The sequence below is a fragment of the Mesorhizobium sp. BR1-1-16 genome, assembly GCF_020165495.1.
GTDB lineage: Bacteria > Pseudomonadota > Alphaproteobacteria > Rhizobiales > Kaistiaceae > Kaistia.
Map to the genome: position 1 here is coordinate 1 of NZ_JAIUIE010000011.1, position 56118 is coordinate 56118.

57 protein-coding genes and 1 tRNA gene (1 of these 58 only partly in view) are annotated in these 56118 nt (G+C 65.0%); 39 read left to right on the top strand and 19 right to left on the bottom strand.

The features are described from left to right. Positions 1-106 precede the first annotated feature (106 nt). The 5 genes from LB518_RS19370 to LB518_RS19390 all read right to left on the bottom strand — a co-directional run bounded on the left by LB518_RS19370 (position 107) and on the right by LB518_RS19390 (position 3708). A complete protein-coding gene (locus LB518_RS19370) occupies positions 107-1366 on the bottom strand; it encodes an AAA family ATPase (RefSeq protein ID WP_224579460.1) in 1260 nt (419 codons plus the stop codon). Positions 1367-1535: 169 nt separating this feature from the next. Beyond that, positions 1536-1625 (bottom strand) — tRNA-Ser (locus tag LB518_RS19375). A gap of 164 nt (positions 1626-1789) precedes the next feature. Next, entirely contained in the window at positions 1790-1975 is a 186-nt protein-coding gene (thmT, locus tag LB518_RS19380; protein WP_224579461.1) for a 2-hydroxymuconate tautomerase, read from the bottom strand. A 57-nt stretch (positions 1976-2032) separates the two neighbouring features. Continuing rightward, positions 2033-2698: an alpha/beta hydrolase gene (locus LB518_RS19385; RefSeq protein ID WP_224579462.1), complete on the bottom strand. Its 666-nt coding sequence runs from the start codon at positions 2696-2698 to the stop codon at positions 2033-2035. Positions 2699-2757: 59 nt separating this feature from the next. Next, entirely contained in the window at positions 2758-3708 is a 951-nt protein-coding gene (locus LB518_RS19390; RefSeq protein ID WP_224579463.1) for a ring-cleaving dioxygenase, read from the bottom strand. A 166-nt stretch (positions 3709-3874) separates the two neighbouring features. Here LB518_RS19390 and LB518_RS19395 point away from each other — a divergent pair, with 166 nt between their 5' ends. Further along, a complete protein-coding gene (locus LB518_RS19395; RefSeq protein ID WP_224579464.1) occupies positions 3875-5263 on the top strand; it encodes a glycoside hydrolase family 1 protein in 1389 nt (462 codons plus the stop codon). Here LB518_RS19395 and guaD read toward each other — a convergent pair. Beyond that, on the bottom strand, positions 5251-6588 hold the full coding sequence (guaD, locus tag LB518_RS19400) for a guanine deaminase (RefSeq protein WP_224579465.1): 1338 nt from the start codon (positions 6586-6588) through the stop codon (positions 5251-5253). The genes LB518_RS19395 and guaD overlap by 13 nt on opposite strands. Positions 6589-6825: 237 nt before the next feature. Here guaD and LB518_RS19405 point away from each other — a divergent pair, with 237 nt between their 5' ends. Then, a complete protein-coding gene (locus tag LB518_RS19405; RefSeq protein WP_224579466.1) occupies positions 6826-8694 on the top strand; it encodes an ABC transporter ATP-binding protein in 1869 nt (622 codons plus the stop codon). 193 nt (positions 8695-8887) lie between these two features. On the opposite strand, the gene LB518_RS19410 is transcribed toward LB518_RS19405, so the two are convergent. After that, positions 8888-10063 (bottom strand): fumarylacetoacetate hydrolase family protein, encoded by a 1176-nt coding sequence (locus LB518_RS19410; protein ID WP_224579467.1) that lies wholly within the window; start codon positions 10061-10063, stop codon positions 8888-8890. 428 nt (positions 10064-10491) lie between these two features. Between LB518_RS19410 and LB518_RS19415 the strand changes: the two genes are divergently transcribed. The 13 genes from LB518_RS19415 to LB518_RS19475 all read left to right on the top strand — a co-directional run bounded on the left by LB518_RS19415 (position 10492) and on the right by LB518_RS19475 (position 22360). Beyond that, positions 10492-11607, top strand: a complete 1116-nt coding sequence (locus tag LB518_RS19415; protein WP_224579468.1) for a BMP family ABC transporter substrate-binding protein — start codon at positions 10492-10494, stop codon at positions 11605-11607. A 116-nt stretch (positions 11608-11723) separates the two neighbouring features. Continuing rightward, complete coding sequence (locus LB518_RS19420; protein ID WP_502845853.1) at positions 11724-12839, top strand: ABC transporter permease; 1116 nt, start codon at positions 11724-11726, stop codon at positions 12837-12839. Further along, entirely contained in the window at positions 12836-13762 is a 927-nt protein-coding gene (locus tag LB518_RS19425; RefSeq protein WP_224579470.1) for an ABC transporter permease, read from the top strand. The genes LB518_RS19420 and LB518_RS19425 overlap by 4 nt, the downstream gene beginning before the upstream one ends. 10 nt (positions 13763-13772) lie before the next feature. After that, complete coding sequence (locus tag LB518_RS19430) at positions 13773-14804, top strand: formamidase (protein ID WP_224579471.1); 1032 nt, start codon at positions 13773-13775, stop codon at positions 14802-14804. Between the two features lie 9 nt (positions 14805-14813). After that, entirely contained in the window at positions 14814-15542 is a 729-nt protein-coding gene (gene biuH / locus LB518_RS19435) for a biuret amidohydrolase (RefSeq protein WP_224579472.1), read from the top strand. Further along, positions 15542-16678: a cyanuric acid amidohydrolase gene (gene atzD, locus LB518_RS19440; RefSeq protein WP_502845851.1), complete on the top strand. Its 1137-nt coding sequence runs from the start codon at positions 15542-15544 to the stop codon at positions 16676-16678. The genes biuH and atzD overlap by 1 nt, the downstream gene beginning before the upstream one ends. Continuing rightward, the gene (locus LB518_RS19445) at positions 16675-18216 is read left to right on the top strand and encodes an ABC transporter ATP-binding protein (RefSeq protein ID WP_224579473.1); all 1542 of its coding nucleotides are present in this window, start codon (positions 16675-16677) and stop codon (positions 18214-18216) included. The genes atzD and LB518_RS19445 overlap by 4 nt, the downstream gene beginning before the upstream one ends. Positions 18217-18218: 2 nt before the next feature. After that, positions 18219-18881, top strand: coding sequence for a cysteine hydrolase family protein (locus tag LB518_RS19450; protein ID WP_224579474.1), 663 nt, complete (start codon positions 18219-18221; stop codon positions 18879-18881). Between the two features lie 15 nt (positions 18882-18896). Next, the gene (locus tag LB518_RS19455) at positions 18897-19079 is read left to right on the top strand and encodes a DUF4089 domain-containing protein (protein ID WP_224579475.1); all 183 of its coding nucleotides are present in this window, start codon (positions 18897-18899) and stop codon (positions 19077-19079) included. Continuing rightward, positions 19076-20476 carry an AtzE family amidohydrolase gene (locus LB518_RS19460; protein WP_224579476.1) on the top strand — a complete coding sequence of 467 codons (1401 nt, stop codon included), beginning with the start codon at positions 19076-19078 and terminating at the stop codon, positions 20474-20476. Before LB518_RS19455 ends, LB518_RS19460 begins: the two co-directional genes overlap by 4 nt. An 11-nt stretch (positions 20477-20487) precedes the next feature. Next, complete coding sequence (locus LB518_RS19465; protein ID WP_224579477.1) at positions 20488-21279, top strand: 5-formyltetrahydrofolate cyclo-ligase; 792 nt, start codon at positions 20488-20490, stop codon at positions 21277-21279. A gap of 2 nt (positions 21280-21281) precedes the next feature. Then, the gene (gene hpxZ / locus LB518_RS19470; protein WP_224579608.1) at positions 21282-21686 is read left to right on the top strand and encodes an oxalurate catabolism protein HpxZ; all 405 of its coding nucleotides are present in this window, start codon (positions 21282-21284) and stop codon (positions 21684-21686) included. Continuing rightward, positions 21680-22360, top strand: coding sequence for a GntR family transcriptional regulator (locus tag LB518_RS19475; protein WP_502845854.1), 681 nt, complete (start codon positions 21680-21682; stop codon positions 22358-22360). Before hpxZ ends, LB518_RS19475 begins: the two co-directional genes overlap by 7 nt. 9 nt (positions 22361-22369) lie before the next feature. Here the strand turns inward: LB518_RS19475 and mtgA are convergent, their stop codons facing one another. Continuing rightward, positions 22370-23044, bottom strand: coding sequence for a monofunctional biosynthetic peptidoglycan transglycosylase (gene mtgA, locus LB518_RS19480; protein WP_502845855.1), 675 nt, complete (start codon positions 23042-23044; stop codon positions 22370-22372). A gap of 95 nt (positions 23045-23139) precedes the next feature. Further along, positions 23140-24057, bottom strand: coding sequence for a hydrogen peroxide-inducible genes activator (locus LB518_RS19485; RefSeq protein WP_224579480.1), 918 nt, complete (start codon positions 24055-24057; stop codon positions 23140-23142). Between the two features lie 178 nt (positions 24058-24235). Between LB518_RS19485 and LB518_RS19490 the strand changes: the two genes are divergently transcribed. The 8 genes from LB518_RS19490 (at position 24236) to LB518_RS19525 (ending at position 32760) form a co-directional block, all read left to right on the top strand. Then, complete coding sequence (locus tag LB518_RS19490; protein ID WP_224579481.1) at positions 24236-24787, top strand: peroxiredoxin; 552 nt, start codon at positions 24236-24238, stop codon at positions 24785-24787. Between the two features lie 97 nt (positions 24788-24884). Beyond that, complete coding sequence (gene ahpD, locus LB518_RS19495; RefSeq protein ID WP_224579482.1) at positions 24885-25412, top strand: alkylhydroperoxidase, AhpD family; 528 nt, start codon at positions 24885-24887, stop codon at positions 25410-25412. A 46-nt stretch (positions 25413-25458) separates the two neighbouring features. Further along, positions 25459-26394, top strand: a complete 936-nt coding sequence (locus LB518_RS19500) for a polyprenyl synthetase family protein (protein ID WP_502845852.1) — start codon at positions 25459-25461, stop codon at positions 26392-26394. 221 nt (positions 26395-26615) lie between these two features. After that, positions 26616-28115: a phosphomannomutase/phosphoglucomutase gene (locus LB518_RS19505; RefSeq protein WP_224579484.1), complete on the top strand. Its 1500-nt coding sequence runs from the start codon at positions 26616-26618 to the stop codon at positions 28113-28115. Between the two features lie 115 nt (positions 28116-28230). After that, the gene (locus tag LB518_RS19510; RefSeq protein WP_224579485.1) at positions 28231-29241 is read left to right on the top strand and encodes an aldose epimerase family protein; all 1011 of its coding nucleotides are present in this window, start codon (positions 28231-28233) and stop codon (positions 29239-29241) included. 96 nt (positions 29242-29337) lie between these two features. Continuing rightward, on the top strand, positions 29338-29850 hold the full coding sequence (locus LB518_RS19515) for a hypothetical protein (RefSeq protein WP_224579486.1): 513 nt from the start codon (positions 29338-29340) through the stop codon (positions 29848-29850). A gap of 179 nt (positions 29851-30029) precedes the next feature. Then, positions 30030-31286 (top strand): GTP cyclohydrolase II, encoded by a 1257-nt coding sequence (locus tag LB518_RS19520; RefSeq protein ID WP_224579487.1) that lies wholly within the window; start codon positions 30030-30032, stop codon positions 31284-31286. A gap of 250 nt (positions 31287-31536) precedes the next feature. Next, a complete protein-coding gene (locus LB518_RS19525; protein ID WP_224579488.1) occupies positions 31537-32760 on the top strand; it encodes a URC4/urg3 family protein in 1224 nt (407 codons plus the stop codon). Between the two features lie 9 nt (positions 32761-32769). Here LB518_RS19525 and lspA read toward each other — a convergent pair whose 3' ends face one another. The 3 genes from lspA to LB518_RS19540 are packed head-to-tail and all read right to left on the bottom strand — an operon-like array spanning position 32770 to position 35074. Then, a complete protein-coding gene (lspA, locus tag LB518_RS19530) occupies positions 32770-33270 on the bottom strand; it encodes a signal peptidase II (RefSeq protein ID WP_224579489.1) in 501 nt (166 codons plus the stop codon). Next, entirely contained in the window at positions 33267-34106 is an 840-nt protein-coding gene (locus LB518_RS19535; RefSeq protein ID WP_224579490.1) for a TrmH family RNA methyltransferase, read from the bottom strand. Before LB518_RS19535 ends, lspA begins: the two co-directional genes overlap by 4 nt. Continuing rightward, entirely contained in the window at positions 34106-35074 is a 969-nt protein-coding gene (locus LB518_RS19540; RefSeq protein WP_224579491.1) for a class I SAM-dependent methyltransferase, read from the bottom strand. Before LB518_RS19540 ends, LB518_RS19535 begins: the two co-directional genes overlap by 1 nt. A gap of 234 nt (positions 35075-35308) precedes the next feature. Here LB518_RS19540 and LB518_RS19545 point away from each other — a divergent pair, with 234 nt between their 5' ends. The 4 genes from LB518_RS19545 (at position 35309) to LB518_RS19560 (ending at position 38085) form a co-directional block, all read left to right on the top strand. Continuing rightward, positions 35309-35986, top strand: coding sequence for an SRPBCC family protein (locus LB518_RS19545; RefSeq protein WP_224579492.1), 678 nt, complete (start codon positions 35309-35311; stop codon positions 35984-35986). Between the two features lie 125 nt (positions 35987-36111). Continuing rightward, positions 36112-36363, top strand: coding sequence for a (2Fe-2S)-binding protein (locus LB518_RS19550; RefSeq protein WP_224579493.1), 252 nt, complete (start codon positions 36112-36114; stop codon positions 36361-36363). 93 nt (positions 36364-36456) lie between these two features. After that, entirely contained in the window at positions 36457-36942 is a 486-nt protein-coding gene (gene bfr, locus LB518_RS19555; RefSeq protein WP_073058584.1) for a bacterioferritin, read from the top strand. 174 nt (positions 36943-37116) lie between these two features. Further along, on the top strand, positions 37117-38085 hold the full coding sequence (locus tag LB518_RS19560; protein WP_224579494.1) for a nucleoside hydrolase: 969 nt from the start codon (positions 37117-37119) through the stop codon (positions 38083-38085). A 5-nt stretch (positions 38086-38090) separates the two neighbouring features. Here LB518_RS19560 and LB518_RS19565 read toward each other — a convergent pair whose 3' ends face one another. From LB518_RS19565 to LB518_RS19575, 3 genes are all read right to left on the bottom strand, one after another. Next, positions 38091-38669 (bottom strand): TadE/TadG family type IV pilus assembly protein, encoded by a 579-nt coding sequence (locus LB518_RS19565; RefSeq protein ID WP_224579495.1) that lies wholly within the window; start codon positions 38667-38669, stop codon positions 38091-38093. A gap of 11 nt (positions 38670-38680) precedes the next feature. After that, positions 38681-39229 carry a TadE/TadG family type IV pilus assembly protein gene (locus tag LB518_RS19570; protein WP_224579496.1) on the bottom strand — a complete coding sequence of 183 codons (549 nt, stop codon included), beginning with the start codon at positions 39227-39229 and terminating at the stop codon, positions 38681-38683. Between the two features lie 147 nt (positions 39230-39376). After that, complete coding sequence (locus LB518_RS19575) at positions 39377-39883, bottom strand: pilus assembly protein N-terminal domain-containing protein (protein ID WP_224579497.1); 507 nt, start codon at positions 39881-39883, stop codon at positions 39377-39379. Between the two features lie 624 nt (positions 39884-40507). Here LB518_RS19575 and LB518_RS19580 point away from each other — a divergent pair. The 9 genes from LB518_RS19580 to LB518_RS19620 all read left to right on the top strand — a co-directional run bounded on the left by LB518_RS19580 (position 40508) and on the right by LB518_RS19620 (position 49311). After that, positions 40508-40699: a Flp family type IVb pilin gene (locus LB518_RS19580; RefSeq protein ID WP_224579498.1), complete on the top strand. Its 192-nt coding sequence runs from the start codon at positions 40508-40510 to the stop codon at positions 40697-40699. A gap of 119 nt (positions 40700-40818) precedes the next feature. Beyond that, positions 40819-41337, top strand: coding sequence for an A24 family peptidase (locus LB518_RS19585; protein ID WP_224579499.1), 519 nt, complete (start codon positions 40819-40821; stop codon positions 41335-41337). Between the two features lie 116 nt (positions 41338-41453). After that, positions 41454-42266 (top strand): Flp pilus assembly protein CpaB, encoded by an 813-nt coding sequence (gene cpaB / locus LB518_RS19590; protein ID WP_224579500.1) that lies wholly within the window; start codon positions 41454-41456, stop codon positions 42264-42266. Positions 42267-42301: 35 nt separating this feature from the next. Then, entirely contained in the window at positions 42302-43804 is a 1503-nt protein-coding gene (locus tag LB518_RS19595) for a type II and III secretion system protein family protein (protein ID WP_224579501.1), read from the top strand. Between the two features lie 15 nt (positions 43805-43819). After that, positions 43820-44593: a CpaD family pilus assembly protein gene (locus LB518_RS19600; RefSeq protein ID WP_224579502.1), complete on the top strand. Its 774-nt coding sequence runs from the start codon at positions 43820-43822 to the stop codon at positions 44591-44593. Continuing rightward, positions 44593-45882 (top strand): CpaE/TadZ family protein, encoded by a 1290-nt coding sequence (locus LB518_RS19605; protein ID WP_224579503.1) that lies wholly within the window; start codon positions 44593-44595, stop codon positions 45880-45882. The genes LB518_RS19600 and LB518_RS19605 overlap by 1 nt, the downstream gene beginning before the upstream one ends. Then, positions 45882-47318 (top strand): TadA family conjugal transfer-associated ATPase, encoded by a 1437-nt coding sequence (locus LB518_RS19610; protein ID WP_224579504.1) that lies wholly within the window; start codon positions 45882-45884, stop codon positions 47316-47318. Before LB518_RS19605 ends, LB518_RS19610 begins: the two co-directional genes overlap by 1 nt. Before the next feature lie 4 nt (positions 47319-47322). Next, positions 47323-48327: a type II secretion system F family protein gene (locus tag LB518_RS19615; RefSeq protein WP_224579505.1), complete on the top strand. Its 1005-nt coding sequence runs from the start codon at positions 47323-47325 to the stop codon at positions 48325-48327. A gap of 12 nt (positions 48328-48339) precedes the next feature. Further along, entirely contained in the window at positions 48340-49311 is a 972-nt protein-coding gene (locus tag LB518_RS19620) for a type II secretion system F family protein (RefSeq protein WP_224579609.1), read from the top strand. Between the two features lie 37 nt (positions 49312-49348). Here LB518_RS19620 and LB518_RS19625 read toward each other — a convergent pair whose 3' ends face one another. Further along, positions 49349-50185 (bottom strand): tetratricopeptide repeat protein, encoded by an 837-nt coding sequence (locus LB518_RS19625; RefSeq protein ID WP_224579506.1) that lies wholly within the window; start codon positions 50183-50185, stop codon positions 49349-49351. A 185-nt stretch (positions 50186-50370) separates the two neighbouring features. Between LB518_RS19625 and LB518_RS19630 the strand changes: the two genes are divergently transcribed. The 3 genes from LB518_RS19630 (at position 50371) to LB518_RS19640 (ending at position 53098) form a co-directional block, all read left to right on the top strand. Then, positions 50371-51759 carry a leucyl aminopeptidase family protein gene (locus LB518_RS19630; RefSeq protein ID WP_224579507.1) on the top strand — a complete coding sequence of 463 codons (1389 nt, stop codon included), beginning with the start codon at positions 50371-50373 and terminating at the stop codon, positions 51757-51759. Between the two features lie 104 nt (positions 51760-51863). Further along, positions 51864-52214 carry a MarR family winged helix-turn-helix transcriptional regulator gene (locus LB518_RS19635; protein WP_224579508.1) on the top strand — a complete coding sequence of 117 codons (351 nt, stop codon included), beginning with the start codon at positions 51864-51866 and terminating at the stop codon, positions 52212-52214. Beyond that, on the top strand, positions 52211-53098 hold the full coding sequence (locus tag LB518_RS19640) for a C40 family peptidase (RefSeq protein ID WP_224579509.1): 888 nt from the start codon (positions 52211-52213) through the stop codon (positions 53096-53098). Before LB518_RS19635 ends, LB518_RS19640 begins: the two co-directional genes overlap by 4 nt. Here the strand turns inward: LB518_RS19640 and LB518_RS19645 are convergent. The 3 genes in view from LB518_RS19645 to LB518_RS19655 are tightly spaced (at most 14 nt apart) and all read right to left on the bottom strand, a layout consistent with a single transcriptional unit that may run on beyond the window. Continuing rightward, positions 53092-54051, bottom strand: coding sequence for a 2-hydroxyacid dehydrogenase (locus tag LB518_RS19645; protein ID WP_224579510.1), 960 nt, complete (start codon positions 54049-54051; stop codon positions 53092-53094). The two genes, LB518_RS19640 and LB518_RS19645, sit on opposite strands and share 7 nt — an antisense overlap. Beyond that, positions 54048-55673: an ABC transporter ATP-binding protein gene (locus LB518_RS19650; protein WP_224579511.1), complete on the bottom strand. Its 1626-nt coding sequence runs from the start codon at positions 55671-55673 to the stop codon at positions 54048-54050. Before LB518_RS19650 ends, LB518_RS19645 begins: the two co-directional genes overlap by 4 nt. A 14-nt stretch (positions 55674-55687) precedes the next feature. Then, a protein-coding gene (locus LB518_RS19655) for an ABC transporter permease (RefSeq protein ID WP_224579512.1) crosses the window boundary here: on the bottom strand, positions 55688-56118 show its final stretch. 709 nt of this gene lie beyond the right edge of the window; 431 of the gene's 1140 nt are visible here — the last part of the coding sequence; its start codon lies beyond the right edge, outside the window; its stop codon occupies positions 55688-55690.

The following is a 56118-nucleotide window of genomic DNA, read 5'->3' on the forward strand; positions in this document are numbered from 1 at the left end:
GGGTCTCTCTGCGATTGAGGGAGCGGGGGCCGAGTACGGGGGGAAAGACTCTCAGCCGCCGTATACGTGGGACCTCTCACATAAGGCACCCCAAATTTGATTTAGCCTAGCTCCCACCTAGCTGAACGCCATTGCTTTCCGCATCAAGTCTCACATAGCCTCGCATTATGTTTTCCCGAAAGCCGAACCAACCGGCGCCGTAGCCAACCACTATGTGGCCGTGGGACGCTTTCCTTAACGAGAGGAGCCGCTGGTTTAGTTTCTCCTTAGAGATTTGCACTCGACTTTCGCCCCGAGCGAGCATTATTCGAGAATAAGACTGCTCATAGATGTCTCCAAGTTGGCGGCGATCTGACGAGCGATCAGCCAGCGACCAAAGAGCCTCTTCATAGTCGTTTGTATTTTTGGTCTTTTTGGTCGCTTGATTGAACTGCGCCTTTAGCAGCGGCTCGGTACGGCGGAGGGCGGTAGATATAGCTTCCTTGAAATGCTCGGATCGGACGGCGGATATCTGATCTTCGTCGTCAGCAGCCGCCCAGAAGAGAGACTCTCCAATTAGGTGGACGTAATGGGGAAAACCGTCACTAATTACGCCAATGCGAATTAGCTTATCGCGATCGACCGTGACGCCCAGTTCATCGGCTGTCGTAGTGATGATCTTCCACAGTTCGTCGTGTCGGAGGCTGCTAAGCTCGACGGGCTCAAAAGTTCTTCCAGTCGAAGGGTGGGCTCCGAGTATCTCTTGAATGTCATTCCCGATGCCGCAAAAGATGAACCTGATCCGGTCCGATGCAGTTGGCACTCCCTTTATAAACTCTGCGAACTTCATTCGATCGTGAGGGTCGTTAAGTCGCTCCATTTCGTCGACGATGACGACTCGCTTTGCGCCAGCCGACCGAGACTCAACGTATCGAACGATCTCAAGTGCCTCAGCCAGGTTTTGCGGGCGAGGGATGTTGAACTCTGTATTTGATTTCGGCCCGATGTTAACGCCGTTGCCCATGAGGCTCCCACCGAACGCTCTAGTCGTCGTCTTTTCAAAGGCGGCGGTGGGTGGAAGAGCTTGGCGCCCAATTGATTGCACGACATCTTCAAAGCCCGTCGCGGAACCGCAGTTTACCAAAATTGGGTCCGCATTGGCCGAGGTATGCAGGTAGGCCGCCGTCAAGGCTAAGGAGGTTTTCCCCACGCCCCTATCTCCGTAGATGAATATCTGTCGGCCGGGAGAACTCAACGCGCGATCGATAATTTGTAGACTCTTGTGCCGGCCGAAGAGCCGCTCAGGAGACTTTATCGTATCGGACGGGGTGAGATGACGGCCTAGGATTGCCTTAATGTCATCATCGCCCAAGTTACCTATCGTCATGCTGGCAATTCCCCCAACCCGACTCGCTAGCACTATGCTAACGGATGAGGCGAATGGCCGCGAGCGCCGATGAGATACGCCCGGTGGGGGATAATGTGTGGGGCGTCGTGTGGGGTATGGTCGCCAGAAACGAGCCATAAACCATTGAAATATATAGCCTTAGGGCAGATGGCGGAGAGGGGGAGATTCGAACTCCCGATACCCTTGCGAGTATGCCGCATTTCGAGTGCGGTGCAATCGACCACTCTGCCACCTCTCCGCGGTGGCGCCGTTCGCGCGAAGCGGGTGATACATGGACGCGGGGGGGATGACAAGAGGTGGATGCGTGCTTTGACGGGTCATCCACGCCTGCCTCGGGCCTAAGGCGTACGCTGCGGCCATGCGGGCGGCCGCGCTGCCCATCTTTGCAAGGCGTGGTGAGGATCAGCGGGCGCTGAACAGGACGCCGCCGCGCGCCTTGCTCGACTTTGAGCTTTCGACGATCTGTACAACGACCTGTTCTGCCGCGACGCCGAAATTGCGTGTCACGGCGTCGGTGATGTCCTTGACGAGGCCGCGTTTCTGCTCAGTGGATCGGCCCTCGACGGCATAGACGATGATTTCGGGCATGGGCAGGCTCCGCTCCGGCAAACGAAAGCGCAATCGGAGCCTGCCATGCCTCGTCCGTCAAGCCTCGGCGCCGAGGCCGGTCAGCATGGTCCGGACGAGACCGATCTCATCATCGTTCACGCCGTGGCTGGAGCCGGGATAGATCCGCTTCGTCACGCTGGCGCCGCTTGCCGCGAAGCGCTCGGCCGAAACCTCGACGCGGGACAGCGGAATATGCCCGTCGCGTTCCGAACAGCCGAGCAGCACCGGCGTTCCGGCGAGCCGCTTGTCGCCCTGCCAGAGCTCGGTTTCGGTGCCGATCAGCCCGCCAGACAGGGCCACGACGCCGCCATAGCGGGCAGGCCGCCGCGCGGCCGCCTCGAGCGCGAGGCAGGCGCCCTGCGAAAAGCCGAGCAGCACGATGCGTTCGTCGGGCAGCCCGGCGGCGTTGAGGTCATCGACGAGATTGCCGACCGTTTCGAGCGCCGCGCCGAGATAGGGCGCGTTGACAGCGCGTGGCTCGATGAAGCGCTGCGGATACCAGACATTGCCGGCTGCGGCGGGCGCCAGAAAGGCGAGATCGCCTTGGCGGAAATAGGCGGCGAGCGAGAGAATATCGTCTGCGCTGCCGCCACGGCCGTGCAGCATGACGACGGCGCCGCGCGCTTCTTCCGGCGCGACCCCTGCGGCAAGGATGGGGCGGCCGCCATGCGGCGGCGCGCTGCGGGTCGAGGTGATGGACATGATGATGATCCGATCGCGATGGAGAGGACGCGGCGCCGGCGAGGGCGCCGCGTGAAAGGCTAGAGCGGCTGCAGGCGGCTTTCGATCGAGGCGCGGCGCGGCTCGAGGAAAGGCGGCAGCGACAGGTGCTCGCCGAGCGTCTCCAGCGGCTCGTCGGCCGTGAAGCCCGGGACGTCGGTGGCGATCTCGAAGAGGACGCCGCCCGGTTCGCGGAAGTAGAGCGAGCGGAAGTAATAGCGCTCGACCTCGCCCGACGAGGGCATGCGGAAGCCGCGCACGCGTTCGGTCCACGCCGTCAGCCCCTCGTGATCCGGCGTGCGGAAGGCAACGTGATGAACGCCGCCGGCGCCTTCGCGCGCAACCGGGAGGTCTGGCTCGACCGCGACATGCAGTTCGGCCGACGGCCCGCCTTCACCCATCGAGAAGACATGGACGCTGTTCGAGGAGATGGCGCTGACCGGATAGTCGCGCAGCTTCTGCATGTTCATGACGCGGGTCAGCACCTGCTCGGTCGGCCCAAGCGCCGGCACGCTCATGGTGATCGGCCCGAGACCGAGGATCTGATGCTCGGGCGGCACAGTGCTCTTCTCCCAGGGATGGCGCGCGCCGATCCGCTCGTCGGCGACGAGGACGAGGCGCTGGCCTTCCGGATCCTCGAATGCGAGCGACAGGCGGCCGGTCGTCTCGTTCGGCTCGGTCATCTTGACGCCAGCGGCGGCCAGGTGATCGCGCCACCAGCCGATGCTGGCCGGATCGACGCGGAAGCCTGTGCGGGTGACCGAATGCGTGCCACGGCGGGCGGGCGCGGCCGGCCAGTCGAAGAAGGTGATGTCGGAGCCGGGCGTCGCGGCGCCATCGCCATAGAAGAGGTGGTAGGCGGTCGTGTCGTCCTGGTTCACGGTCTTCTTGACGAGGCGAAGGCCAAGCACGCGGGTGTAGAAATCGAGGTTGCCAGGCGCATTCGCGGTGATGGCGGTCAGGTGGTGGAAGCCTCCGAGGGTCAGGTCCATGGCGGCAGTCTCCCGTTTGAAGTTATTGTCTGACGCAAAGATCGGCTCTCGGGGGCGCGAAGACAATCGGCCGGCCGGCACAAGCTTGTCTACACAGGGTGGACAATCGAACTCGATTGATCAACGAATCCGAGCCGAAAGATGCTCGATCTCGGGGAGGAGCAGCATGGCGAAGGACAGAACGGGGTTCCGCTGGGGTGCGGCCAGCGCCGCCTATCAGGTCGAGGGCGGCTGGCAGCTGGACGGCAAGGGCCTCAGCAATTGGGACGTCTGGACCAATATCGACCGCGTGACCGAGCCGGTCTCTGGCAAGTTCGAGACCGGCAATGTCGCGATCAACGCCTATGACCGAACGCAGTATCTTGACGATATTGCCCTGATGAAGCGGCTCGGGCTCGATTGCTACCGCTTCTCGCTCGCCTGGTCGCGGCTGCTGCCGGATGGAACGGGGCGAGTCAGTGCGGCCGGTGTCGCCCATTACCAGCGCTTCTGCGACGAACTCATCGCCGCCGGCATCGAGCCGATCGTCACCTTGTTCCACTGGGACCTGCCGCAGGCGCTGCAGACGGAGGGCGGCTGGCACGACCGCCGTTCCATCGACTGGTTCCGCGAGTATGCCCGCGTGGCGCGCGAGGCGCTTGGCGAGCGCGTCTCGAAATACATCACCTTCAACGAGCCCTTTATCGATCTCTTCCTGATGGAGCCGATGATCGCCGCCATCAAGGAGGGCGGCGCGGTCACCGAGGCGATGCTCGGCCGGCAGGGCATTGCTCTGCATCACTGGATGGTCGCAAGCGCCGGCGTGATCGCCGATTTCCGTGCGGCGGGTTTCGCCGGCGAGATCGGCCTCGCGCTGCCGCTGATGCCGATGGTTCCCGAAAGCGGCGATACGGCCGATACGGAGGCCGCCGAGCGCGCCGACGCGATCATCAACCGCTGGTGCCTCGATGCGATGTTCAAGGGCCGCTATCCCGACGCCGTGATGGAGATCTTCGGACGCCTCGATCCGGACTTCTGCATCGACGATGCGGATTTCGCGCTGATGGCGGCGAACCATCCGGATTTCCTCGGCGTCAACTTCTACGCGCCGGCCTATATCCGCAGCGATGCGGCCGCGCCGTTCGGCTATCGCTGGTTCGACACCAATCCAGATCCCGAGCCGCAGGCCTTCAACGGGCCGGTGCGCCCCGACGCGCTCAGGGCGCTGCTCGAACGCATCCGCGACGACTACGGCAATCCGCCCATCTACATCACGGAGAACGGCGCCGGCTTCGGGCCCGGCGACGAGGTGATGGAGCGCGGGCAGATCGTCGATCCACTGCGCGCCGACTACCTGTCGCGCCACATCGCGGCGGCTCTCGAGGCGAAGCGGGACGGCGTCGATCTGCGCGGCTATATGGTCTGGAGCCTCTTCGATAATTTCGAATGGCTGTTCGGCTATGCACGGCGCTTCGGCATTGTGCATGTCGATTTCGAGACGCAGAAGCGCACGCCCAAGCTGAGCTTCGAGACCTATCGCGCGATCATAACCAAGGGCCTCGCTCAGGCGGGATAGGCAAACGGGTCGCCGGCCCGGTCGCGATCATACACCGGCGTGCCGGCAACATAAGTCGCGCGGACGGCGCGGTCATCGCCAAGCGTCATCAGGACGGAGAGCGCTTCCGTCAGGTCGCGGCAGTAGGCGGTGCGGAACTGGAGCAGCGGCGTCGCGGCCGGATCCAGAACGATGATATCCGCCTCGCGGCCGGGCTCGATGGCGCCGATGCGATCGGACAGATGCAGCGCCTCGGCCGCGCCCGTCGTCGCCAGCCACAGTGCCTCGGCGGTGGAAAGCGTTGTGCCGCCGAGCTTTGCCACCTTGTAGGCCTCGTTCATGGTCTGGAGCTGGGAAAAGCTCGTTCCGGCGCCGAGATCCGTGCCGAGAGCGACCTGGACTGGCCGATCGGCGCGCTTCGCCTCGAACAGGCGGAAAAGCCCGCTGCCGAGGAAGAGGTTAGAGGTCGGGCAATGCGCCAGCACCGAGCCGGTGCGGTGGCAACAGGCGAAGTCCGCTTCGCTCATATGCACGGCATGGCCGAAGATGGCGCGCGGTCCGGTCAGGCCGGCATGGTCGTAGACATCGAGATAGCTCGTTCGCTCGGGGAACAGCTCTGCGACCCAGGCGATCTCGGCTTTGTTCTCGCAAAGATGCGTCTGAACATAGGTGCCGGGATGGGCCTTCCAGAGCCTGCCTGCGGCTTCGAGCTGCTCCTCAGAGCAGGATGGCGCGAAGCGGGGCGTGATCGCATAGAGCTGGCGGCCCTTGCCGTGCCAGCGGGCAATCAGCGCCGCGCTTTCCTCGGTGCCGCTCGCTGCCGTGTCGGTGAGGTCGAGCGGTGCGTTGCGGTCCATCAGCACCTTGCCGGCGATCATGCGCGTGCCGAAGCGTTCGGACTCGGCGAAGAATGCATCGACCGAGTGAGGATGGACGGTGCAATAGACGGCGGCCGTGGTCGTGCCGGCGCGCAGCAATTCGCGCAGGAAGCGGCCGGCGACCTCGTCAGCATGCGCCGGATCGGAGAAACGCGCTTCGGCGGGAAACGTGAACGCATTGAGCCAGGCCAGCAGTTCCTCGCCGGCGGCGCCGATCATCTCCATCTGCGGATAATGGACATGGGCGTCGATGAAGCCGGGCGACAGGATGGCGCCGGGATAGTGATCGACCGGCGTGCCGGGCGGAAGGCTGGCCAGCACGGCTTCGGCGGGGCCGACGCTGACGATCAGGCCATCTTCGATGACGACGAGGCGATCCTCCTCGAAGACAAGAGCCTCGCGTCCGGCCGCGCCGAAGGGGTCGCTTTGAAACCGCGCCACCGTGCCTCGGATCGCCCTTGCCGCCATCGCCAACCCCTTTTGAATGTGTCGAAGCCGACGATCCCGCGTCCTGCGGCGAATTGAAAGTGGGCTTGTCGCGGCTGGTCATCGCATGCCCGCTCTTCAAGAGGGCCGACACTGCTTGAATTAGCCGCAAGGCCGATCGATGGACAGAAGCGGGCAGGGGCGGTAAAAGGGCGGCATCATCAACTACGGGAGCCGCGTCCGATCGCGTTGCACTTCGAGGCGACGGGCTCATGTCTCATGGCACAAACCGAAGTCAAAGCCGCCGAGGACACTCTGGCAGAAGCCATTCGTCCCTCCTTCCTCGTCCGGCGCTGGCAGTCGTTCCGAGCGGATCTCGCTGATCCCGACGGCACGGTGGCGATGATCGCGCGCATCCTGCGCGGCAACTACAAGGCGCACTGGAAGGGCTACACGGTCTCCTTCTTCTTCCTGTTCATCGTCGCGGGCATGACCTCTCTGTCGGCCTGGATCATGAGCAGCGTCGTCAACCAGATTTTCGTCAAGCAGGACAAGGAGATGCTCGTTCTCCTCTCCTGTGCCGTCGTGGGCATCTTCGTCGTGAAGGGTGCGGCGACCTATGGGCAGATGGTCGTCCAGAGCCGGATCGGTAACCGCATCGTCGCGGAGAACCAGAACCGCTTCTACGATCGAATCCTGCGTTTCGGCCTCAATTTCTACAATGAGCGCGCCTCGGGGGAGATGATCATGTCGATCTCCGCCGGCGCCAACGGCATCCGTGTCGTGATCGATACGCTCGTGCTCAGCGTTGGCCGTGATTTCGTGACGCTGATCGGTCTCATCTTCGTGATGGTCTATCAGGCGCCGATCATGGCGGTCTTCGCGCTGGTGGTCGCGCCGGTGGCGATCATGTTCATCACGCGCCTTGTGAAGCGCATCCGGAACATCGCGCGGGCCGAGTTCACATCCGGTATCCAGATCATCTCGATCATTCAGGAAACCGTGCACGGGGCCAAGATCGTCAAGGCATTCGGCCTCGGCGATCATATGCGCCTGCGCATGTCCGATGCCGTCGGCTCCGTCGAGAAGCGCGCCAACAAGATCTCGCAGCTCCAGGCCCGCACCAGCCCGCTGATGGAAACGCTTGGCGGTGTCTCGATCGGTCTCGTCATCTTCTATGCCGGCTGGAGCACGATCTCGGCCGGCAAGACGCCGGGCGAGTTCATGTCGTTCATCACCGCGCTGCTGCTTGCCTACGAGCCGGCCAAGCGCCTTGCCCGTGTCCAGGTCGGCATGGCCGAGAGCCTCGTCGGCGTGCGGGCGCTGTTCTCGATCCTCGACCATCCGGTCAGCGTCACCGAAAACGACGAGAATCCGGCTCTGAAGCTGACGCGGGGCCGCATCGATCTCGATGACATCACGTTCGGCTATCGCCTCAATGAGCCGGTGTTGCACGGCATCAACCTCTCGGTCGAGCACGGCAAGCGCCTTGCGCTTGTCGGCCCCTCGGGCGGAGGCAAGTCGACCATTCTGTCGCTCATCCAGCGCTTCTACGATGTGCAGAAGGGGGCGATCCGGGTCGACGGCCAGGATATCCGCTCCGTCTCCATCGATTCGCTGCGGCGGCACATCGCCTTTGTCAGCCAGGACGTGTTCCTGTTCTCCGGCACGGCGCGCGACAATATCCGCATCGGCCGGCTCGACGCGACGGATGCCGAGGTCGAGCAGGCAGCGCGCGATGCCTTTGCCCATGATTTCATCATGAACCTGCCGAACGGCTATGACAGCACGGTTGGCGAGAATGGCGTCCAGCTTTCGGGTGGCCAGCGCCAGCGCATCGCGATTGCCCGCGCGATCCTCAAGAATGCGCCGATCCTGCTGCTCGACGAGGCAACCTCGGCGCTCGATTCGGAATCCGAACGGATGATCCAGGCCGCGCTGGACAAGCTGGTCGAGGGGCGCACGACGATCGTGATCGCCCACCGCCTTGCGACCATCCTGACGGCCGACGAGATCGCGGTGATCGAGCATGGCAGGGTGCTGGAAAGCGGCACCCATGCCGAACTGGTGCGCAAGCAGGGCCTCTATGAGAAGCTCTACCGCTACCAGTTCGCCGAGGATCCGACGCTGGAGCGCCAGAGCGCGTAAGGTCCCTGACGTTGCCGGGCGTGCCCGGCAACGCTTCGTCACAGAGCGGAGAGCCTGCCGTCTAGGACGGATCGACATTCATGTTCTGTCGCGCCGCCACTCCATCCCGCTGTCATTGCCGGGCTTGACCCGGCAATGACACGCGAACGAGAACGCGATCGCCAGCCTGCGCTCGGCTGAATATCGATCCGCCCTACAGCAGGCCGCGACCCGACAGGTTCTTCATCAGCGCGTTCGCGCCGAAGGTCCACGGCTCGGCGTCGGACGAGTACACGACGCGGTTCGACAACTGGCCGAGTTTCGGCGCGGCGATCGTCACGATGTCGCCGATCTTGTGCGTGAAGCCTTGGCCGGGGCCGTCGCGATCCTGCACCGGCGCGAACATCGTACCGAGATAGAGCACGAAGCCATCGGGATACTGATGGTTCTTGCCGACCGTCTGCTTGACGAGATCTTCCGGATCGCGGCTGATCTTCGACATCGCGCTGGAGCCGTCCATGAGGAAGCCGTCCTCGCCGGCGACCGTCAGGCGAACTTCGGTCTGCCTGACATCGTCGAGCGAGAATGACGCGTCGAACAGGCGGATGAACGGCCCGATCGAGGCGCTGGCATTGTTGTCCTTCGCCTTCGAGAGCAGCAGCGCCGAGCGCCCCTCGACATCGCGCAGATTGACGTCGTTGCCGAGCGTCGCGCCGACGATATGGCCGCTGGACGAGACCACGAGGACGACCTCGGGCTCCGGATTGTTCCAGGTCGAGATCGGATGGATGCCGACTTCGGCGAGATGGCCGACGCTCGACATCGGCTGCGCTTTCGAGAAGATCTCGGCATCGGGGCCGATCCCGACCTCGAGATATTGCGACCACATGCCCTTCTCGATCAGAAGGGCCTTGAGCGCCGCTGCCTGCTCGGAGCCGGGGCGGAGCCGCGCCAGATCGTCGCCGATCGTCGTCTGGATCTCCGAGCGGATCGCATTGGCCCGCTCGGGCAGGCCGCGCGCCTGCTCCTCGATGACGCGCTCGAGCATCGAGACCACGAAGGTGACCCCGGCCGCCTTCACTGCCTGAAGGTCGATCGGCGAGATCAGCCACGGCTTGGTACGGTCGCGCGTCGCGAGCGGCGTGTTGGCGAGAAGGTCGGCGAGGCTTCCGAGACTCTCGCCCGCCGCCATGGCTGCCACGCGGCCTGGATCCTCCATCTCGCAGAGATCGCGCATGGTGACGACCTCGGCAGTGATGTCGAGGACCTCGTCACCTCTCAGCGATACGATCGAGGGACCGTCGAGGTCGGGCCTGAACACCCGCCCGACCAGCGTGGCCTCGCCGGCATCCTGGGGCAGCGCAAAGGCAGGTGTCGTATCGAACGGCATGGGGCGGTCCTCTTGGATTTTCGGGCGCCGGCGTCGAGGCCGGCGGGCGGGGGAATCTAGTACGAGGGGCGGGCCATGCCAACCGTCAGCAGGGTCCTGTCGGCGCATCGGCAGTGTCTTCTCTGCCGTATTTCTGGGCCTTGAGACTGGCACGATCAGACGGCTGTCTAAATTGTATGCAATGCTGCGCTATTGTATGCAATCTCAGGATATGCCCGCCGCCGGCTGAACGCGGCGGAGCCGATCGGGCGATCGGCGAGCGGAATCTCGCACGAAATTAACTCAACGAATTCAACCGGCTGCAAGGCCATGTGCGCCGGGGGCGGGCGGCTGGCCGCGCTTTGGCACATCTGTTGCGAGACAGGGGAACGGGAGCACCCCGGCGTGGGGAGGCCTGCGCCGATGTCCGTTGCAAGAGGTAACTGCCCATGTCCGCATTCACACTCAATCGCAGGACGCTGCTGAAGAGCGCCGCGATCGGCTCGCTTGGCCTGACCACGGGCCTTTTGACCCAGCGTTCGGCCTTCGCGGCTGACCTGACGATCGGCATCATCTATGTCGGTTCGCGCGATGACTATGGCTGGAACCAGGCGCATGCCGTGGCGGCCAAGGCGCTCGCCGCTGTCCCGGGCGTCAAAGTCGTTGAGGAGGAGAACGTTCCTGAGACGGTCGCCGTATCCAAGACCATGGAATCGATGGTCGAGCTTGATGGCGCCGGCCTGATCTTCGCAACGTCCTTCGGCTACTACTCGCCCTTCATGGTCGATGCCGCCAAGAAATATCCCGATGTCCAGTTTCGCCATGCGGCGCCGCTGTGGACCGACAAGGACCCGAAGAACGCCGGCAGCTATTTCGGCTATCTCGACCAGGCCCATTACATCGATGGCATCGCCGCTGGCCTCTCGACCAAGTCGAACAAGCTTGGCTTCGTCGCCGCCAAGCCGATTTCCTCGGTGCTCTCGAACATCAACTCGTTCACGATCGGCGCCCGCAAGGTCAATCCGAACGCCACCGTCCAGGTGATCTTCACCGGCGACTGGTCGATGCCGGTGCGCGAGGCCGAGGCCACCAATGCGCTGATCGATGCGGGCTGCGACGTCATCACCTGCCATGTCGACAGCCCGAAGACGGTCATTCAGAACGCCGAGGCCAAGGGCGTCAAGTCCTGCGGCCACAATGCCTCGCAGGCTGATCTCGCGCCGAAGGGCTTCATCACCGGCGCCGAATACAAGTGGGAGACGATCTACAAGCAGTATGCCGACACGCTGACGAAGGGCGGTGAACTGCCGAACTTCCTTTCGGGCGGCTACGATCTCGACTTCGTGCAGAACACGCCCTATGGCGCCGGTGCGACGCCCGAGGCTATCAAGGCGGCCGATGCCGCCAAGGTCGAGATGAAGGCCAAGGTGCCGGTCTTTGTCGGGCCGCTCAAGGACAATACCGGCAAGGAAGTCATCCCGGCCGGCACGTCGCATGCGCCTTACGATCCGTGGATCGACCAGATCAACTTCCTGGTCGAAGGCGTCACCGGCTCCATCACCTGATCGACCCCGCGCGGGCACGGCCCGCCGCAATAAAGCGCCGCCCCGGCTTTGGCCGGAGCGGCACGACGGGCGGCGCCGCCGCCTCTATCCCTTCTCTCTTCGGGAGCGTTTCCATGGTGGATATTGCACAGCAGGACGCCGCGCCGGCGATCTCCGGCGGTTTCGCCGAGGCGCTCGACCGGGTGCGGCGATCGTCCGAATATGTCGTGATCCCGCTGTTCGCGCTCCTCGTGGCAGGGCTCCTGTTCTCGATCTTCCTGCTGGCGCTCGGCCAGTCGCCCGGAACGTTCTTCGCGCTGCTCTGGCGCGGTGGCTTCGGCACCGGGTTCTCGTGGCAAAACACGCTGGTGCGCGCGGCGCCGCTTATCCTCACGGCGCTCTGCGTCGCGATCCCGGCGCGTCTCGGCCTCGTCATCATCGGCGGCGAGGGCGCGCTGGTACTCGGCGGCTTTGCCGCCGCGGTGGCGTCGATCCCGCTGGTTCATGCCGGCGCGCCGAGCTTTGTGGTGCTGCCTGTGATGTGCCTCTGCGCCATCGCCGTCGGTGGATTGTGGATCGGGCTCGTCGGCGTGCTGCGGCACTACCGGGGCATCAACGAGACCATCGCCAGCCTGCTGATGTCCTACATCGCCATCGCGATCATGAATTTCTTCGTCGAGGGAGCGCTGCGCGATCCGGCCAACCCGAACAAGCCGTCGACCCAGGCGATCGGCGAGGCCAACATGATCGGCGATGTGCCGGGCCTCGGCGTGCATTGGGGCCTGCCGGTCGGCATCGTCGTCGCGATCCTGCTGTGGGTGCTGATGAACCGCACCACGTTCGGCTTCGCGGCGCGCGTCACCGGCGGCAATGTCCGCGCCGCGCGGGCGCAAGGGCTTCCCGTCGGGCGGCTCATCGTCATTTCCTGCGCCATCGCGGGGGCCTGCGCGGGCCTTGCCGGCTTCTTCGAGGTCGCGGCGATACAGGGCAAGGCCAATGCGTCGCTCGCCGCCGGCTATGGCTTCACCGGCATCCTGGTCGCGTTTCTCGCCCGGCAGAACCCGCTCGCCATCGTGCCGGTGGCCATCTTCCTCGGCGGGATCGCGGCGGCCGGCGGGCTGATCCAGCGCCGCATGGGCATGCCCGACGCCACTGTGCAGGTTCTGCAAGGGTTGATGTTCGTCGTGCTCCTGGTCAGCGAGACGCTTTACGGCCGACTTCCGATCTTCCGGGCGAAAGGAGACAAGCGATGAGCGGCACCGATATCGGCTTCTGGGGTGTTCCGCTTGCGATGTTCGCCGGCGCCATCCGCGTCTCGACGCCGTTCCTGTTCGTCTCGCTCGGCGAATGCCTCACCGAGAAGTCGGGCCGGATCAATCTCGGCCTTGAAGGTACGCTCGTCTTCGGCGCCATGTCGGGCTATGCCGTCTCCTATCTCACGGGTTCACCCTGGCTCGGCGTGCTGGCGGCCGGCATCTCCGGCATGTTCTTCGGCGCCATCCACGGCTATATCTGCAAGCTTCCCAAGGTGAACGACATCGCGATCGGCATCGCCATGATGTTGTTCGGGACGGGGCTCGCCTTCTTCTTCGGCAAGCCGTTCATCCAGCCGCAGGCGCCGCATCTGCCCTCGATCAATCTCGGCGGCTGGTCTGATTACCCGCAGATCCAGTCGGCGCTCGAGATCAATCCGCTCTTCCTGGTCGGCGCCGTGCTCGCGGTCGCGATGTGGTGGGCGTTCAAGAACACGCGTTGGGGCCTTATCATCCGCATGACCGGCGACAGCGCGCCGGCGGCCCTCGCGATGGGCTATTCGGTCGATCTCGTCCGCTTTCTCGCCACGACGGTTGGCGGCTTCTTCGCCGGCGTCGGCGGCGCCTTCCTGTCGCTCTATTATCCGGGCGCCTGGAGCGAGGGCCTTTCTTCCGGGCAAGGCCTGATGGCGGTCGCGCTCGTCATTTTCTCGCGCTGGAACCCGCTGCTCTGCTTCGGTGCAGCGCTCCTCTTCGGCGCGGCCGGCGCCATCGGGCCGGCGCTGCAATCGGTCGGGATCACGCAGGGCTACTATTTCTTCAACGCGGCGCCCTACCTCCTGACCCTCTTCATCATGATCGCCTCCGTCTCGCCGAAGCGCTCGCTGAAGGGCGCGCCGGGCGAACTGTCGATCACCAAGTAGGAGTATCGCCATGAATGGATTGGGAGGCCTCAACAAGGCGCCCGAGGGCGTCGTCATCGGCCTTGTGCAGCTGCAACTGCCTGTCACCGTCACCAAGGGTGATCTTGCACGCCAGACGGCGCGGGTCGTCGAACTGGTCGGCAAGGCGCGGCGCAACAATGCCGGCATGGACCTTGTCGTCTTCCCGGAATATGCGCTGCACGGGCTGTCGATGGACATCAATCCCGAGATCATGTGCGATCTCGACGGTCCGGAGGTCGCCGCTTTCAAGGAAGCCTGCGCGACGCACAAGATCTGGGGCTGCTTCTCGATCATGGAGCGCAATCCCGGCGGCAATCCTTATAACTCCGGCATCGTCATCGACGATACCGGCGCGCTGAAGCTCTATTATCGCAAGCTCCATCCCTGGGTGCCTGTCGAGCCTTGGGAGCCCGGTGACATCGGCATTCCCGTCATCGACGGCCCCAAGGGCTGCAAGCTGGCGCTGATCATCTGCCATGATGGCATGTTCCCGGAGATGGCGCGCGAATGCGCCTACAAGGGCGCCGAGATCATGATCCGCACGGCGGGCTATACCGCGCCGATCCGCCAGAGCTGGCGCTTCACCAATCAGTCGAACGCCTTCTGCAATCTGATGGTCACTGCGAATGTCTGCATGTCGGGCTCGGACGGGACGTTCGATTCCATGGGCGAGGGGATGATCGTCAATTTCGACGGCGAGATCATCGCGCATGGCACCAGCGGCCGTCCGGACGAGATCATCGCCGCCGAGGTTCGTCCCGATCTCGTGCGCGAGGCGCGCATCCACTGGGGCGTCGAGAACAACATCTATCAGTTCGGCCATCGCGGTTATGTCGCGGTGAAGGGCGGCGCGCAGGATTGCCCCTACACCTACATGACCGATCTTGCCGCCGGCCGCTATCGCCTGCCCTGGGAGGCCGAGGTGGTGCACACGGATGGCACTGCCTGCGGTTTTGCTGCGCCGACGCGGCTTCATGGCGAGCGCGCCGACGCGCCGGATGCCAAGCAGGCCGCGGAGTAGGAGGTGGACATGGCTTCCGATACTCTCGACGAGCGCGTCGCCGCAGCTTTCGTTCACGAAGGCCGTACCATCGCCTCCGACCCCTATCCCTGGCCGTTCGACGGCAATCTGAAGCCTGACAACACCGCGCTCATCGTCATCGACATGCAGGTCGATTTCTGTGCGCCCGGTGGCTATGTCGACTCGATGGGCTACGACATCTCGCTGACCCGCGAACCGATCGAGCCGATCCGCCGCGTGCTCGATGCGATGCGCGCCAAGGGCTATCACGTCATCCATACGCGAGAAGGCCATCGCCCCGATCTCGCCGATCTGCCCGCCAACAAGCGCTGGCGCTCGCAGCGGATTGGCGCCGGGATCGGCGACCAGGGCCCATGCGGCCGCATTCTGGTGCGCGGCGAGCCAGGCTGGGAAATCATCCCGGAACTGCAGCCGATCGCGGGCGAGGCGATCATCGACAAGCCCGGCAAGGGCTCGTTCGTCGCCACCGACCTTGAACTGGTCCTGCGCCAGAAGGGCATCCGCAACATCGTGCTCGCCGGCGTCACCACCGATGTCTGCGTTCACACCACGATGCGCGATGCGAATGATCTTGGCTATGAATGCGTGCTGCTCAGCGATTGCACCGCCGCCACGAAGCGCGAAAATCATCTCGCGGCCATCGACATGGTCAAGATGCAGGGCGGGGTCTTCGGCGCCGTTGCGACGTCTGATGCGCTGATCGCGGGGCTTGTCTGATGACACGCACGGCCTTTGTCCATCGCATCGCGGCCGCATCGCCGGACGATGTTTCGGGGCTTTCGGACGCGATCGCGTCGGGAGTGATCGATCCGCGTGGCATCACCGCGATCCTCGGCAAGACCGAGGGCAATGGCAACGTCAACGATTTCACCCGCGCCTTTGCCGTCCGCGCGCTCAAGGACGCATTGCGGCCGCATCTCGCGCCCGAGGCTGTCGAGGCGGTGTCCTATGTGATGTCCGGCGGCACCGAAGGGGCCATGTCGCCGCATTTCCTGGTGCTTGGCAGCAGCGAGACGGACAATGCTGGTCCCTCGCCGGCGCTGGCGGTCGGCGGCGCGCACACGCCGGCGATGCCCTTCGAGCAGCTTGGCCGACTCGGTCAGGTGGCACTCGTCGCCGAGGGCGTTCGCGCCGCCATGGCCGATGCCGGCATCACCGATGCTGCCGATGTCCATTTCGTCCAGATCAAATGCCCATTGCTGACGGCGGAGCGCATCGCCGCCGTCGAGGCGAGCGGCGCCAGCGTCGCTACGCGCGATACTCTGAAATCCATGGGCCTCTCACGCGGCGCTTCGTCGCTCGGCGTTGCCGTCGCGCTCGGTGAGATTGCGCTCGAAACCTTCGATGAAGCCGCGATCGGTCGCGACGCGTCGCTGTGGTCGGGCCGTGCCTCGGCATCGGCCGGCGTCGAGCTCGCCAATCACGAGATCGTCGTGCTCGGCATGAGCCGCGACTGGTCGGGGCCGCTCGCCATCGACCATGCCGTGATGGCAGACGGCATCGATGTCGAACCCGTGCGCGCGGCGCTGCGTCGTCTCGGCTTCGCCGCCAACGGACAGCTGACGCCGGGCGAACGGCCGGCGCTGGTTGCGCTGCTCGCCAAGGCCGAGGCCGGCACCAGCGGGCGCCTCCGCGGTCTCCGTCACACGATGCTCGATGATTCCGACATCTCGTCGACGCGTCATGCCCGCGCCTTTGTGGCCGGCAGCCTCGGGGCTCTTGTCGGCCATGCCGGCATCTATGTCTCGGGCGGCGCCGAGCATCAGGGCCCCGATGGCGGCGGCCCTGTCGCGGTCATCGCCGATCGCCGCCTCATCCCATCGCTTGTCGCAGCAGAAGGATCGCCGTCATGACCGCGTTCGCCGAACCGACAGGAGCCGTGCGTCGCGCGGTGGAACTGGAGACCGTCGGCATGACCAAGATCTTCGGATCGCTGGTCGCGCTGGAGGACGTCTCTGTTCATGTGAAGCCGGGCACGCTGCATGCGCTGCTCGGCGAGAACGGCGCCGGCAAGTCGACGCTGGTCAAATGCATCATGGGTTTCTACCAGCCGACCCGTGGCACGGTCATGGTCGATGGCAAGGAGGTCGTGATCGCGACGCCGCGTGACGCCCATGCCCATGGCATCGGGATGGTCTACCAGCATTTCACGCTGGTGCCCTCGCTGACGGCGGCTGAAAACCTCGTCATCAGCCGCGCCCATCCGCCGGCGGTGATCGACTGGAAGAAGGAGATCGCCGGGCTGGAGGAATTCCTGGAGCGGATGCCGTTCAAGGTGCCGCTGACGGTCCCGGTCGCGAGCCTTTCGGCCGGCGAGAAGCAGAAGCTTGAAATCCTGAAGCAGCTCTATCTCGACCAGCGCTTTCTGATCCTCGACGAGCCGACCTCGGTGCTGACGCCGGGCGAGGCCGATGAGGTGCTCGGCCTGTTGCGCGGCATGACCGAGGCGGGCGACCTGACGATCCTGATGATCAGCCATAAGTTCCGCGAGGTCATGGCCTATGCCGATGACGTCACGGTGCTCCGGCGCGGACAGAAGATCGGCGGCGGCAAGGTCGGCGAACTCACCGTCGACGACATGAGCCGCATGATGATCGGCGACACCAAGATCCGTGAACGCGCCGCCCGCAAGACGTTCACCGGTCAGAAGGTGACGCTGGAACTCGCCGGCATCTGCGCCGAGGACGATGGCGGCATGCCGGCGGTCGATGCCGTCAATCTCAAGGTCCATGCAGGCGAGATCGTCGGCGTCGCCGGCGTCTCCGGTAATGGCCAGTCGACGCTGATCGAGGTGCTGTCTGGCCAGCGCGACATGACCGAGGGCCAGCTTTTCATCGACGGGGAGAATTTCGAGCCGGTGCGCCAGCAGATGGCAAAGTTCAAGGTGTTCGGCCTGCCGGAGGAACCGCTGAAGAATGCCGCGGTGCCGCGCATGACCGTGGCCGAGAACATCGCCTTCCGCTCCTTCGACGAACCGCCGATCGCCCGGCGCTTCGGCTTCATGTCGCCGAAGCCGATGCGCAAGCGCGCGCGCGAGCTCATCGCCGCCTATCGCATCAAGACGCCCTCGACCGAGGAGCCGATCGAGAATCTCTCGGGCGGCAATGTTCAGCGGGCGATCCTTGCGCGCGAGCTTTCCGGGCAGGTCGATGTGCTGATCGTCGCCAATCCCTGTTTCGGCCTCGACTTCGCGTCCGTGTCTGAAATCCGCTCGCAGATCATGGACCAGCGCAATCGCGGCGCTGCCGTGCTGCTGGTTTCGGAGGATCTCGACGAGGTGCTGGAACTTTCGGATCGTGTCGCAGTGATGTCGGGCGGCGGTATCCACTATGTCGTGCCGATCGCCGAGGCCGACCGCAATTCCATCGGCAAGGCGATGGCGGGGCATTGAGCATGATCACTGTCGACGCCAAGCCGTTTCCCTATGCCTTTCCACCTGAAAAGACGGCGCTGATCGTTATCGACATGCAGCGCGATTTCGTCGAGCCAGGCGGCTTTGGCGAATCCCTCGGCAATGATGTCTCGCTGCTCCGGGCCATCATTCCGACCGTCGCATCGCTGATCGGCCTCTTTCGCACCAAGGGGTGGCCGGTGATCCATACGCGCGAGGGTCACGAGGCTGATCTCTCCGATTGCCCGCCCAGCAAGATCCGCCGCGGCGCCCCGTCGATGCGGATCGGTGATGTCGGGCCGATGGGGCGCATCATGGTGCGCGGCGAACCCGGCAACGCGATCATCCCCGAGCTTCAGCCTGTCGACGGTGAGATCGTGATCGACAAGCCCGGCAAGGGGGCCTTCTATGCGACCTCGCTCGGCGATGATCTGGCGCGCCTCGGCATCACACATCTCGTCTTTGCCGGCGTCACCACCGAGGTCTGCGTGCAGACGACGATGCGCGAGGCCAATGATCGCGGCTTCGACTGTCTGCTGATCGAGGACGCGACCGAGAGCTATTTCCCGCACTACAAGGCCGCGACCGTTTCGATGATCGCGGCGCAGGGCGGAATCGTCGGCTGCGTGACGCCGTTCACGTCGCTCGAAGCCGCGGCGGCGTGAGGAAAGGACGGAGTGATGAAAGAGTTCGATGCGGCGGCCCATGTCGCGCATATGGAACAGGTGATGGGGCTCACGATCGACGAGGCCTGGCGGGCGGGGGTTGTCGCCAACATGGCAGCCACGGCGCGCGCCGCCGCGCTGGTGACCGAGTTCAAGCTCGATGATCATGTCGAGCCGGCGCCGGTGTTCAAGCCGTGAGCGCCTTCGACATCCTGTTCCGACCAGGCCATGAGATCGCCGCCGACGTTCGCGCGCGCCGCATTTCCGCCCGGGAAGTGACCGAGGCGGCGCTCGATGCCATCGAGGCGCTTGACGGCAAGCTCAACGCCTTCACCGATGTAACGGCGGAGCGGGCGATCGAGGAAGCGAACCGTGTCGATGCCGCCATGATCGAGGGCAAGTCATTGCCGCTGGCGGGCGTGCCTTATGCCGTCAAGAATCTCTTCGACATCGAGGGCGTGGTTACCCGCGCCGGGTCCAAAATCAATCGCGACAATGCGCCGGCCACCGCCGATGCGAGCCTCGTGACGCAGATGCAGAAGGCGGGCGCCGTGCTGATCGGCGGCGTCAATATGGGCGAATATGCCTATGACTTCACCGGCGAGAACGTCCATGACGGTGCATCGCTCAACCCGCATGATCCGGCCCGCATGTCGGGCGGCTCGTCGGGAGGATCGGGCACGGCGGTCGCCTCCGGCATGGTCGCCCTGTCGCTCGGCTCCGACACCAATGGCTCGATCCGCGTGCCGTCGTCCTTCTGCGGCCTTTATGGTTTGAAGCCGACGTTTGGCCGCCTTTCGCGCGCCCGAACCTTTCCCTTTGTCGCCAGCCTCGATCATCTCGGGCCGATCGCACGCTCGCCGCGCGATCTCGCAGCCGCGTTCAACGCGCTGCAATTTCCTGATCCCGACGACCGTCATCAGCTGGCGCAGCGTCCGTTGGATGTCGAGCGCGCACTTGGAACCGGCATCAGCGGCCTTCGCATCGCGGTTGCCGGCGGCTATTTCCGTGACCAGGCTGGCAGCGAGGCCCTGGCGGCCGTCGAGCATGTCGCGAAGGCCCTTGGCGCGAGCCAGGAAGTCACCCTGCCGGAGGTCCACCGGGCGCGCGCTGCCGCCTATGTCATCACGACCAGCGAATCCTCGGCCCTGCATCTACAGCGCCTTCAGACGCGGGCCGGGGACTATGATCCCGACACGCGCGATCGTTTCCTCTCCGGCGCGATGGTGCCGGCGGCCTGGTACATGGCCGCGCAACGTTTCCGGACATGGTTCCGCGCCGAGATGGAGCATCTGTTCGAGACCGTCGACGTCATTCTCGCGCCTGCGACGCCGTTTCCAGCGCTCCTCTCTGGCACGAAAGAGGTGGAGCTTGCCGGCAACAGGGTTCCGGCCCGGCCCAATATCGGTATCTTCGCACAGCCGATCAGCTTCATCGGCCTGCCGGTCGTGGCCGTGCCGGTCTGGCCCGCCGGCACGCATCTGCCCATCGGCGTGCAGGTGATCGCGCCTGCGTGGCGAGAAGACATTGCGCTTCGGGTTGCCGAGGCACTGCATCAGGCCGGCGCCACGGCGGCGCCCGTCGCTCCCCTATGAATGCTGAGATCATGACCACCGAAACCGAACTCAACGCCCGCTGGGCCGGCCGCAACAACGACAAGGATCGGCTGCGCGACCGCATCTGGGCGAAGCTCAAGACTGACGGCGTCAATGTCGGGCCGGTTGACAGCCGCATCCCGAATTTTGCCGGTGCCGATCTCGCCGCGCTGCATCTCTCGCGGCTCGATGACTGGAAGAATGCACGCGTCGTCAAATGCAATCCCGATCCGCCGCAGATACCGGTCCGGCTGCGCGCCCTCTATGACGGCAAGATCCTCTATGCGCCGGTGCCGGAGCTGACCAAGGGCTTTCCGTTCGTTCGTCTCGATCCAGCGGTGCTCGAGGCCAAGGGCGTGCAATTCGAACTCGCGGCCGTTTCGCAAGGCTTTGTCGAGCATGGCGAGCCGGTGGAATTCGAAGAGATGGAAAAACTCGATTTCGTTGTCGTCGGATGTGTCGCCGTCAGCCGCGCCGGCGGGCGCACGGGCAAGGGCGGCGGTTTTGCCGATCTTGAGCTCGGCATCTTCCGCGAGCTTGGCAAGGTGACGCCGGAGACGCCGGTCGCGACGACTGTGCATTCGGTCCAGGTCGTCGACGACGCGCTGCTGCCGATGCAGCCGCACGATTCACCCCTCGATTTCATCGCGACGGATCTCGGCCTGATCGAGACCGGCACCACCATGGCGCGGCCGACGGGAGTCGCCTGGGACTTCGTGCAGGCCGACCAATATGCCTCGATCCCGTTCCTCAACGATCTGAGGGCACGCATCGAGAACCGCGGGGGCCGAGCGGCATCATGACCATCGAGATCGATCATCCCGAGACCAAGGCGGAACTCGAAGAAGCCTTTGCCCGCTATGAGGCAGCGCTGGTCGCCAATGACGTCGCCGTCCTGGACGAGCTCTTTCTCGTTTCGCCGGCGACGATCCGTTATGGCGCGACTGAAAATCTCTACGGCTACAACGAGATTGCCGCGTTTCGCTCCGGCCGCTCGCCGGCTGGCCTCGCGCGGCGGCTCGCGCGAACCGTCATCACGACCTATGGCCGCGACTGCGGCGTCGCCTCGACCCTGTTCTATCGCGATAGCGCGCCGGGCAAGGTCGGCCGCCAGACGCAGACCTGGGTGCGCACGGTCGCGGGCTGGCGGGTCGCGGCGGCACATGTCAGCCTGATCGCTGATCCGGATGGCGGCGGGACTGGATCGTGAGGGCGCGCGCGGCCGATCCGGGAGAGACACCCGTTCGCCGCACGCGGACCGAAGACCTGCGGCTGCAGCTTGCCGACGAGATCGTGCGCGGCGTATTTGCGCCCGGGGACCCGCTCGACGAAGCCGGGTTGGCGGCGCGCTATGGCGTGTCGCGGACGCCGGTACGCGAGGCGCTACGGCAATTGGCGGCGAGCGGGCTCGTCGAAATCCGCCCGCATCGCGGGGCCATCGTCACCCGGCCTTCCGAAAGCCGGCTGATGGAGATGTTCATCGTCATGGCCGAGCTCGAAAGCCTCTGCGCCGCGCTGGCTGCCGAGGCGATGAGCCTTCTCGAGCGGCGCGAACTGGAGCGGGTGCATCGTGTCCTCGGTGAATTGGTGAAGTCGGGTGATCCGCTGCGCTATGCCGAGGCCAATGAGCGCTTCCACGGCGCCATCTATGCCGGAGCCCATAATGGCTACCTCGCCGAACTGACGCTGGCGACGCGGGCGCGGCTCGCGCCATTCCGCCGGGCACAGTTCCGCCGCGTCGGGCGCCTGGCGGATTCCTTCGACGAGCATGACCGCATCGTCGAATCGATCCTGCGTGGCGATCGCGATCAGGCGACGCGCGAAATGCGCTCCCATATCGGCACGGTCAAGGAAGCCTTCGACCGGTATATGGAAGGGCGCTGAGCCGAGGCGTCAGAGGCAGTCCACGTAAGGCCCGGCCTGTCGGGCCCGGCGCTCGATGATGCGGGCGGTGCCCTGCATGACGCGCGACGGTTTAGCCGGATTGCGGGCGATCGGGTTTGGCAGCGCCGCGGCGAGCAGTGCCGCCTGCCGCGTGGTGAGGTCGCGTGCCGGACGACCGAAATAGCGTTCCGACGCCGCCTCGACACCGAACAGGCCGGGTCCCCATTGCGCGATGTTGAGATAGATCTCGATCAGGCGCCGCTTCGACCAGATGAAATCGGCGTAATAGGCGAGGGGAATCTCCAGTCCCTTGCGGATATAGCTGCGCGATTGCCAGAGATAGAGATTCTTGACCGTCTGCATCGGAATGGTGCTGGCGCCGCGCGAGGGACCGCCCTTCGTAGCCATCACCAGGTTGAGCTGGTCCCAATCGACGCCGGCATGCTCGCAGAACCGGCCATCCTCCGACATGATCACCGAATTCACCATTGCAGGCGCGATGGCATCGAACGAGACCCAGTCGCGCTGCATGCCCTGGAAGGTGAGGCCCGACCAGAGCATCAGCGTCGAAACCGGCGGGACGATCCAGTAAATCGGCGTCAGCACGAGCGGCAGCGCGATGATGACGAGCGCGACTTTGCAGGCGAGGACGAGCCAGCGGCGACGGCGTCTTGCAACCGGCATGGCAGCCTCCGTCTCGGCATCTGACTCGGCATTCGGCGTCGCCGGAAACGCGGCCGCACGGTCGGAATCGGCAGCGGGATCACCGGCGGGAAACGTCATGCTGCCGTCCGCGCCGGCTCGAGGGCGAAGCCGCCGAGGCAGCGGGCGAGCAGGCGGAAATCGGCCTCGCGGCTGGAGCCCTTGCGCCAGCAGAGAGCAAGGCTTCGCCGCGTCGGTCGCTGGTCGATGGTCATCAGCGCGATATCCGTGCCGGAGAGGATGCCGGCTTCGGTGGCGATGCGCGGCAGGAAGGTGATGCCAAGACCGTTATCGACCATCTGCACCAGTGTCGACAGGCTCGAGGCCTGAATGTCCTCGCTTTCGCGGGCGACAAGCTCGGGTGCAGCGGCGCGGATATGGTCGCTGAGGCAGTGGCCGTCCTCCAGCAGCAGCAGCGTCTCGGCGTCAAGCTCCGAGGCGGACACAGTCCTTCGCCCCGCCAGCTTGTGATCGCCATTCACGGCGAGCAGCAGGCTGTCCTCGGCGACGATGTCGATCATAAGCCCTTCGACCGGCGCCGGCAGCGCGATCAGCACGACGTCGAGCCTGCCACCGCGCAGGTCGTCGAGCATGGGGCGCGTCAGGTCTTCCCGCAGATGCAGCCGGAGATCGGGATAGAGGCGGCGGAGCTGCGGCAGCGCCCGCGGCAGGAAATAGGGGGCGATCGAGGGAATGACGCCGAGACGGATGCGACCGGCGAGCGGGGCATGCGATGCGCGCGCCGCATCGACCATTTCGCGTGCATCGACGAGGAGCGCCTTCATCCTCTCGAGGATCGCCTCGCCAGCGGCCGTCAACGCCACCATGCGATTGGAACGGTCGACAAGGACCACCCCGACCGTCTCCTCCAGCTGACGGATGGCATCCGACAGCGTCGACTGCGTGACATTGGAGGCCGTGGCCGCGCGACTGAAGGAGCCGCTTTCGGCAAGCGCGACGAAATACTGCATCTGGCGGAGGGTCGGGAGTTGCATCGATCCTGCAATAACGGGGACGCCGATGATCAGCAATCGATAAATCCGATCGTGGTGTTCGATTTTAACGGTTTGACCGATGCGGTGCAGCATGGCACCTTCTCGCACATGCAGCAGCGCCTCTCCGGTTTTGCGTGCGCTGCCGAAACGCTTGCCTCAACACCCTCAGGAGTAAGACATGCTCGGCATCGGCGACAAGCTGCCTGAATTCTCGATCACGGGCGTCAAGCCCGGCTTCAACAAGCATGAGGAAAACGGCGAGAGCGCCTTCGAAGCGCTGACGGCTGCCTCGTTCCCCGGCAAGTGGAAGGTCATCTTCTTCTACCCGAAGGACTTCACCTTCGTCTGCCCGACCGAGATCGCCGAGTTTGCGCGTCTCGCCAGCGATTTCGAGGACCGCGACGCGGTCATCCTCGGCGGCTCGACCGACAATGAATTCGTCAAGCTGGCCTGGCGCCGTGACCACAAGGATCTCGACCGGCTGCCGATCTGGTCGTTCGCCGACACCAATGGCTCGCTGGTCGATGGCCTCGGCGTGCGCTCGCCCGACGGCGTTGCCTATCGCGTGACCTTCATCGTCGATCCGGAAGGCACCATCCAGCACGTCTACGCGACCAATCTCAATGTCGGCCGCAACCCGAAGGACACGCTGCGGGTGCTCGACGCGCTGCAGACCGACGAGCTTTGCGCCTGCAACCGCGAAGTCGGCGGCAACACGCTGGCGGCGTGATCGATCCGGCCGGCGCGCGACACTCGCGCGACCGGCCGACCCTCGCGCTCCGGTCCGCCGGAGTGCCTCCTCCTGACGCGAACGCGAAGAGCCCCTCATGTCGATCGACAGCCTGAAGTCACGCATCCCTGATTTCGCCAAGGACGTTCGTCTGAACCTGTCGACGCTCGGCTCCGACGAGACGCTGACGCCACAGCAAAAATACGGCCTCATGGTCGCCTGCGGCATCGCAAGCCGCAATCCCGAGGTGCGCGCTGCGCTCGAAGCCGAAGCCGCGCCGCATCTGACGCCCGCAGCGCTCGCCGCGGCCAAGTCGGCCGCCGCGATCATGGGCATGAACAATGTCTACTACCGCTTCACGCATCTGGTTTCGAACGGCGAATACCGCACGCTTCCGGCCAAGCTGCGCATGAACGTCATCGGCAATCCCGGCGTCGAGAAGGTCGATTTCGAACTCTGGTCGCTGGCGGTTTCCGCGATCAATGGCTGCGGCATGTGCATGGACAGCCATGAGGCCGTGTTGAAGAAGGCCGAGGTGCCGACCGAGATCGTCCATACGGCGGTGCGCTTCGCCGCGATCATCCAGTCCGCGGCGATCGCGCTCGAGGCTGCCGAGGCCGCTTGACGCCTTCGCGGCAAGCTGCCAATCCGGCAGCGCCCGACACGCATCGATGTGCTCCGGGTCCTGGCCCGGAGCTTTTCGTTTGCAAGACTTTGCCGACCGTCTTTCCGAGACCGCCCGCGACATCGAGGCGCTGCTTGCAGACCTCCTCGCGGAGACGACGCAGCCTGGCGAGATCGCGCGGCCGGCGCGGCTTTTGAATGCCATGCGCCATGCGATGCTGGGCGGTGGCAAGCGGCTTCGGCCGGCGCTGACGCTCGAAGTTGCGGCGCTTTTCGGCCGCGCGGATGCCGGCGTGCTGCGCACGGCTGCCGCCATCGAATGCCTGCATGGCTACAGCCTCGTGCATGACGATCTGCCGGCCATGGACGATGATGATCTCCGCCGCGGCCGGCCGACGGTGCACAAGGCCTTCGACGAGGCGACGGCGATCCTCTGCGGCGACGCGCTGCAGACGCTGGCCTTCGATATCCTCGCCGCGCCGGAGACCGACGGCGATGCAGTCATCCGGGCCGAACTCGTGCTTGGCCTCGCCCGCGCCTCGGGCCTTGGCGGCATGGCGGGTGGCCAGATGCGGGATCTCGAAGCCGAGAGCAGCGCGCTTGGCGAGGCGGCGACGCTTGAGATGCAGGCCATGAAGACGGGCGCGCTGATCCGGTTTTCCTGCGAGGCGGGCGCCATCCTCGGCCGCGCCGATGCCGAGGCGCGCCGACGGATCCGCCGCTATGGCGAGATCATCGGGCTCGCCTTCCAGCTTGCCGATGATCTTCTCGACGCCACCGCGACTCCCGAGGCGCTGGGCAAGGCGACGGCCAAGGATCAGGCGCGCGGCAAGGCGACGCTCGTCGCGCTCTACGGCATTCAGGAGACGCGGGCCCGCCTCGCCAATCTCGTCGCCGAGGCGGAGGGGCTGCTGGCACCGTTTGGATCCGCCGCGGAGCCGCTGGCCGAGGCCGCGCGCTTCGTTGCCCTGCGCGAGAGCTGAAGCCTTCCGGCCGGTTCCTTCTTTCATCCGACGGCTCGCGCTGCGTTGTCGGCGGAGCCGGCGCCAGATGGCGCTGACACCATGATGCGGCGTGTGCAACGCGTCTGGACTTGTCTTTGTGGTGACACGCGGTTTCGGCTATGCGCAGGTCAACGGTTGCTTTGCAGCGGCCTTCCGCGCAAATCTCACTCACAGCCATCCACAAGGGGAGTTTCCCAAACGTGTTTCCGAAACCCGTCGCCAAGCTTCTGCGCAATACCTACGAGTTCGAATCGAAGCCGATGGTCAAGCCGACGGGCTTCCGCGAATACGACGCGCGCTGGCTGTTCAACGACGAAATCAACCTGATGGGCGTGCAGGCGCTCGGCATGGGCCTCGGCACGCTGCTCGGCGAGATGGGCATCAAGCGCGAGATCGTGACCGGACACGACTATCGGTCCTATTCGGCGTCGATCAAGCTGGCGCTCGCGACGGGCCTGATGGCAGCTGGCTGCAAGGTGCACGATATTGGCCTCGCCGTGACGCCCATGGCCTATTTCGCGCAGTTCGAGCTCGACGTGCCGGCCGTCGCCATGGTTACGGCCTCGCACAACGAGAATGGCTGGACCGGCGTCAAGATGGGCGCGGCGCGGCCGTTGACCTTCGGTCCGGACGAGATGAGCCGCCTCAAGGAAATCGTCCTTTCGGCCGCCTTCAACCTCTCCAGCGGCGGTTCCTACCAGTTCCACGACAATTTCCCGGCCATCTACATGGCCGACATGACCAATCGGCCGAAACTGTCGCGCCCCATCAAGGTGATTGCCGCCTGCGGAAACGGCACGGCCGGGGCTTTCGCGCCGAAGGTGCTGGAAATGATCGGTGCCGACGTCATCCCGATGGACGCCGAGCTCGACTACACCTTCCCGCGCTACAATCCGAACCCCGAAGACATGAAGATGCTGCACGCGATCCGCGATGCCGTGCTGGAGCATGGCGCCGAGGTCGGTCTCGGCTTCGATGGCGATGGCGATCGTTGCGGCGTCGTCGATGATACCGGCGACGAGATCTTCGCCGACAAGGTTGGCGTGATGCTGGCACGCGATCTCTCGGCGTTGCATCCGGACGCGACCTTCGTCGTCGATGTGAAGTCGACCGGCCTCTTCGCGACCGATCCGGTGCTCAAGGCGAACGGCGTCGTCGCCGATTACTGGAAGACCGGCCACTCCTATATCAAGCGCCGCGTCAACGCGCTGAACGCGCTCGCTGGCTTCGAGAAGTCGGGCCATTATTTCTTCAATAAGCCGGTCGGCCGCGGCTATGACGACGGCCTCGTCTCGGCGCTCGCGATCCTCGATATGCTCGATCGCAACCCCGGCAAGAAGATGTCGGAGCTGAAGAACGCGCTGCCCAAGACCTGGGGCTCGCCGACCATGTCGCCGCATTGCGATGACGAGACGAAATATGGCGTCATCGACAAGGTCGTGAAGCGCTTCGAGGCGATGAAGGCGAAGGGCGAGCCGGTCGCCGGCCAGACCATCGTCGATCTCATCACCGTCAATGGCGTTCGCGTCGTAAACGAGGACGGCACCTGGGGTCTGGTGCGCGCTTCGTCCAACAAGCCGGAAATGGTGGTCGTGGTCGAAAGCCCGGTCTCCGAGGCGCGGATGCGCGAGATGTTCCACGCCATCGACGGTGTTCTGCGCGAGAACCCCGAGGTCGGGGCCTACAATCAGACGATCTGATCGCGGCGGGCGGCCGGGACGACCGGCCGCCTGTCCACAGCCGTCGTTTCCAGCGTGGCGCGGCGCTTCTCCCTCGTCTATCGTCGGATGAAAGCAACTTGGGAGACGCCCTGCCATGCCAGCCACACCCTTCGGCACGATGCCGGATGGAACCCCCGTCGAGGCCGTGACGATCGCGGCCGGTGGGCTCTCGGCCACCGTGATCACCTTTGGGGCGGTGATCCAGGACATCCGCCTCGAAGGCGTCCCACATCCGCTGGTGCTCGGGTTCCCGACGCTCGATAGCTATTTGCGCAATCCCAATTATTTCGGTGCCGTCGCCGGGCGCTATGCCAACCGCATCGCCGGGGGGCATTTCGCGCTGGACGGAACGCTGATCCAGCTTCAGCAGAACGAGGGCGTCAATCATCTGCATGGCGGCGCCGACGGTTTTGGCACGCGGGTCTGGACGCTGCTGCGCTCGGACGCATCGGGCGTGACGCTCGGCCTCGTCGATGAAGCGGGCACCAATGGCTATCCGGGCACGCTGACGGTCGAGCTGACCTATTCGATCGAAGCGCCGGCGACGCTCAAGACCAGCATCCGCGCCACGACCGACGCACCGACCATCGTCAATCTCGCGCAGCACAGCTATTTCAATCTCGCCGGCCATGGCGGCATTCTCGGCCACGAGTTGACCATTCCGGCCGAGACCTATCTGCCGATTGATGCGGGGAAGATCCCGACGGGTGAGCGGCGGCCGGTGGCCGGGACGGATTTCGATTTCCGCGCACCACGGCCGATCGGCCCAGTTGGCGGCGAGATCGTCGATACCTATGACCACAATTTCAACGTGACCGATGCGAAGACCGAGGCGCCGCACCTTCTGGCGCGCCTCGTCTCGGGCGAAAGCGGCGTCGCGCTCGAGGTGCTCTCGACCGAGCCGGGCGTCCAGTTCTATGGCGGGCAGATGATCACGGTCGCGGATGCCGGCATCAATGGCGAGGTTTATCGCGCCAATGCCGGTCTTTGCCTCGAGCCGCAGCTTTTCCCGGATGCGCCCAACCAGCCGGGTTTCCCGAGCGCGGTGTTGCGGCCGGGGGAGGTTTACCGGCAGGAAACTCTGTTCGCCTTCAGTCGAAGCTGAGCCTTGCGACGGAGCGCACAGGCGGGCTAACGGCAACAGGGCACATCGCTGGCGGGGCAGCGGAACGTTGGTTCGGAAGCTGAAAACGAGGGCAAAATGATGGGGCGTAACATTCTTCTCCGCTTGGCCGGCTCGGCACTCGCCGTGCTCGCCGTCGCCAGCTGCGCGAGCACCTCGGTGGTGCCGCTGTCGGCGGACACGATCCAGGTGACGGCGCAGGCCGATCCTGATTGCGGGCCGCGCGGCGCGCAGCAGGCGGCGCTGAAGCGGGCGGCCGTCGAGACGCTGCGGCGCGGCTTCGACAATTTCGTCATTCTCGGCATCCAGCAGGCCAACAATACGCGCGTCGTCGGCTACACGCCGGTGCAGGCGCAGACGACGTCCGATGCTGTCGGCACGGACTGGGGCAACTCGAGCTATGTCACGGGCCGGTCGACCACGACCTATTCCGGCGGCCAGGCGGTCGTTGGCGGCAGCTATGACCAGAACCTGACGGTCCAGATGTTCCGGCAGGGCGATCCGGGCTTCGACCGTGCCATTTCGGCCCGGGCGACGCTCGGCCCCAACTGGCAGAAGGCGGTCGCTTCCAAGGACGACGATTTCTGCTGATCGTTGGTGGATGACCGGTTTCGCGGCTGCACGGCTAATGGCTGCGAAACCACGCCTCCGGGCGTCAAGTAGGGTAGCGCTCCGGCCCGGTAGTGCACAATCTCCTTCCCTTCCTTCGTTGGCGACCCCATTCTCAGGGCTTCTACCAACTGCCGGGTGCTCCCGGCCGGAAGCCTTCCATGAGCAGCAATCGCTCGACCCATATTCGCCTGACGTCCCATCCCGGCGCGCAGGCGCCAGTCCGCTTTCCCATTCACTGGGGCGAGGCGGATCCCAGAAAGCGCGGCCCGGTGATCGGTACGGTGGTTCGTCCGGCCGATCGCAATGTCATCGGCACGCATGGCGGCTCCTATTCGCTCTATCGTGCGCTCGCGGTCTCCTCCGGCGCGCTCAATCCGATCCAGCGGCCGGACCTTCGCAACACGTCGCCCGTGATCGAGATCGGCCCGCATCCCCAATGGTCGGCGCCGGGCAAGATCGTTTCGCTCGATCCGTTCGGCCATCGGGCAGCCCAGATCTTCGCCGACCGGATCGCCGAGGGCGTCGACATCCGTCCGACCATCGCGATCACCAAGGCGCGGCTCACCATGGCCGAGCTGCATGAGGCGATCCGGCTGAAGCGCCTCGCGATCGACGGCGACATCGTGCACGAGAACGGCGACGTCTCGGTGGTGAAGGCCGCGATCGATCCGGTCTGGCACCTGCCGGGCATCGCGGCGCGATTCAATGTTTCCGAGGACCAACTGCGGCGGACGCTGTTCGAGCAGACGGGCGGCATGTATCCCGAACTCGTCACCCGGCCGGACCTCGACGTTTTCCTGCCGCCGATCGGCGGTATCACGATCTATGTGTTCGGCGATCCCGCGGCGCTCAGCGATCCCCGGCGGACGCTGGCTTGCCGCGTCCATGACGAATGCAACGGCTCCGACGTGTTCGGCTCGGATATCTGCACCTGCCGGCCCTATTTGATCCAGGGCATCGAGGAATCGATCAAGGAGGCGCAGAAGGGCGGCGTCGGGCTCGTCGTCTACAATCGCAAGGAGGGCAGGGCGCTCGGCGAGGTGACGAAGTTCCTCGTCTATAATGCCCGCAAGCGGCAAGAGGGCGGCGATCAGGCCGCGACCTATTTCGAGCGCACCGAATGCGTCGCCGGCGTCCAGGACGCCCGCTTCCAGGAGCTGATGCCCGATATCCTGCATTGGCTCGGCATCACGCGCATCGACCGCTTCATCTCGATGTCGGACATGAAATATGACGCCATCACCCGCTCGGGCATCGAGATCGTCGAGCGCGTGCCGATCCCGGAAGACCTGATCCCGCCCGACGCGCGCGTCGAGATGGACGCCAAGAAGGCCGCCGGCTATTTCAGCCCCGCCCCGCCGCCTTCGGCCGAGGATCTGACGAAGACCGTTGGGCGACCGCTGGAGAAATATTGATCCTTCTTTGTACCGGCATCGATCCCTCTGCCGGAGCTTGACCCGGCAATTCGGACTTCCTTTGTTGAGGGCAGCGAATTTGAACGGGCGCGGACTGGATTGACGGACCCCGCGTGGGAATGACAGACGGGGACATGTTCGCTGGCTCGGCTTTCCGCTGTCATGTGGATCGATCATCGAGCCTTGCGCTGTAAGGGCTTCACAGGGCGGCTATCCGGACCGGTCGCCGTCAGTTCAAGGATTATCCGCTTTGGCTACCGCTTCTTCTCTCCTCACAGCCGCTGCCGTTCGCGAGCGCGCGCACCGGATCTATGAACTCGGCATCGAGGGCGAACTCGAACATTTCGATGTCCATCTGGAGAAGCTGCCGGCGACGGCGGATTTCGTCCTTGAGACGATGCGTACGAACTATCCCGAACTCGACATGCCTTTCCATTCGCGCTGGCGCCATTTCGAGGCCGGCGGGATCGCACGCTGGGCGGGGCTCGCGGAGGCTGCGGGGCTGACCGAGGACCCGGTTCGCTTCGGTCGCGCGGCCTATGATCTCGCCATTGTCGGCGTCCTGCTCGACGCCGGCGCCGGTCCGGATTGGCGCTATGTCGAGCCGGCGACGGGCGAGACATTTGTCCGCTCCGAGGGCCTGGGTGTCGCGAGTTTCGCGATGTTCGCTTCGGGGCTTTTCTCAAGCGATCCGGCCGATCCGCTTCGCGCCGATGCGGCGGCGCTTGCCGCCCTGACCGCCGAGGAGCTTGGCGACGGCTTCCAGGCGGGTCCCGACAACCCGATCGTCGGGCTCGAAGGCCGGGTCCAGCTTCTGAATGCGCTGGGCCGCGCTGTTGCCGAGCGAGCGGACATTTTTGGTGAAGATGAGGCGCGGCCGGGCGGATTGTTCGACAAGGTGCTGGAAGGTGCCATCGACGGCAAGGTCGCGGCGCCGGATGTCCTGAAGCTCGTTCTCGATGGCCTCGGCTCGATCTGGCCAAGCCGCATCACGCTGGATGGCGTGTCGCTCGGCGATACCTGGCGGCATGCGAAGCTAGTCACCGACGACGAGACGACGCAACTGATGCCATTCCACAAGCTGTCGCAGTGGATGACCTATTCCCTGCTGGAGCCGTTGATCTGGACCGGTGTCGAGGTGGTCGATGTCGATGGGCTGACCGGGCTGCCGGAATATCGCAATGGCGGCCTCTTCATCGATATGGGCGTGCTGGTGCCACGCGCTGCCGATGCGGCCACGCGGCTTTGGCGTGCTGGCGATGAGTTTATCGTCGAATGGCGGGCGTTGACCGTGGCGCTGCTCGATCATACCGCCGACATGATCCGCGAACGCCTCGGTGTCGACAGCATCGCGCTGCCGCTTGCCAAGGTGCTGGAAGGTGGGACCTGGTCGGCGGGCCGGCGCATCGCGGCGCAGAAGCGCGAAGGCGGTGGCCCGCCGCTCCGCATCGAAAGCGACGGCACGGTGTTCTGAGGCTGCCGCTCAGTCCTTCCGGCTGCCGATCAGATAGTGCCAGCCGAGCAGGATTGGTCCGATCGTCAGCGCGACATCGGCGAGATTGAACACGAAGAGGCCGCGCGCGCCGAGGTGGAGATATAGAAAGTCGACCACATAGCCGAAGCGGATGCGGTCGATCAGATTGCCGATCGCGCCGCCGGCGATGAGCGCGAAGCCGATGGCCACGATGCGGCCGCCCTCGCTGGCCGTCGACCAGAGATAGAGCACGACAAGCGTGATCAGCGCTGTGCCGCCGACGATCAGCAGGCTGTCGAAGCCATGCGCGAAGGAGAAGGCGATGCCGGTGTTGTGGACGCGAAAAAGCGCGAGGATCGGCAGCAATTCGATGAACTGCTGGTAGGCAAGCTTTGCCTCGGCGACGGCCTTTGAAAGCTGGTCGATGATGACGACGGCGATGACGATCGAGAGGCCAAGCCGGGAGAGCGGTCCGGGCGGCCGCGTGGCAGCGGACGAGGCGTCGGTCATGCGAGCTTCAACCTGTCGCGGCGGATCTCGAACAGCATGACGCCGGTCGCGATCGCGAGATTGAGCGAATCCGCGCGGCCAGCCTGCGGGATCTTGACCAGCGTGTCGCAGGCCGCCGCGAAGCGGTCGTCGATGCCGGACTGCTCATTGCCCATCAGCAGCAGAACCGGCTTGTCATAGTCGACGTCGCGGTAGTCATGCTTGCCGGAAAGATGTGTGCCGACGACGATGCCCGGCCAGCGCTTCCGCCATTCGAAGAATTCGGCCACCGACAGGCGGGCGAGCGGCATATGGAAGATCGACCCCATGGTGGCGCGCACGGCTTCGACGCCGAAGGGATCGACGGTATCGCCGATTAGGATCACGCCCTCGGCGCCGACCGCGTCGGAGGTGCGGATGATCGTGCCGAGATTGCCTGGATCCTTGATCCCTTCAAGCGCAACCCAGACGCCGGTTGCGCTTGGGCGGATCGTCGCCGGATTGGTCAGGCGTTGCTCGAACACGCCGACGACCATCTGCGGATTTTCGCGCCGCGTGATCTTGGCGAGCACGGCTTCCGAGACTTCGAGCACATCGCCGCCGCGCGCATGCGCCCTCTGGGCCACGCGCTGCACCACCGGATGGTTCGCGACCTTGGCGCCATAGACGAGGATGCGGATCGGCCAATCCTCCTCGACGGCATCGGCGACCAGCTTCATGCCCTCGGTGACGAAGAGGCCGCTTTCCTTGCGGTATTTCGGCAGCGCGAGCGCTCGGATTTCCTTGATCGTTGGGTTGGTGAGGCTGGTCACCACGCGGATCTGGCCGGGAGTAGGGATCGACGCGTCGTCGGACATCAGGACCCTCTCGACCAGCGCGAGAACAACGAGGTCGACAGCACGCGGCCGCCGCCTTCCTCGCGAAGCAGCAGTTCGCCCGATTCGAGCGTGCCCGGCAATCCTCTGAGCGCCTCGGCCGAAAGCTCGTGCACGGCCATGAATGAGGCGCGGATCGAATAGGCCGAGAGGCAGAGGAAGAGCGCGTCGTCGGCGAGGAGCTGCCGGCAAAGCCGCATCATTTCCGGTAGCTTCTCGAAGATGTCCCAGACCTCGCCATTCGGGCCGCGCCCGAATTTGGGCGGGTCGAGAATAATGCCGTCATAGCGCGAGCCGCGCCGAACCTCGCGCTGCACGAACTTCATCGCGTCGTCGACGATCCAGCGCACCGGCAGGTCGGCGATGCCCGACATCGTCTGGTTCTCGCGCGCCCAGCCGATGGCCTTCTTGGAGGCGTCGACATGGGTGACTTCGGCGCCGGAAAGCGCCGCCACGAAGGATGCGATGCCTGTATAGCCAAAGAGATTCAATACCTTCGGCCGCCGCGTCGCCTGCTTGCAGAGACGGGCGAACCAGGCCCAGTGCATCTCCTGTTCCGGGAAGAAACCGACATGGCGGAAGGCTGTGAAGCGGCCGAGAAAGCGGATCTCATTGTCACCGGTTTCGCGCGGCAGCTTCCAGGCCATCGGCCAGGTTTCACCGATCGGCTTCTTGTAGCGCCAGCGTCCGTCCGAATCCTCGTCCTTGGCGCCGGTGAACACCGCATCGGCGTTATCCCATTCGGCCTCGGAAAGCCGCGGTGTCCACAGTGCCTGCTCTTCCGGCCGGACGATCCGGTAGCGGCCATAGCGCTCGAGCTTGCGGCCGTGGCCGCTGTCGATGAGCGCATAGTCAGGCCAGCCCTCCGTCTCCAGCATCAAGGGCCAGCGCGCGGCGGGACGGCCGTCACTGCGCAATTCGGGCATCTCGGCGGGCGAAGGGTTCTGCATGGCGGGTTCATAGTCCGCGGCCGCGCGAAAGCCAACCTTCTTCCCGATTATGGCCTTCTTCCCGGTTCAACGAGCGTGACCGGCCCGAGCCTCGCGACTTGTCGTTGCCCTATTCGCCGTGCCACCGTAAAGCTCTGCTGACGGCGACCGATGGATCGCCTGCGATGGTTTCGCCGTTATCAAGCTAGAAGCAGTGCCGGCGTATTCAGGCCCTGCAGAGGGAAGGGTGCTCCCATGGAAATGAACGGCGAATACCAGATCCCCGCGCGCCGCGAGGTGGTTTGGGCCGCGCTGAACGATCCTGCGGTTCTCAAGGCCTGCATTCCGGGCTGCGAAGCCCTGACGCGCACCGAAGACGGCCGGATGAACCTGACCGTCAGGACCCGGATCGGTCCCACCGAAGCGGTCTTCGCTGGTACCGTGACCTTCGCCGATGTTCTGGAGCCTGAACGCTGCACGATGCTGGGGGAAGCCGATGGCGGGCCCGCCGGCGCCGTCAAGGGCGCCGCCGATGTCCAGCTCGTCGTTGCGGGCGAGGGGACGATCCTGTCCTATGCCCTCAAGGCACAGGTTGGCTCCCAGTTGGCACAGCTCGGATCCCGGCTTATCGATACGTCCGCCAAAACTATGGCCAACGCCTTTTTCGCGGCCTTCGCCGCGCGCCTTGGAGGAGAACTCACTGTGATCGCGCCGCCGCTCGCCACCCCCGGCCCCGACGAAGCCGCAGAAGACGAACTTGTCGACCGCATCGAGCACCGCGTCGACGACGAGGCGGAAAACGTCTCCGAGATCGCGGAGGAGGTCGAGCAGGAGCTCGAAGTCGCGGCAGGACGCGGCGTTCTCGGCGGACCTTATGTCTGGGGCCTCATCGCTCTGCTCGTGGTCATCGTGGCGCTCGCCATCATGCGCTGAGCCGGTGCGACGCCCTTGGGATGTTGGGGCGCTGATCATCCGGTGGTGGCCGAACGGTGCCGGAAGCCCTATGTTGACCGGCAGTTTCCACTTTGCCGCTCAGCGCAGCGCCTGAAGAACCGTTCATGATCGTCTGTTCCTGCAACTTCCTCTCCAAGGCCGACATTCTCGCGGCGGCGGAAATGCTCCAGCGCGAGCAGCCCGGCCGGCCGCTGACTCCGGCGCGGATCTATCGCGTGCTCCAGGTCCGCGCACAGTGCACCGTGTGCTTCGCGCTGGTCCGCCGGCTCGTGATGGAGTCGGGCCTTGCCGTTACCTGCCCCGAGCCGCTTGGTTCCGGATCAGAGGACGAGCGCGATCCTGCGCTGTTCGCGTAGCGGCCTGCGCCGCCCGCCTGCCAGATTGACCATTTGACCCCTGGCGCCGCGCGCCCTAGCTTCGTCTGGAATCATTCCAGAAGGAGAGCCGACATGAAGGGTGACGCGCGGGTCATCGAGCATCTTAACCGGGCGCTGCGGCTGGAGCTGACGGCGGTCAACCAGTACTGGCTCCATTACCGGTTGCTCGAGGACAAGGGTTTCATCAAGCTCGCCAAGAAGGAGCGCGCGGAATCCATCGAGGAAATGCACCATGCCGACCGGCTGGTGGCCCGCATCATCTTCCTCGAGGGCTTCCCGAACATGCAGGTGCTCGATCCGCTCGAGATCGGGCAGACGATCGAGGAGATCCTCGAGGCGGACCTGCGCGGCGAATACACGGCCCGCAACTACTACAAGGAAGCGCGCGACGGCTGCCACGAGGCGGGCGACTATGTCTCGATGAAGCTGTTCGAGGAGCTGATGATGGACGAGGAGGGGCATATCGACTTCCTCGAGACCCAGCTCGACCTCCTGCGCGAGATCGGCAAGGAACGCTACGCCCTGCTCAATGCGGCTCCAGCCGACGACGCCGAATAGGCTTCCCGACAGGATCGCGACAACATCGAACGGCCGCCTTCGCGCGGCCGTTTTCTGTGGCACCCTGCCTGTTCTTTGGGGTGGCCGCACACCATCCGATTGCTTGACGTGGCGCCGAGCCGCCGCCTAGTTTCGGCCGCCTGTCTCTCCTCATCCCGCAAGGATTCCGGTCTCATGCCCAAGAAACTCATTCTCGACGTCGACACCGGAACCGACGATGCCGTCGCGATCATGCTCGCGGCGCTGCATCCCGAAATTGACCTCGTCGGCGTCACGACCGTGAACGGCAATGTCGAGGTCCAGTATTGCACGGACAATTCGCTGCGCGTTCTCGACCATATCGGCCGCTCCGACATCCGCGTCTACCAGGGCGCCGATCGCCCTCTGGTGCGGACGGGCCATCCGATCGCCAAGCGTTATGAGGATGGCGGCGAGAAATACCATGTCGAGCAGCTGCCGATCCCGGATGCGACGTCACGGAAGGCCGAGAAGACGGCCGTCGAGTTCCTGATCGAGACCTACCGCGCAGCGACGGATCCGATCGTGCTGATGCCGGTTGGGCCGCTCACCAATATCGCAGCGGCGCTGGCCGCCGATCCGGGCTTCGTCAAGCGCGTGCCGGAATTGATCATCATGGGCGGCGGCTATGCCTTCGGCAATGTCACCGCGACCGCCGAATTCAACATCTGGGGTGATGCCGAGGCGGCGGCGCGTGTGATGAATTCGGGTTTCGAGAAGATCACGCTGGTGCCGCTCGACGCGACGCATCAGGCGCTGATGACGATTGCCGATTGCGATCGTCTCGCCGCGCTCGGCACGCCGGCTGCGACCGCCACGGCGGAGATCGTTCGTTTCCGCATCGATGTACACGACAAGTACCAGAAGATGGGCGAGGATGGCGGCGCGGCGCCGGTGCATGACGCTGTCTGCGTCGCCTATCTCGTCGATCGCGATATCCTCGCGACGCGTCCCTATTTTGTCGAGGTCGAGACGGCGAGCCCGCTGACGGTCGGCACGACGATCGTCGATACGCAGCGCCGCACGGGCTTTCCGGCGAATGTCGACCTCGCGCTCACAGCCGATCCGCGCCGCTTCGTCGACATGCTGGCCGAGACCTTCGCAAAGCCGCATGGCGGCCGCTGACGGCCTTAGCAGGTCGGCCCGGTGATCGTCTTGCCGAGCCGGGGCTGCTGCAGGATGCTGTCGCTCATGTTGAAGGTGCCGGTCAGCACATAGCCGATCTTCGGCGTGAAGGCATAGCTCGCATTGACCATCACCAGGAAGCCGTTGGCGACGGCCAGGTTGGCCGGCACGGCTGCCGCGCTGCCCTTGGCCGGGCAGGCGGCGCCGTTATACCCCCGTGCCCAGGCGACGGTAGGCTTCTTTTTCGCATCCATGGTGACGCCGATGACGGTCGCCTTCATCAGCGACGTCTCATAGGGCTCGAGGATCGATTGGCCGGCATTGAAGATGTCGGCGACGTTCGTCGCAGTGAGATTTTGGCTCGATTGCGCGACGAGGTCGGCCATGGCCGCCGTAGCGTGGTTGAGCTTGCGCTTGATGCTGACGGCGTCGTTGACCTCCACGCCGCCAACATAGAGCGTCAGCATCATTGGCAGGATCAGCGCGAATTCGAGCGCCGCGAGCCCGGATGTCGATCTGAGGAAGCGCGACCGGACGGGGCCCGTCATGGCTGCGGTGAAGCGGCTGAAAAGGGCGATCTGCATCGGTCCTGTGCTCACCAGTTGAAAGGTTCGTTGCGGAAGGCGACGACGGCGTTGAGCAGCTTCGTCTTGCCGTTCGATCCGGTGCCGAGGGTCGCCAGCCGGTTGAGCACGATCGGCCAGTCGTAATAGACGCGCACGACGACGATGTCGGAACCATGGCCAGGGCTGTAGGCGAAATTGCTGTCGTCGAGCGATCCGTCCGCCTTCACCGGCGTGGCGAGAGCCATGGCGCCGAAGCTGGCGGCTGTGCGCACATCGACCTTGATCTTCGCGCAGTCGAACAAGCCGTTCGCCTCGGAGCAGACGCTGTCCCGAAAGGTGCTGATGCTGAAATTCTTCTGCTGCGCCTGGCCGGTGCGGATCAGGCGGGCGGCGCTATTGGTCGCCGTGTCGAGCGCGCTGTCGGCGAACATCATGATGCCGGTTTCCAGCATGCCCGCGACGAGGCCGAAGAACGGCAGCGCGATCAATGCGAACTCGACCGCAGCCGTGCCACGGGTGTTGCCCCAAAAACGGCGGCGCAAGCGGTCTGGCTGTGCCCCAGCGGTCAGAGCGGCCATGAACAGAAGCTCCCCAGCGAGCGCGCGCCATGCGCGCCCTTTGCCTCGCCTTGAGCTACCAGCGAGGCGTTGAGGAATGTTTGTCCGCTTTGTCGAAAATTCGGCCCGCTACGGCAAGGTGCTGTTAACCCTCCCCGTGCGGGTGGATCAGTTCGGCTGGCCGGTGGCCCCCTGCACGATCGCATTGCGGCCGGCGAGTTGTGACTGTGCGTCGGCGAAGGCGCCATTGGTATCGCCGAGCGTCAGCACCGGCTGGCAATCCGGCGCACAGGAGAAGCTGCGACGGTCGGCGCCGGAATAGACGGTGACCATCTGATCGTCGGAGGCGGAAACGGTCAGCAACTCGTCGGCGATCGGCTCTCCGGCCTCGTCGAGCACAATGAGATTGGTCGTACCGAAGCTGCGGCCGGTGATGATCAGGGTCTGCCGATCCTGGATGGTCGCATCGGCGATGGCCGGATTGCCGACCACGACCGTCGCGGCAGGGCGCGAGACGCGCATGACCTTGGCGCGGTCCATCTTGATCGCCAGCGCGTCGCTGGCATGCGCGATCCCGCTCGCCGCAGCCAACGCCAGCGGGACACAGAGCACAAGCGCCGCGCAACGTGCGCGCGCCGTGAGGCGGCGCGGATGGGCGGCGGTGCACCGGTTCATCAGCATGGCTCGGGAAGTCCTCGTGTCGCGGCGCGGCGCGGCAGGCGCCCAGTCCTCGTCGGAAGCATGGCCGAGGATGGTGAATGAAGCCTTAAGCGACAGGCTCGACCGTGTGGCCGGCATCGAGAAAAAGGCGAGCGGCAGCGCCTTACACGCGCATACGCGCATGCGTTCATGACCGCCTGCAGGTGGACCAAACGGCGATGTTGCCGCGGCTGCCGGCGCCGTGGCTGGCCATGCCCACGCGTTAACGGGGAATTCCACCCTCCCGGCCGGCGCCGTGCCCCGAAACGGCGAACACGGTGCGTGCATTGGCGTCGCTCAGGCTGCCTCCGGGAAAGCGACTTCCGGGCATCCTGAATGCCGGGTTAAGGGGCATGATTAACAAGTCGACAACAAAAGAACAGCGATTTGAAAAAGCGATAAATTACAATTGTCTCCAGTTTCGCCGGGGAATTCTGGTTAATTTTCAGTAGAAAGATACGGGATTTACTCCAATTTGATTTAACTAAGGCTCAGGAGGTGCCTGTTAAGTTGATCCTCGTTGAGGGCCACGAACGAACACGCAGTGAGCCTCAGAAATTCAAGTTCAAATCGTCATCATCCAAGTATCGGGGAAATACCATGAAGTCTCTCTTCGTCCGTTTCGTGAAGAACGAGTCCGGCGCCACCGCCATCGAATACGGCCTGATCGCCGCGCTGATGGGCGTTGCCATCATCGCTGCCGTGGCAGCGCTGAGCCCCAAGCTCCTCACCGCTTTCACTGACATCGGCACGGGCCTGACCAACAATACTGCCAAGATGGCCGGCGGCTGACGCGGCGCTTCTTCAACACCAGGTCATCACGGCCGCGACAGGACCGTGATCCATTGCATCCCGCCATCGCGCGCCTTCAGGCCAGCGCGATGGCGAGATACCATAACGGACGGCACATCATGAGCGCGTTTCTCGAAACCTGCCTTTACTTCGCGTTTCCTGTAGCCGTGGTCGCTGCGGCGTTTTCAGATCTCGTCACAATGACGATCCCAAACCGGCTTTCAGCCGCTCTCGCACTCATATTTCCGTTCGCCGCTCTGGCTGTCGGCATGCCCCTTGCGGTGTTTGGAATGCACATTGTCGCCGGTCTTCTCGTGCTCGGCGTTGGCATCATCATGTTTTCGCGCGGCTGGATTGGCGGCGGCGACGCCAAGCTTGCGGCGGCCATCGCGCTCTGGCTGGGATTTGACCAGCTTCTCGTTTTCTTCGTCTATGCGAGCCTTTTCGGCGGCATGCTGACGCTTGGAATTCTGGCCTTCCGCTCGCGCATGGTTCCCGCCTTTGCGCTGCGCCAGGAATGGCTGATGCGGCTGCACGACAGGGATGCCGGAGTGCCCTACGGCATCGCGATCGCTGCCGGTGCCATGATGATCTATGCCGAGACGCCGTTCATGGCGCTTTCGGGAAGCTTGATCTGAAGTCTCGGTAAGACTTTGTTAAGCAATAATTCTCACCTCTCGTTAACCATAGATATACCACTTTCGGGCGAGATTGCGCCATCAACTGAACTACTCCCCTCAAAGGAAATCTCACCATGAAGACGGCGCGTGTCGCAGTGATTGGCGTTGCCGTAGTGGCAGGCCTGGCGGCCGCTCTTCTGGCGAGGCAACTGCTCAACCGGCCCACTCCCGTCGCCACCGCTGCTGCGGCTCCAGTCATCGCCTCGGCCGATGTGCTGGTCGCGAGCCGGGATCTGCCGATGGGCACCGCTCTCGATGCATCCGCGTTCAGGTGGCAGAACTGGCCAAAGGACGGGGTGTCCGCCGGCTACGTCACGCGCGACGTCAAGCCGGGCGCCGATACCGAGCTGACCGGCTCGATCGCGCGCACGAGCTTCGTGGCAGGCGAACCGATCAACGAGGCGAAGCTGATCCGTTCCGACCGCGGCTTCATGTCGGCGATCCTGCCGGCCGGGCAAAGGGCCGTCGCCACCGCAATTTCGGCCGATACATCGGCGGGCGGCTTCATCCTGCCGAACGATCGTGTCGACGTCATCATGACGCGAAAGCTCGACAACGGCGGCGGCGCGCAGGACCGCTTTACCACCGAGACGGTCCTTTCCAACGTCCGCGTGCTGGCGATCGACCAGACGATTGGCGAGAAGGACGGCGAGAAGGTCGTGGTCGGCCAGACAGCGACCCTCGAACTCTCGTCCGAGCAGGCGCAGATCCTGACGGTGGCGCAGCAGATGAGCCAGAACCAGAAGCTGACGCTGGCCTTGCGCAGTCTCGCCGACGCGACGGCGACCGCCGATCCTGACGCGGTGCATCTTATCCAGAATGGCGGTGGGCGCGGGGCCGTGCGCATCGTTCGCAACGGCGTCACCCAGCAGGTGGAAACCCGATGATTTCGAAGCCTGTCGCGACGTTCGTGGGGAAGCCGATGATGATCACTCTCGGCCGCGCATCGGCGTTTGGCCGCTTCGCGATGGCTGCGACCATTGCGGCGAGCCTCGCCTGCATGCCGGCCATGGCGCAGGCCGCAGGCAGCGATTCCACCGTGTCGCTGCCGATGGGCGCCTCGCAGACCCTCTCGCTCGGCTATCACAAGTCGAAGATCATCGACCTGCCGAAATCGGCCCGTGACGTGATCGTCTCGGATCCGCGCATCGCAACGGCCGTGCTGCGCGACTCGCGCCGCATCTTCCTGACCGGCGTCACCGTCGGCCAGGCCGACCTCTTTGTGCTCGACCAGGGCGGACAGCAGATCCTCCATCTTTCGCTGCTCGTCGAGCGCGACACGGGGGCTCTGCAGACGATGCTCAACCGCTTGATCCCGGACTCCAGGATCCATGTCGAGCTGATGAACGACAACATCGTGTTGACCGGCACGGTGAAGAACGCCAGCGACGCCAACAAGGCGCAGCAGCTGGCCGACATGTTCGGCAATGGCAGCCAGAACACCGGCACAAGCGTCAGCGAGTCGAGCGCGAACAGCGGTGGCAGTGGTGGTGGCATAGCCAGTTCGTCGGATGGCGATGCCCGCAAGAGCAATGTGCTCAATCTCCTCACCATCGAAGGCGAGGACCAGGTCCAGCTCAAGGTGACCGTCGCCGAGATCGATCGCAATGTCGCCAAGCAGCTCGGCGTCAACATCACCGCGGTTGGCGGGCAGATCGCGGCGCTCGCGACCAACAATCCCTTTGCGATCGCCGGCCCGCTGTTCTCACCCGTCAACCGGGCAGTCGTCGCCTCGGCCGGCGGCGGTTCGGGGGTCACGGCCGAGCTTCAGGCCATGGAGCAGAACGGCACGGTGCGTATTCTGGCCGAGCCAACGCTGACCGCCATTTCCGGCGAACCGGCGACGTTCCTCGCCGGTGGCGAGTTCCCGGTTCCGACCGGCTATGACGCGACCAACAATCAGCTCACCGTCTCCTACAAGTCCTACGGCATTTCGCTCGGCTTCACGCCGATCGTGCTTTCAGAGGGCCGGATCAGCCTCAAGGTGAAGACCGAGGCGTCCGACATCTCCAATGAGGGGGCGGTGTCGATGGGGCAGTACAAGATTCCGAGCCTCAAGGTGCGGCGCGCGGAGAGCACGATCGAATTGCCGTCAGGTGGCTCGCTGGTGCTCGGCGGGCTGTTGCAGGACAACATCCAGCAGGCCCTCACCGGCTTTCCCGTTCTGATGGACGTGCCGATCCTCGGCTCGCTGTTCAAGAGCCGCGACTTCAAGCGCAACCAGACCGAACTAGTGATCATCGTCACGCCCTATATGGCGAAGCCGGTCGCGCGCACCGCGCTGGCCCGCCCCGACGATGGCTTCGAGACACCGAGCGATGCATCGGTGACGTTCCTCGGACGGCTCAACCGGATCTACGGCACGGTCGGCCATCCGGTGCCGCGCGGAAATTATGCCGGCAATTACGGCTTCATCTACGATTGATCGGGCGGGGACATCATGATTTCGCTGCATCGGCTTAGTTTCGGCAGGTTCCTGCCGGCCGCCGCCGCGCCGCGCTCGAAGCGCGTGCTGGTGCCGCTCGCGGCCCTGGTTCTCGTCTCGGCGCTCGCGGGCTGTGCCAACACCACCTATGACGTGACCGGCGCGGTTCTTGGGCCGGACGACTATCGCTATCGTCATCCGATCCTGATCGACCAGCAGCTGGCGACGCTCGACGTGCCTGTCGGGATCGAGGTGCCGAAGCTTGCGCCGCGCATGGTGGGCAATATCACCGGCTTCGCGCAGAAATACCGTGCCTCCGGCGCGGGCACGATGGCGATCATCGTTCCGAGCAACAGCCCTGATACAAGCAGGGCGCAGAGCATCGCGCGCCAGACCGCCGACGCGCTTGTCGCTGCCGGGGTTCCGCGCCGTCAGATCGATGTCCGCACCTATCCGGCCGGTGCCGAGGAAGTCGGGGCGCCTGTTCGTCTCGCCTTCGCGCGGATCGGCGCCCATGTCGATGGTTGCGGCCAATGGCCGATGGAAGACCAGAAGATGTGGATGAAGACCGAGAACCGCAGCTATTACAATTTCGGATGCGCGACGCAGCAGAACCTCGCGGCGACAACGGCCAATCCGCTCGACCTGCTCTATCCCCGCGGCATGACCCCGGCCGACGCGACGCGCCGCATGGCGGTCCTCGGCAACTATCAGCAGGGCACGAATCCGTCTGCAACGTATGCCGGGCTCGACAATATCAACACGATCTCGGGCCTCGGAGGAAACTGATGCTCAGCCTGGCGCTCGACAACGCGGCTGCCGAACCGGCGCTGCAGGCGGAGGCGACCTCGCTCGTCGATGTCAGGCCGATCCCGCGGATTTCGATCCAGGTCTTCTGCGAGTCGGCCGATCTCGCTGCGATCATGGAACTTGCGGCGGCCGACCGGCGCATGGCACGGGCGCATGTCAAGGTGCAGATGGGTGGGCTCGCGGCAGCAGGCGAATTCTATCGCCAGGCGCCGACGCCAAACCTCATCATGGTCGAGTCGCGCCAGACCGGCGATCGGCTGATCGCCGAACTCGATCATCTCGCCGAAGTCTGCGACAGCGGCACCAAGGTGGTGGTGATCGGCCATGCCAATGATGTCGAGCTTTATCGCCGCCTGATCCGGCGCGGCGTCAGCGAATATCTCGTCGTCCCGCTCGATATGGGACGGGCCATCAAGACGGTCGCCGACCTTTATCTCGACAGCGCCAAGGCGCCGCTCGGCCGCTCGATCGCCTTTATCGGCGCCAAGGGCGGTGCGGGCTCGTCGATGATCGCGCACAATGTCGGCTGGGCGATCGCCAAGGCGTTCCAGAGCAATGTCGTGATCGCGGATCTCGACGTCGCCTTTGGGACGGCCGGTCTCGACTTCAACCAGGATCCCGCCCAGGGCATCGCCGATGCGCTGGGCGCGCCGGAACGGCTGGATGACACGTTCCTCGAACGGCTGCTCGCGCGCTGCTCGGATCACCTCAGCCTTCTCGCGTCGCCGGCGACGCTCGACCGCACCTGCGATTTTGACGAAACCGTCTTCGAAGGGATCGTCGAGGTGGCGCAGGCGGGTGTGCCGGCGCTGGTGCTGGATGTTCCGCATGTCTGGACGGCCTGGGCGCGGCGAACGCTGATCTCAGCTGACGAGATCGTGCTGACCGTCGAACCGGACCTTGCCAATCTTCGCAACGCCAAGAACCTCATGGACCTCCTGCGGCAGTTGCGTCGCAGCGATGCGCCGCCGCGGCTCGTGATCAACAAGCAGGGCGTGCCGAAACGGCCGGAGATCAAGGTGGCCGATTTTGCCGCCGCGCTCGCCATCGAGCCGATCGCGGTCATCCCGTTCGAGCCGCAACTCTTCGGCACCGCCGCCAATAACGGCCAGATGATTGCCGAGACCGATCCGAAGAGCGGCGCGGCTGCCGCCTTCGAGCAGATCGCGCAGCTCGTCACCGGACGTGCCGAGGCGAGACACAAGAAAGCCGGCGCGCTCGCGCCGCTTCTCGCCAAGCTGCGCGGCAAGAAGAGCGGAGCCGCGTGATGTTCGGCAAGCGCGGTGGCACGACAGACAAGGCGGTCGCGCGGCCGCTCGGCGTCGTCGCCAGCGGGCCCGCCGCGCCGCCCGAACGCGTGGCCCAGATCGTTGCGCCGTCGATCATCGACGAGCGCGGCGGACGATCGGACGACTTCTACGCCACCAAGGCGACCATCTTCGCCGCGCTGATCGAATCGATCGATCTCGGCCAGCTCGCGAAGCTCGATCTCGATTCGGCCCGCGAGGAAATCCGCGACATCGTCGGCGACATCGTGTCGCTGAAATCGATGGTGATGTCGATCTCCGAGCAGGAGGACCTGCTCGAGGACATCTGCAACGATGTGCTCGGCTATGGACCGCTCGAACCGCTGCTGGCGCGCGACGACATCGCCGACATCATGGTCAATGGCGCCGGTCGCACCTATATCGAGGTGCAGGGCCGCGTCCAGCTGACGCCGATCCGCTTCCGCGACAACACCCAGTTGATGAACATCTGCCAGCGGATCGTCAGCCAGGTCGGCCGCCGCGTCGATGAATCGAGCCCGATCTGCGATGCGCGCCTGCCCGACGGCAGCCGCGTCAACGTCATCGCGCCGCCGCTCGCGATCGACGGCCCGACGCTGACCATCCGCAAGTTCAAGAAGGACAAGCTGACGCTGCCGCAACTCGTGCGCTATGGCACGATCACGCCGGAGGGTGCCACGATCCTCGAGGTGATCGGTCGTTCGCGCTGTAATGTGCTGATCTCGGGCGGCACGGGCTCAGGCAAGACCACGCTGCTCAACTGCCTGACGGCCTCGATCGAACAGACCGAACGCGTCATCACCTGCGAGGATGCGGCGGAGCTGCAATTGCAGCAGCCCCATGTCGTGCGGCTGGAGACGCGGCCGCCCAATCTGGAAGGCGAGGGCGAGGTCACCATGCGCGACCTCGTCAGGAACTGCCTGCGCATGCGGCCCGAGCGGATCATTGTCGGCGAGGTGCGCGGGCCCGAGGCGTTCGATCTGCTGCAGGCGATGAACACCGGCCATGACGGCTCGATGGGCACGCTGCATGCCAACAGCCCGCGCGAGGCGTTGTCGCGCATCGAATCCATGATCACGATGGGCGGCTTCAGCCTGCCGTCCAAGACGCTGAAGGAGATGATCGTCAACTCGATCGACGTCATCATCCAGGTCATGCGCCTGCGCGATGGTTCGCGCCGCATCACCCATGTCACCGAGGTGCTCGGCCTCGAAGGCGACGTCATCACGACGCAGGACATCTTCCTCTACGACATCCTCGGCGAAGACCAGAACGGCCGCATCATCGGCCGCCATCGCTCGACCGGCATCGGTCGCCCGAAATTCTGGGAGCGCGCCCGCTACTTCAACGAAGAGAACCGCCTTGCGGCCGCGCTCGATGCGGCCGACGCGGGCGAGGATGCCGTCGGAGCGGCCTGATCAGATGCTGGGATCGACAGGGCTGATCGCCGCCATCGCCGTGCTCACCATGCTGAGCGTCGGCAGCATCGCCTATGTCATCCTGGCCGGCCGCATTCGCGACGAGAACCAGATCGAGAACCGGCTCGCCGGCCTTCAGGCCAAGTCTATGGCGGTAGCGGCGGCGGGGCGGACGAGCGACGCGACGAAACGGCGCAAGACAATCCAGGAAACGCTCGAGGAGATGGAGCGCAACCAGAAGGCACGGCAGAAGCGCACGGACTCGCCGCCGCTGATGCTGCGGCTGCAGCAGGCGGGGCTCAACTGGACGCGCCGCACCTTCGTCGTCATCAGCATCGTGGCTGCGCTCGTCATCGGCGTGATCGCCTTTTTCGCGGGGCTGCCGCTCTATGCCGTCGCGGCCGCGACGATCGGCGCCGGGCTCGGCCTGCCGCGCTGGATTGTCGGCCGTCTGCGCAAGCGCCGCTTCAAGCTGTTCATGGCCGAGTTTCCAAATGCGGTCGACGTCATCGTGCGCGGCATCAAGTCGGGCCTGCCAGTCGGTGATTGCCTGCGCATCATCGCGACCGAGGCGAAGGAGCCGGTGCGCAGCGAATTCCGGCTGATCGTCGACGAGCAGCAGGGGCTCGGGCTGCCGCTCGCCGAAGCGGTTGCCCGGCTGCCGGAACGGGTGCCCGTCACCGAGGCGAATTTCTTCGCCATCGTCATCGCCATCCAGCAGCGCGCTGGTGGCAATCTGTCCGAGGCGCTTGGCAATCTCTCGCGGGTCCTGCGCGAGCGGGCCAAGATGTCGGGCAAGATCCAGGCGATGAGCATGGAGGCCAAGGCTTCGGCCTGGATCATCGGCGTGCTGCCCGTCGGCGTGATGGCCGTCACCTTCGTGAGCAGCCCGAAATACATCATGCTTCTCTTCACGGAGCCGCTCGGCAACGTCATCCTCGGCTGCTCGGCCGTCTGGATGCTGATCGGCATCCTGGTGATGCGGAAGATGATCGACTTCAAAATCTAGGCGGGCGTTATGCTGCAGACCTTCATCCATATGCTGACCGATCCGCAGGTGTTGATTGCCGCCTTCTCGGCGATCACCGTCGCCGCAACGGTGATCGGCATCGCGCTGCCGCTGATTGATCGCGACCGGCTGCCGGCCCGGATGAAATCGGTGGCGGTGGAGCGGGAGCGCATCAGGGCGCGCGAGCGCGCCAAGCTCGAGCGCAACCGCATTTCGCTGCGCACGGAGCCGCGCGCCTATATGCGAAGCGTGGTCGAACGCTTCAATCTGCGCGAGGCCCTCGTCGACGAGAATACGATCAGCCGCCTGCGCATGGCAGGTTATCGCGGCCAGGCTCCGCTGACCGTGTTCCTGTTCTTCCGGTTCATGCTGCCGTTCGTCGTCTTTGCAGGGGCGCTCGTCTATTTCTTCGTGCTTTCTCAGTCCGAGCAGCCTTTCTTCGTGAAGATTTGCTATGCGCTGCTCGCCGGCGGAGTGGGCTTCTACCTGCCGGTCATCTTTATCACCAACAAGGTGCAGAAGCGGCAGACCTCCATCAGGCAGGCCTGGCCGGATGCGCTCGATCTCGTACTGATCTGCGTTGAAGCCGGCATGTCGGTGGAGGCGGCGTTCCGCAAAGTGGCGGAAGAGATCGGCAGCCAGTCACCGCCGCTCGCCGAGGAGCTGCTGCTGACCACCGCGGAGCTCTCCTATCTGCCGGATCGACGGCAGGCCTATGATAATCTGGCGCTGCGCACGGGTATCGATCAGGTCAAGAGTGTCGTGATGGCGCTGACGCAGGCCGAGCGCTACGGCACGCCGCTGGGGCAATCGCTGCGCGTCATGGCGCAGGAAAGCCGCGACCAGCGCATGAACGAAGCGGAGAAGAAGGCCGCTGCGCTGCCGCCGAAGCTGACCGTTCCGATGATTCTCTTCTTCCTGCCGGTGCTGTTCGCGGTGGTCGCAGGCCCGGCCGCGATCCAGATCATGCAGGTTCGCCACTAGGGAAAGCGCCGCCGCCCTGTGTCGGACGAATAGTAGTTCAGCCAGCGCTCTGGACCGGCGGCATCGGCTGCGCAGTCGTCCTTGTCGGCTGTGCGATCTGCTTCTGTCGCGCCAGCATGGCCTGGAGATAGGCGACGTTTTCGTCTGCCTGCTGCGGCGATATTTCGGTGCGGGCGATCTGCTGCGCCTCGGCGAAGCGGCCCTGCAGGCCGACCACCAGAGCAAGGTTCTGGCGGATGCGGCTGTCGGCGCCCGGCTGGGCCACGGCGACGCGCAGCACCTTCTCCGCATCCGGCAACTGGCTGGTCAGCACATAGGAAATGCCGAGATTGGAAAGGACCGTCGGATCGTTCGGCTTGATCGCCAGCGCCTTCTGATAGAGCGCCCTCGCATCGTTGGGATGGCCGAGCTGGTCCAGGATGGCGCCCTCGGCCGAGAGCAGCCGCCAATCGGGCTGGTCCGGGGTCTGCGCGCGGCGGACAGCGTCGAGCGCCTGCTCGAACTGGCCGTTGGAGGCCAGCGCCTTGCCATAGGCGGCGAGCACTTCGCGGTCGGTCGAATAGCGGATGGCCGCCTTCTGCAGCACCGCGACGGCCTGGTCTGTGTTGCCGACCCGGCGCAGCGCGGCGGCGTAGTTGATTGCATTCTGCTTGTTGGCCGGATCCTTGGCGTAGCGGGCGCTCCAATAGGAGACGGCCTGCTGGAAGTCCGCCGCTGTCAGCGGCTTGCCGACCGATCCGGTCGTCCCGCGATCGACGCCGGACCCCGTCGTGCAGCCGGCGAGCGCCAGTTGGGCGACCAGCATCGCACTGGCGAGCGGCCAGCCAAACCGTCGGACAACGGAGCGTTCGGAGCGGGAAACGGCAAGCGGCATGGCGGGGACCCGAGGATGCGTATCGACGCGGGGAACTGCCGTGAAGCAATAATTGGTTAACCCTAATGACTGGTTAACCAACGCAATCGCCCGGCCGTCCGGCCCTGTCCAATGGACGCATTGCCGGGCGGGAGAGGGTGGTCCATGATCGCGGCCTTCCTTTTGCCTAACCGCGGGTCAGTGCATTGCCAGATAGCCTCATCGAAGGTTCGGACGTCTCCGTTCCGGTTCACGCCGTCCCGACTGAAGGCCTCGACGCAATTCTCTCAACGCTGTCCGACGTTGAGGCGAGCTGGGCCCGCGCGACAGGTTTCGACGCGGCGATGGGCGCGGTCACCATCATCGCCGATGCCAAGGGCGGCATCGGCCGCGTGCTGTTCGGACTTGGAAAGACCGATGCCTGGCGGCGGGCGCCGCTCGGGATCGGCAAGCTGCCGGCGATCCTGCCGGCCGGTGACTATGAGTTCGTGACGAATCTTCCGGATCCGGCGCTTGGCGCGCTTGGCTGGGCGCTCGGCAACTATGCCTATAGTCGCTACAAGACGACGCGGCAGCCGACGCCACGGCTGGTGATCCCGCGCGGCGTCGAGATCGCTGCGGCCCGCAGCCTCGCCCGGTCGGTCACGCTGGTGCGCGACCTCGTCAATACGCCGGCCAATGACCTCGGACCGGCCGAGCTGTCGCTGCAGATCTTCGCTCTGGCCGAGCGGCATGGCGCCAAGGTTTCGGAAATCGTCGGGCCGGCGCTGCAGGCGGCGAATTTCCCGCTGATCCATGCTGTCGGCCGCGCCGCGTCGGAAGACCGCCAGCCGCGCCTCGTCGATCTCGTCTGGGGCAATACCGATCACCCCAAGGTGACGCTGGTCGGCAAGGGCGTGACCTTCGACACCGGCGGCCTCGATATCAAGCCGTCAAGCGGCATGCTTCTGATGAAGAAGGATATGGGCGGCGCTGCCAATGCGATCGGCCTCGCGCAACTGATCATGGAAGCGGGACTGCCGATCCGCCTGCGCCTGCTCGTGCCAACCGTCGAGAATGCGATTTCCGGCCCCTCCTTCCGTCCCGGCGATGTGCTGCGCTCGCGGGCCGGCCTCACGGTCGAGATCGGCAATACCGACGCCGAGGGCCGTTTGATCCTCGCGGATGCGCTGACGCTCGCGGCCGAGGAAAAGCCCGACCTGCTGGTGGACCTTGCAACGCTGACCGGCGCTGCGCGTGTGGCACTCGGCCCGGACATTCCGCCCTTCTATACGCATGACGACAGCCTTGCGGCCGATCTCGCCCGCCATGCCGAAGAGGTCGGGGACCCGCTATGGCGGCTGCCGCTCTGGGCGCCCTATGAGGCGATGATCGATTCGAAGATCGCCGATATCAACAATGCCGGGCAGGGCGGTTTCGCCGGGTCGGTGACGGCGGCGCTCTTCCTTGATCGCTTCGTGCCGCGCAGCGTGCCCTGGATCCATGCCGACATCTACGCGTGGAACCCGATGTCGCGCCCCGGACGGCCGGAAGGCGGTGAGGCGCAGTCGATCCGCGCGCTGTTCAGCCTGATCAGCGAGCGGTTCGTGACATAGGTCGTGCACGCTCCTTGCGGTCGGGCTCGGCCTCTGGCTAAATAGAACGGTTCCGAAACGATTGCGTATCGCGTGATTGCGTATCGCGTGAGCTGGAGCCGGCGATGCCCACGAGTTTGCGCCCGTCCCAGGCGCTGCGTCTCTGGCATGACGTCACCTTCGATCTGGTGCGCGACGGCGAGCATGATCTCTCCGCGCGCCAGATGGCTGTTCTGCTCACGGTCTATCTCGAAATGCCGCCGCATACGGTTCGCGGCCTTGCTGCCAAGCTTGGCGTCACCAAGCCGGCGATCACCCGCGCGCTCGACACGATGGGCCGGCTCGGGCTGGTCAGCCGGCATCGCGACGCAGCGGATCGCCGCAATGTCGTGGTGCAGCGGACCGTTGCCGGCGCGCTGGCCGTCGAACGCCTCGGCGATCTGATCATCGCCCGTCACAAGGAACTGCCACCATGACCGTTCTTTCGCTGCTCGATCCGCGCAGCCATGCCTTTCGGGCGGATCTTGCCGATGCGCGGCTCAAAGGGCGCGTCGAGGCTGAACGTTTCGTCGAGGGCGTCCTGAAGCGCGTCACGGCGGCATCGACGCCGATCCGCAGCGCGCCGCGGACGGATGGCGGCATCGCCAGCGAGGCGCTGCATGGCGAAGTCGTGCGCGTCTTCGAGGATACCATCGAGGGCTGGGCATTCCTCCAGCTCGAGACCGACGGCTATGTCGGCTATGTCTCTTCCGATGCGCTCGGCCCCCTCGATCCGGCGCCGACCCACCGCGTCACGGCGCTGCGCACCTTCATCTATCCCCAGGCCGATCTGCGGCGTCCGCCGCTCGGTCTCCTGTCGTTCGGCTCGGCCCTGGCGCTCGGCGGCGAGGCCGTGACGCGCGGCACGCCCTACCGGCTGCTCAAGAACGGCATGGGCGCGGTCGTCGCAACGCATGTCGCGCCGATCGACGATGCGCCGGCGCTCGACTTCGTTTCGGTTGCCGAGCGCTTCATCGAGACGCCCTATCTCTGGGGCGGCCGCACCAGCCTCGGGCTCGACTGCTCAGCGCTGGTGCAGCTTTCGCTTGCCGCCGCGGGCATCAAGGCCCCGCGCGACAGCGACCAGCAGGCGGCTGCGCTCGGCGATGTCCTGCCCGAAGGGCTCGCAGGAACGCGGCTGCGCGGCGATCTCGTATTCTGGCCGGGCCATGTCGGCATCCTCGCCGACCCCGAGACGCTGCTGCATGCGAGCGGCTACCAGATGGAGGTCGTCGCCGAGCCCCTCGACGAGGCAGTGGCGCGGATTGCTGTCACGGCCGGGCTGCCGAGCGTGGTGCGGCGGATCGCGTTCGATCAATAACCCCGCTTCGGATCGATCAGATTCGACAGCGGCTTGCCGGCTTCGAAATCGAGGATCGCGCGGCGGATGCCGTCCGCCAGAACGGCAGCGTCGCTGGTCGCGGCGACATGCGGCGTGATCACGACGTCAGGACGCGACCAGAGCGGGCTTTCCGACGGCAGCGGCTCTTTCTCGAACACATCGAGGCTGGCGCCGATCAAGGCGCCGGTCTCAAGCGCCTCGACGATGTCGGCTTCGACCTGCAGGGCGCCACGGCCTGCGTTGATCAGCACGGCACCGCCGAGCGCGCCGTCGCGCGGCAGTTTCGCGAAGAGGGCGCGATTGAGGATGCCGCGTGTTTCCGGTGTTGCCGGCAGCAGCACGACGAGAATGTCAGTGCGTGCGAGAAAGGGTTCGAGCCCATCCGTGCCAGAGAAGCACGTGACGCCCGGCACTGTCCTTGGCGTTCGGCTCCATCCGGCGACATCGAAGCCAAGGGACCGCAGCACGCGCGCCGAGGCCTGGCCGAGTTCGCCGAGGCCCATCAGCCCGACCCGTACATCGCGCGCGACCGGCTGACCGATTTCCTCCCAGCGATGCGCCGCCTGTTGCCGCAGATAGGCAAGCTGCCGGCGATGATGCAGCAGCACCTGCAGCACCACCCATTCTGTCATGCGCATGGTGAGATCGGGATCGACGATGCGCACGACCGGAACGTTTGGCAGCGCCGCCTTGCCAAGGATGTGATCGACACCCGCGCCGAGCGAGAAGATCGCCTTGAGGTTGGGAAGGCCCAGAAAGGCCTCGGGCGGCGGCGCCCAGGCGAGCACATAATGGATGGCGGCCGGATCGGTCACCTTCGGCCAGACCATCACGGGACGGCCGGGATCGGCGCGGAAGGGCAACGCCCAGGGTTCGGGGTCCCAATGGCCGGACGCGACCAGAACGCCGGGAAGCGTTGCGTCGGCCGTCATTGCGAGACGACGCCCTCCGGTGCGGTTTCGATCGCGAAGGCGGCTGCCATCAGCGCGCGGGTATAATCGTCCTCGGGCGCAGCGAAAATGCGCTCGGCAGGGCCATATTCGATCATTTTGCCGGCGCGCATGACCAGGACATCATTGGCGAGTGCCCGCACGACCTTCAGGTCGTGGCTGATGAAGAGATAAGCAAGGCCGCGCTTTTGTTGCAGGTCGCGCAAGAGATCGACCACCTGCGCCTGCACCGACATGTCGAGCGCCGAAGTCGGCTCGTCGAGCATCACGAATTCCGGCTCCAGCACCATGGCACGGGCGATCGAGATGCGCTGGCGCTGGCCGCCTGAGAATTCGTGCGGATAGCGATGGCGGCTGGCCGGGTCGAGGCCGACTTCCTCCAGCGCATGCGCGACCTTCGCCTCGCGCTGGCGAAAGGAGAGGGTGGGCTGGTGGACGCGGAGGCCTTCGGCGACGATCTCACCGACCGACATGCGCGGGCTGAGCGAGCCGAACGGATCCTGGAACACCACCTGCATGTCGCGGCGCAGCGGCCGCATCTGGTCAAAGCCGCGCGCGTCAATGCGCTCGCCCTTGAAGCTGATGGCGCCCTTCGATGAGATCAGCCGCATCATGGCGAGGCCGAGTGTCGTCTTGCCGGAGCCGGATTCGCCGACGACGCCAAGCGTCTGGCCGCGCCTTACGGTGACGTCGATACCGTCGACGGCCTTCACATTGTCGACGGTGCGGCGGAAGAGCCCGGCCTTGACGGGAAACCAGACCTTCAGATCCTCGGCCACCATGACCGCAGGCGCGCTGGCATCGGACGCGGGCGGCTTGCCGCGCGGCTCCGCGGCGAGCAGGTGGCGCGTATAGTCGTGCTGCGGATGGGCGAAGACATCGGCGGTGTTGCCAGTTTCGACGATCTTGCCCTTGGTCATGACGCAGACGCGGTCGGCGATCTTCCGGACGATGCCGAGATCATGCGTGATGAACAGCAGCGCCATGCCGCGCCGGACCTGGATTTGCTTCAGGAGCTTCAGGATCTGCGCCTGCACGGTGACGTCGAGCGCCGTGGTCGGCTCGTCGGCGATCAGGAGTTCGGGCTCGTTCGCCAGCGCCATGGCGATCATGACGCGCTGACGCTGGCCCCCCGAAAGCTGATGCGGATAGGAGCCAAGCCGCTTGGCGGCATCGCGAATGCCGACTTCCTCGAGCAGCTCGATGATGCGCTTGCGGGCGCCCTGTCCGCCAAGACCCTGATGGATCGAGAGGATTTCGCCGATCTGCTGCTCGATCGTGTGCAGCGGATTGAGCGAGGACATCGGCTCCTGGAAGATCATGGTGATCTTGTTGCCGCGCACGCGGCGGAGTTCGCTATCCGATGCGGCGAGCAGATCCTCGCCTTGCATGAGGATGCGGCCGGTAGGGTGCTCGGCGGCCGGGTAGGGCAGCAGCTTCAGGATCGAAAGTGCCGTCACCGATTTGCCCGAGCCGGATTCGCCGACTAATGCCACGGTCTCGCCGGCGCCGATCGTGAACGAAATGCGGTCGACCGCCACGGATCGGCTGTTGCCCTGCACGAAATGGATCGAGAGATCGTCGACGGCGAGAAGGGGGTGCATCGAATGGGCTGCCATCATCCGAAGGCCTTGCGGGGATCGAAGGCATCGCGCACCGCTTCGCCGACAAAGACCAGCAGAGAGAGCGTCAGCGAAATGACGATGAAGCCGGTGATGCCAAGCCAGGGTGCCTGAAGGTTATTCTTGCCTTGGCTCATCAGTTCGCCGAGCGAGGGCGAGCCGGGCGGCAGGCCGAAGCCGAGGAAATCGAGCGATGTCAGCGTCACGATCGAGCCGTTGAGGATGAAAGGCAGGAAGGTCAGCGTCGCGACCATGGCATTGGGCAGCACATGGCGGACGATGATCGTGGCGTTCCGGACGCCGAGCGCCCGCGCCGCGCGGACATATTCGAAATTGCGCGCGCGCAGGAATTCGGCGCGCACCAGTCCGACCAGTCGCACCCATGAGAACAGCAGGAGGATTCCGAGCAGTACCCAGAAGCCCGGCA

Coding starts and splice junctions, on each gene's coding strand:
- LB518_RS19370 (WP_224579460.1), bottom strand. CDS start 1,366: ATGACGATAGGTAACTTGGGCGATGATGACATTAAGGCAATCCTAGGC.
- thmT (WP_224579461.1), bottom strand. CDS start 1,975: ATGCCCGAAATCATCGTCTATGCCGTCGAGGGCCGATCCACTGAGCAG.
- LB518_RS19385 (WP_224579462.1), bottom strand. CDS start 2,698: ATGTCCATCACCTCGACCCGCAGCGCGCCGCCGCATGGCGGCCGCCCC.
- LB518_RS19390 (WP_224579463.1), bottom strand. CDS start 3,708: ATGGACCTGACCCTCGGAGGCTTCCACCACCTGACCGCCATCACCGCG.
- LB518_RS19395 (WP_224579464.1), top strand. CDS start 3,875: ATGGCGAAGGACAGAACGGGGTTCCGCTGGGGTGCGGCCAGCGCCGCC.
- guaD (WP_224579465.1), bottom strand. CDS start 6,588: ATGGCGGCAAGGGCGATCCGAGGCACGGTGGCGCGGTTTCAAAGCGAC.
- LB518_RS19405 (WP_224579466.1), top strand. CDS start 6,826: ATGGCACAAACCGAAGTCAAAGCCGCCGAGGACACTCTGGCAGAAGCC.
- LB518_RS19410 (WP_224579467.1), bottom strand. CDS start 10,063: ATGCCGTTCGATACGACACCTGCCTTTGCGCTGCCCCAGGATGCCGGC.
- LB518_RS19415 (WP_224579468.1), top strand. CDS start 10,492: ATGTCCGCATTCACACTCAATCGCAGGACGCTGCTGAAGAGCGCCGCG.
- LB518_RS19425 (WP_224579470.1), top strand. CDS start 12,836: ATGAGCGGCACCGATATCGGCTTCTGGGGTGTTCCGCTTGCGATGTTC.
- LB518_RS19430 (WP_224579471.1), top strand. CDS start 13,773: ATGAATGGATTGGGAGGCCTCAACAAGGCGCCCGAGGGCGTCGTCATC.
- biuH (WP_224579472.1), top strand. CDS start 14,814: ATGGCTTCCGATACTCTCGACGAGCGCGTCGCCGCAGCTTTCGTTCAC.
- atzD (WP_502845851.1), top strand. CDS start 15,542: ATGACACGCACGGCCTTTGTCCATCGCATCGCGGCCGCATCGCCGGAC.
- LB518_RS19445 (WP_224579473.1), top strand. CDS start 16,675: ATGACCGCGTTCGCCGAACCGACAGGAGCCGTGCGTCGCGCGGTGGAA.
- LB518_RS19450 (WP_224579474.1), top strand. CDS start 18,219: ATGATCACTGTCGACGCCAAGCCGTTTCCCTATGCCTTTCCACCTGAA.
- LB518_RS19455 (WP_224579475.1), top strand. CDS start 18,897: ATGAAAGAGTTCGATGCGGCGGCCCATGTCGCGCATATGGAACAGGTG.
- LB518_RS19465 (WP_224579477.1), top strand. CDS start 20,488: ATGACCACCGAAACCGAACTCAACGCCCGCTGGGCCGGCCGCAACAAC.
- mtgA (WP_502845855.1), bottom strand. CDS start 23,044: ATGCCGGTTGCAAGACGCCGTCGCCGCTGGCTCGTCCTCGCCTGCAAA.
- LB518_RS19485 (WP_224579480.1), bottom strand. CDS start 24,057: ATGCAACTCCCGACCCTCCGCCAGATGCAGTATTTCGTCGCGCTTGCC.
- LB518_RS19490 (WP_224579481.1), top strand. CDS start 24,236: ATGCTCGGCATCGGCGACAAGCTGCCTGAATTCTCGATCACGGGCGTC.
- ahpD (WP_224579482.1), top strand. CDS start 24,885: ATGTCGATCGACAGCCTGAAGTCACGCATCCCTGATTTCGCCAAGGAC.
- LB518_RS19500 (WP_502845852.1), top strand. CDS start 25,459: ATGTGCTCCGGGTCCTGGCCCGGAGCTTTTCGTTTGCAAGACTTTGCC.
- LB518_RS19510 (WP_224579485.1), top strand. CDS start 28,231: ATGCCAGCCACACCCTTCGGCACGATGCCGGATGGAACCCCCGTCGAG.
- LB518_RS19515 (WP_224579486.1), top strand. CDS start 29,338: ATGATGGGGCGTAACATTCTTCTCCGCTTGGCCGGCTCGGCACTCGCC.
- LB518_RS19520 (WP_224579487.1), top strand. CDS start 30,030: ATGAGCAGCAATCGCTCGACCCATATTCGCCTGACGTCCCATCCCGGC.
- lspA (WP_224579489.1), bottom strand. CDS start 33,270: ATGACCGACGCCTCGTCCGCTGCCACGCGGCCGCCCGGACCGCTCTCC.
- LB518_RS19535 (WP_224579490.1), bottom strand. CDS start 34,106: ATGTCCGACGACGCGTCGATCCCTACTCCCGGCCAGATCCGCGTGGTG.
- LB518_RS19540 (WP_224579491.1), bottom strand. CDS start 35,074: ATGCAGAACCCTTCGCCCGCCGAGATGCCCGAATTGCGCAGTGACGGC.
- LB518_RS19545 (WP_224579492.1), top strand. CDS start 35,309: ATGGAAATGAACGGCGAATACCAGATCCCCGCGCGCCGCGAGGTGGTT.
- LB518_RS19550 (WP_224579493.1), top strand. CDS start 36,112: ATGATCGTCTGTTCCTGCAACTTCCTCTCCAAGGCCGACATTCTCGCG.
- bfr (WP_073058584.1), top strand. CDS start 36,457: ATGAAGGGTGACGCGCGGGTCATCGAGCATCTTAACCGGGCGCTGCGG.
- LB518_RS19560 (WP_224579494.1), top strand. CDS start 37,117: ATGCCCAAGAAACTCATTCTCGACGTCGACACCGGAACCGACGATGCC.
- LB518_RS19565 (WP_224579495.1), bottom strand. CDS start 38,669: ATGCAGATCGCCCTTTTCAGCCGCTTCACCGCAGCCATGACGGGCCCC.
- LB518_RS19570 (WP_224579496.1), bottom strand. CDS start 39,229: ATGGCCGCTCTGACCGCTGGGGCACAGCCAGACCGCTTGCGCCGCCGT.
- LB518_RS19575 (WP_224579497.1), bottom strand. CDS start 39,883: ATGAACCGGTGCACCGCCGCCCATCCGCGCCGCCTCACGGCGCGCGCA.
- LB518_RS19580 (WP_224579498.1), top strand. CDS start 40,508: ATGAAGTCTCTCTTCGTCCGTTTCGTGAAGAACGAGTCCGGCGCCACC.
- LB518_RS19585 (WP_224579499.1), top strand. CDS start 40,819: ATGAGCGCGTTTCTCGAAACCTGCCTTTACTTCGCGTTTCCTGTAGCC.
- cpaB (WP_224579500.1), top strand. CDS start 41,454: ATGAAGACGGCGCGTGTCGCAGTGATTGGCGTTGCCGTAGTGGCAGGC.
- LB518_RS19595 (WP_224579501.1), top strand. CDS start 42,302: ATGATGATCACTCTCGGCCGCGCATCGGCGTTTGGCCGCTTCGCGATG.
- LB518_RS19600 (WP_224579502.1), top strand. CDS start 43,820: ATGATTTCGCTGCATCGGCTTAGTTTCGGCAGGTTCCTGCCGGCCGCC.
- LB518_RS19605 (WP_224579503.1), top strand. CDS start 44,593: ATGCTCAGCCTGGCGCTCGACAACGCGGCTGCCGAACCGGCGCTGCAG.
- LB518_RS19610 (WP_224579504.1), top strand. CDS start 45,882: ATGTTCGGCAAGCGCGGTGGCACGACAGACAAGGCGGTCGCGCGGCCG.
- LB518_RS19615 (WP_224579505.1), top strand. CDS start 47,323: ATGCTGGGATCGACAGGGCTGATCGCCGCCATCGCCGTGCTCACCATG.
- LB518_RS19625 (WP_224579506.1), bottom strand. CDS start 50,185: ATGCCGCTTGCCGTTTCCCGCTCCGAACGCTCCGTTGTCCGACGGTTT.
- LB518_RS19635 (WP_224579508.1), top strand. CDS start 51,864: ATGCCCACGAGTTTGCGCCCGTCCCAGGCGCTGCGTCTCTGGCATGAC.
- LB518_RS19640 (WP_224579509.1), top strand. CDS start 52,211: ATGACCGTTCTTTCGCTGCTCGATCCGCGCAGCCATGCCTTTCGGGCG.
- LB518_RS19645 (WP_224579510.1), bottom strand. CDS start 54,051: ATGACGGCCGACGCAACGCTTCCCGGCGTTCTGGTCGCGTCCGGCCAT.
- LB518_RS19650 (WP_224579511.1), bottom strand. CDS start 55,673: ATGCACCCCCTTCTCGCCGTCGACGATCTCTCGATCCATTTCGTGCAG.